The sequence below is a fragment of the Janthinobacterium sp. SUN026 genome, assembly GCF_030397625.1.
Lineage (GTDB): Bacteria > Pseudomonadota > Gammaproteobacteria > Burkholderiales > Burkholderiaceae_D > Janthinobacterium > Janthinobacterium kumbetense.
On sequence record NZ_JAPQNU010000003.1, the window covers coordinates 1 to 57671 of the forward strand.

Sequence of the window (57671 nt, forward strand, 5' to 3'; positions counted from 1 at the left end):
TACTCACCCGTTCGCCACTCGCCACCAGAGCAAGCTCCGTGCTGCCGTTCGACTTGCATGTGTAAGGCATGCCGCCAGCGTTCAATCTGAGCCAGGATCAAACTCTTCAGTTTAATCTCTGTTTAATGTCATTTCTGACAGGTCGGACAGTATCGCTACCATCCAAATCTTTTGCATTGCAAAAGATTTGCTCACTCAAAAAACTGACAGGCTACTTCCGAAGAAGTATCCTATTTCATTATTTCTTGTGAACATTTGATATATTTTAAGTATTACAGCAATCCGAAGATCGCTGCTGCACTGACATCAAATGCCCACACTTATCGACTGTTAATTGTTAAAGAACTGTATTCGGTACTGCTTTCGCGCTATCGACAAAGCGTTGTGTTTGTCAGCTGCGAAGAAGGAAGAGTATGAAGCGTTTCGGCCATTTCGTCAACCTTCTTTTTTACTACCCAGCCCCGGAAGGCTGTCCCTTTTGTGCCGCAAACCAGTGCGTCTCATCGGGGAGGCGAATCATATCAAAGACCGTCGAAGTTTGGCAAGCGCTTTTCCAGGAAAGCGTGCATGCCTTCTTTTTGTGCAGGCGTACCGAAGGCGGCCTGGAATAAACGGCGCTCGTAGGCGACACCATCGGTCAAGGTCGTTTCAAACGCGCGGTTGACGCAATCCTTGATCATCATGGCCACCGAGGTCGGCATGGCGGCGATAGTCTTGGCGGCGGCCAGGGTTTCTTCCAGCAACCTATCGGCCGGCACCACGCGCGATACCAGGCCGATGCGTTCCGCCTCGGCGGCATCGATGGTGCGCGCCGTCAGCAGCAGATCCATCGCCTTGGCCTTACCGATGGCACGCGGCAAGCGCTGCGTGCCGCCCGCGCCCGGCGTGACGCCGACCTTGATTTCCGGCTGGCCAAATTTGGCGCTGTCGGCGGCGATCAGGAAATCGCACATCATGGCCAGTTCGCAACCGCCCCCCAGTGCGTAGCCAGCTACGGCGCCCACCACGGGTTTGCGCACGCGCAAGATATGTTCCCAGTTGCGGCTGATGTAGCCCTGGGTAAAGGTGTCCGGGTAGGTGTAATCGGCCATGGCGGCGATGTCGGCGCCGGCGGCAAACGCTTTTTCGCTGCCCGTGAGCACGATGCAGCCGATATTGTCATCCGCGTCGAACTTCAGCAAGGCGTCGCCCAGCTCATTCATCATGTTGTCGTTCAAGGCATTCAAGGCCTTCGGGCGATTCAGGCGGATGACCGCCACTTTGTCCTGGATATCGATGATCAAGTCTTCGTATTGCATATAGTCTCCTCTGGATGAACACGGTGACAACGATTGTAGCGGCTAACGGCAGCGGCGCGGCAGGTGCGCTGCTATTATTGTGAGCCTGATCATTTTCATATCGAGCAAGATATTTTCTCCTCCCTCTTCCAGTACTGCGCCCATTACCTGCGCGGCGACGGCAGCGCCGCCAGCGTGAATTTCCGCCGCCTGTGGTTCAGCAACGGCCTCAATTGCTTCGGCGCCCAGATCACCTCGCTGGCCCTGCCCCTGTGCGCGGTACTGTTACTGCATGCGACGCCGGAACAGATGGGCGTGCTGGTTGCCTTGCAGGCGCTGCCGTTCGCCCTGTTCGGCTTGCCCGTCGGCGTGCTGCTGGACCGGCGCAGCAAGCACCCGATCATGCTGTTCAGCGAAAGCATGTCCGGCCTGGCCCTGGCCAGCGTGGCAGTGGCCTATTGGTGCGGCGTGCTGTCGATGCCGTGGTTATATATAGTGGGGTTCATCATCGGCACGGGCTTCGTCGTCGGTGGCGGCGCCGAGCAGGTGTTTCTGACTTTCCTCGTGGGCCGCGATGGCTTGATCGATGCGCAGTCGAAATTTGCCGCCACCGAATCGGCGTCGCGCCTGATCGGTCCCGGCCTGGCCGGCGTGCTGGTGCAGGTCTTGTCCGCACCCGTCGCCATCCTGTGCACGGCGTGCGGCTATCTGATTTCCGTCTTCAATTTGCGTGCCATGAGCGTGCGCGATCCACGGCCGGCGCCCTCCGACAAGCACGCCTTGCGCGACATCGCCGACGGCTTGCTGTTCGTGTGGCGCGAGCCGCTGCTGCGCGCGCTGGCCTGGGGCGCCGGCATCTGGCACTTCCTGTTTTACGCCAGCATGGCCTTGACGGTGCTGTTCGCCACGCGCGACCTGGGCATGAGCCCTGGCGTGCTGGGCATGACGCAGATGCTGGGCGGCGCCGGCGTCTTGCTCAGCGCCTTCATCGTCAAGCCATTGACGAAGCGCTACGGCGCCGGCCGCACCATCCTGATCGGCCTGGCATCCACCTCCGTGTGCTTTGCCCTGACGCCAACGATTCCGGCAGCGCTGTTCGGCAGCGCGGCCGCCAGCGCCGTGGCGTATGCCATATTGATGTTCTTTTTCGATTGCGGCGTGATGCTGTTCTTTATTCCCTACCTGGGCCTGCGCCAGAAGGTGACGCCCGACCCCATGCTGGGCCGCATGACATCGACCATGCGCTTCCTGACGGTGGCGACGGCGCCGCTGGGCGCGCTGGCCGCCGGCTGGATCGCGGAACACTTTGGCGTGCGCAATGGCCTGGCCTGTATCGCGGCCGGCAGCATCCTGTTGACGGTCGCCATGGTGTGGGGCACGCCGCTGCGTAGCGTGCGCACCTGAAGCGATGAACGGGCATACACTGCTAAAAGATTGCCTTGGCGACACCATTCACGCCAAAGCCTGCGAGGTTTGATTTATATCAAGGTTTTAATTGATGTAAATCCATAAGCTGTCTTACATCACTTGAGGAGCACGCCATGTTTAACACCATCTTATTTCCCACCGACGGCTCGCCGTTGTCCGACAAAGCCGCCGAGACCGCCCTCGCCTTCGCCCAGCTGAACAAAGCCAAGCTGGTTGCCATCAGCGTGGTGCAGCCCTTCCCGTTCTCGCCGATGGCCGACGGCGGCATCGTGCTCGACGCCAGCCTGTATGAACAGCAGATGCAGGAAGCGTCGCAACGCGCCATCGACAAGATCGGCGCAGCGGCGCGTGACGCCGGCGTGCCTTTCGAAGGCGTGGTGGCCGTGTCGCCGAGCCCGCACGATGAAATCGTCAATGCGGCGCAAACCTACCATTGCGACATCATCCTGATGGCCTCGCATGGCCGCAAGGGCTTGAACAAGTTGTTCGTGGGCAGCGAAACGCAAAAAGTGCTGGCCCACACCCATTTACCCGTCATGGTCCTGCGCTAACCTTGCGCTAGCGCAATCCCCGCCCGGCGCCGCGAGAAACTCAGCGCGCCGGCGCCTGCTTCGGCAACAACACCCACACGGCGCCGCTCTGCTTCATGCGGCCCGCATTCTCGGCCGCTTCCGCGCCAAAGCCAAAGAAATAATCGACCCGGATCGGCCCGCGAATGGCGCCGCCCGTATCCTGCGCCATCACCAGTCGCTGCATGGGAATCTCGCTATTGGCTTGCGTGGTGGACAAGAATACGGGCGCGCCCAGCGGCAGGAAGCGCGAATCGATGGCCACCGAACGCTGCGGCGTCAGCGGCACGCCCAACGCGCCCTTTGGCCCCACTTTCGGATCGGGCAAGCGCTCTTCCTTGAAGAAGACATAGCTCGGGTTGGCGTTGAACAATTCATCCTTGCGCGTGGGATGGCCGGCGATCCACGCCTTGATGCCTTGCGCGGACGCCTGGCTCAGGGTCAGCTCGCCCTTGTCGACCAGGTAGCGGCCGATCGATTTGTATGGATGGCCGTTTTGATCCGCATACGCCACGCGCACGGTTTCCTGCGTATCGGTCAGCTGCACGCGCCCGGAACCCTGCACTTGCAGGAAGAACGCCTCGACTTCGTCATCCACCCACAGCAATTCCTTGCCCGTGACGGACGTGGCGCGCTCGATGTCGGCGCGGGTTGCGTACGGTATCACCTTCTTCCCGACCAGCTTGCCCCGCAAGCGCATGTTTTTCAGTTCCGGATACACGCCGGACAAGTCCACCGAGACCAGATCGTCAGGCACCTTGTACAGCGGTGTCTGGTATGGGCCACCGCGCTTGCGCGCGCCGTGCAGCAATGGCTCGTAATAACCGGTCACCAGTCCAGTATTGGCGCCATCGGCGGTGACGACTTGATTTGGCACAAAGAAGGTCTCGAAAAACAGGCGGATGGCCTTGTCGCTATCGGCATTGACCTGGCGCGCAATCGTGCACGATTCCTTCCAGTCCGGCCGTTTCACCAGCACGCCGCACGAAGCCATGAAGGCGGGCCAGGCGGCGCGCATGTCGTCGCGGGCCCAGCCAGGCAAGGCGGCAAACTTGGCGGGCACGAACGTGGGCGCCGCCACATCCGTGGCATCCTTGGCATCGGCCGGCTTGGCAGGCACAGGCTTGACGACGGTCGGCGCAATGGCGGGCGCCTTGCCGCTGGAAGCAGCGGGCGGCGTGACGGGCGGCGTGGTGCAGGCGGACAAGACAAGCGCGACGGCGCCGATTGAAACAGGTAGACTACCGCGTGTAAACAGACGGCTGGTAAATGGGCTGCGGGTAAATAACATAGGGATGCGTATGTGGATCTTGATGATAGAGGCGCTGGTGGCGTTCTTCTTGCTGGCATTTATAGTCTGGTGGACCATGTATTCGGGCAAAAAGCCCGCACCGCCGGCACGCAAGCAGCTCAGTGAAGAACAGGACGCCACCGAAAAACTGAAATAAGGGGGCAAGCCCCTGGCGTTTCCTTAATGCAGGGTGCGCGGCACCGACAGCACGAACTCGGGAATCGGCGCTTCGAACTGATGGCCGTCTTCGGCCACGCAGAAGTATTCGCCGTGCATCGAGCCTTGCGGCGTGCCCAGCATGGTGCCGCTCGTGTATTCGAACTGCTCGCCCGGCTGCAACAGCGGCTGGTGGCCGACGGCACCCAGGCCGCGCACCTCTTCCACCTTGTTGTTCGCATCCGTGATGACCCAGTGGCGCGAAATCAGTTGTGCGCCAGCCGTGCCCGTGTTGACGACGCGGATCGTGTAGCTGAACACGTGCCGCCCCTGGTCCGGTGCCGATTGATCGGGCAGATATTGCGTTTTGACCGTTACCGTAAATTCATAAGTCGCCATCGTCATTCCTCTTCAGACATTGCCAGTCATATTGTGTGTCGCGCGCGACGCATTGGCCATCGCGCGATGCGTATTCTGTGTTTCACCGTACTTCAATGAGGCATGGTAACGGCGTCAGGCGTAAAATAGCGCAAATCGCATTTTCTATCCTTTGGCTACTTCACCATGACAACATTCCGTATCGCTCCCAGCATCCTGTCCGCCGACTTTGCCCGCCTGGGCGAGGAAGTGCGCAACGTCGTTACCGCCGGCGCCGACATCATCCACTTCGACGTGATGGATAACCATTACGTGCCGAACCTGACCATCGGCCCGCTGGTGTGCGAAGCGATCCGCCCGCACGTGCAAGTGCCCATCGATGTGCATCTGATGGTCAAGCCTGTCGATCGCATTATCCCGGATTTCGCCAAGGCTGGCGCGAACATCATCACCTTTCACCCGGAAGCGTCGGATCACGTCGACCGTTCCTTGCAGTTGATCCGCGACAATGGCTGCAAATCGGGCCTGGTTTTCAACCCGGGCACGCCGCTGCACTACCTGGAACACGTGATGGACAAGATCGACATCATCCTGATCATGTCCGTCAACCCGGGCTTCGGCGGCCAGTCCTTCATTCCGCAAGCGCTGAAGAAAATCGCCGAAGCGCGCCGCATGATCGACGAGTCGGGCCGTGACATCATGCTGGAAGTCGATGGCGGCATCAAGATCGACAACATCGCCGCCGCTGCCGCCGCCGGCGCCGACACCTTTGTCGCCGGCTCGGCCATCTTCGGCAAGCCCGACTACAAGGCCGTCATCGACGCCATGCGCGCCGAGCTGGCCAAAACGGTGGGCAACTGATGCAAGCGGGCACGGTGAAAGACCACGTACTGGCTGGCGTGCGCGCCGCCATCATCGACCTCGATGGCACGATGCTCGACACCGTGCCCGATTTTCATGTCGCCATCAATGGCATGCGCGCCGAACTGGACCTGGCGCCCATCAGCGCCGACGCCATCAAGTTGATGGTGGGCAAGGGCTCGGAAAACCTGATCCGCACCGTGCTGGCGCTCGACTTCGATGACGCCGGCGTGGAGCAGCGTTTCGAGCAGGCGATGGAGGGCTACCAGCGTCACTACCTGGCCATCAATGGCCAGTTCAGCACCCTGTATCCGGAGGTCGAAGCGGGATTGTCGGCGATGAAGGCGGCGGGCCTGCGCCTGGCCTGCGTCACCAACAAGCCGATCGCCTTCGCCCTGCCCCTGCTGAAACTGAAAAACCTGGACCAGTATTTCGAGATCGTCTATGGCGGCGATTCGCTGCCGCAGAAAAAACCGCACCCCATGCCGCTGCTGCAAGTGTGCGCGGACTTCGACCTGCCGCCATCCAAAGTGGTGGCCATCGGCGACTCCTCGAATGACGCGCAAGCGGCCAGGGCTGCGGCTTGCCCCGTACTGACGGTACCGTATGGCTACAATCACGGACACTCTATACACGATACCGATTCCGATGGTATAGTAAAGACACTGCTCGAAGCAGCCCGTTTTATTGGCATGCAAAACTAACCGGCATACTGACCAAACCCAACACCATATCGTGAACACGTTTCTCATCAAAAAACACAATGTCACCCAAACCGGCTCGATTGAGGCCTGGCTTTGGCGACGCTGGCAATCCTGGCAGGCTTAAGGGCCGAGCCGTTACGATTGCTGCCGGTTGTACACACGTCGTTTGCGCATATTGCGCACGTTGCGTGTCCCGGCAAGTTTTTTGATAACCCACCGCAGGGTTTGTGCACTATGCACACTCATACCCTGACGGCATGGAGAGAAACATGACCGAACTCGAATTCAAATCGCTGGCCCAGCAAGGCTACAACCGCATCCCCCTGATCGCGGAAGCGTTCGCCGACCTGGAAACCCCGCTCACCCTGTACCTGAAACTGGCACAGTCCCAACAAGGCGGCAAGAACACCTTCCTGCTCGAATCCGTCGTCGGCGGCGAACGCTTCGGCCGCTATTCCTTCATCGGCTTGCCTGCCACGACCGTGTTGCGCAGCTATGGCAAACGCACCGAAATCGTCAAGAACGGCAGCGTGATCGAAGAACACGAAGGCAATCCGCTCGACTTCATCGAACAGTTCCAGTCGCGCTTCAAGGTGGCCCTGCGCCCCGGCATGCCGCGCTTCTGCGGCGGCCTGGCCGGCTACTTCGGCTACGACACCGTGCGCCACATCGAGAAAAAACTCGCCGGCGGCGCACCGAAAGACGACTTGAAGCTGCCCGATATCCAGCTGATGGTGACGGAAGAACTGGCCGTCATCGACAACCTGTCCGGCAAGCTCTACCTGATCGTCTACGCCGACACCACGCAACCCGAATCGTTTTCGAAAGCGCAGCAGCGCCTGAAGGACTTGCGCATGATGCTGCGCCGCGGCGTCGATGCGCCCGTCACCAGCGCTTCCGTGCGCACGGAAACCATCCGCGACTTTTCCAAGGAAGACTACCTGAAGGCCGTCGCCAAGGCGCATGAATACGTGATGGCGGGCGACCTGATGCAGGTGCAGATCGGCCAGCGCATCCGCAAACCTTATGTCGATTCGCCGCTGACTTTGTACCGCGCCTTGCGTTCGCTCAACCCGTCGCCGTATATGTACTTCTATAATTTCGGTGACATGCAGATCATCGGCGCCTCGCCGGAAATTCTGGTGCGCAACGAAAAGACGGCGGACGGCGGCAAGAAAGTCACCCTGCGCCCGATCGCCGGCACCCGTCCGCGCGGCGCCACGCCAGAGCGCGACGCCGAATTGTCGGCCGAGCTGCTGGCCGACCCGAAAGAGATCGCCGAGCACGTGATGCTGATCGACCTGGCGCGCAACGACATCGGCCGCATCGCCGAGACGGGCAGCGTGCAAGTCACCGACCGCATGGTCATCGAAAAATACTCGCACGTGCAGCACATCGTCTCGAACGTGGAAGGCAAGCTGAAGGATGGCCTGTCGAACCTGGACGTGCTGCGCGCGACCTTCCCCGCCGGCACCCTGACGGGCGCGCCGAAAGTGCGCGCCATGGAAGTGATCGACGAACTGGAAATCACCAAGCGCGGCATCTACGGCGGCGCCTGCGGCTACCTGTCATTTGGCGGCGAAATGGATGTGGCGATCGCCATCCGCACGGGCGTGGTCAAGGACGGCATGCTGTACGTGCAGGCCGCGGCCGGCATCGTGGCCGACTCCATCCCCGAAATGGAATGGCAGGAAACGGAAAACAAGGCGCGTGCCGTACTGCGCGCCGCCGAACAAGTGCAAGATGGCCTGGATGGAGGGTTTTAAGATGCTGCTGATGATCGACAACTACGACTCCTTCACCTACAACATCGTGCAGTATTTCGGCGAGTTGGGCGAAGACGTGCGGGTCTACCGCAACGATGAAATCACGATCGCACAGATCGAGGCGCTGAACCCGGACCGCATCTGCATCTCGCCCGGTCCGAAAGCGCCGGCACAGGCGGGCATTTCCGTGGAAGTGCTCAAGCACTTCGCCGGCAAGAAACCGATACTGGGCGTGTGCCTGGGCCACCAGGCCATCGGCGAAGCGTTTGGCGGCAACGTCATCCGCGCCAAGCAAGTCATGCATGGCAAGACTTCCCTCATCGCGCATACGGGCGTGGGCGTTTTCAAAGACTTGCCCAGCCCCTTCACAGTGATCCGCTACCACTCTTTGGCGATCGAACGCGCCTCGCTGCCTTCCTGCCTGGAAGTGACGGCGTGGACGGACGACGGCGAAATCATGGGCGTGCGCCACCGGGAATACGATATCGAGGGCGTGCAGTTCCACCCCGAATCGATCCTCTCGGAGCACGGCCACGCCCTGCTGAAGAACTTTCTCGAGCGCTGATTTTCCGCGCACGCCACGGCGTGCCATCAGTGTCCTCCTGCGCCATCATTGAAGAAGGAAGCATCATGCCGATCACACCACAAGAAGCCCTGCTGCGCTGCATCGAACACCGCGAAATCTTTCACGACGAAATGCTGTACCTGTTCCGCCAGATCATGTCCGGCGAAATGTCGCCCACCATGATCGCGGCGCTGACCATGGGTTTACGCGTGAAAAAGGAAACCATCGGCGAAATCGCCGCCGCCGCGCAAGTGATGCGCGAGTTTTCCACCAAGGTGCCCATGGCCGACACCACCAACCTGCTCGACATCGTCGGCACGGGCGGTGACGGCGCGCACACGTTCAATATTTCCACCGCCTCGATGTTCGTGGCGGCGGCAGCCGGCGCGCGCGTGGCCAAGCATGGCGGGCGCAGCGTCTCTTCCTCGTCCGGCAGCGCCGACGTGCTGGACTCGCTGGGCGTCAACATCAACCTGCAGCCCGAGCAGATCGCCCAGTCGATCGCGCAAACGGGCATCGGCTTCATGTACGCGCCGAATCACCACGCGGCCATGAAGCATGCGGCGCCCGTACGCAAGGAACTGGGCGTGCGCACCATCTTCAATATCCTGGGCCCCTTGACCAATCCCGCCGGCGCGCCGAACATTTTGATGGGCGTGTTCCACGCCGACCTGGTCGGCATCCAGGTGCGCGTGCTGCAGCGCCTGGGCGCGCAGCACGCCATCGTCGTGTATGGCCGCGACAATATGGATGAAGTGTCGCTGGGCGCGGCCACCATGGTCGGTGAACTGGTCAACGGCGAAATCCGCGAATATGAAATCCATCCCGAAGACTTCGGCATGTCGATGATCGCCAGCCGCAACCTGAAGGTGGCCGATTCCGTGGAATCGAAAGCCAAGATGATGGAAGCGCTGCGCGGCGAGCCCGGTGCGGCCGCCGACATCGTCGCCCTGAACGCGGGCACGGCGCTGTACGCGGCCGGCGTGGCCAGTTCGATCGAAGACGGCCTGGCGCGCGCGCGCACGGCCGTCAGTTCGGGCGCGGCCCTGGCGAAACTCGCGCAATTCGTGCAGGTCACGCAACAGCTGGGCACCCCGGCACAAGCGTAAGCTGCCGCCCCCCTTTATAGAATAGCGACCATCATGTCCGACATACTCGATAAAATCCTGGCAGTGAAAGCCGATGAAGTGGCCAAGGCCAAGGCCCGCCGCAGCCTGGCAAGCCTGCGCGGCGACGTGGAAAGCGACAGCGCCCTGCGCGCCGGCCTGCGCGGCTTCGAAGCGAGCCTGCGCCAGCACATCGCCGCTGGCAAGCCCGGCATCATCGCCGAAGTGAAAAAGGCGTCGCCATCGAAAGGGGTCATTCGCGCCGACTTCCGCCCGTCTGATATCGCCGCCAGCTATGCGGCGCATGGCGCGGCCTGCCTGTCCGTGCTGACGGATGAACAGTTCTTCCAGGGATCCGTGGAGTACCTGCAGCAGGCGCGTGCCGCCTGCGCCATTCCCGTGCTGCGCAAGGATTTCATGGTCGACATGTACCAGATCTATGAAGCGCGCGCCATGGGCGCCGACTGCATCCTCCTGATCGTCGCGGCGCTCGACCATGGCCTGATGGCGGAAATGGAAGCGTGCGCCCACGAACTGGGCATGGGCGTGCTGATCGAAAGCCACGACGGCGACGAACTGACGGCGGCCCTGAAACTCAAGAGCGCATTGATCGGCATCAACAACCGCAACCTGCGCACCTTCGAAACGTCGCTCGACACGACCATCAAGCTGTTACCGCGCATCCCGCAAGACAAATTGATCATCACGGAATCGGGCATCCACGGCACGGCCGACGTGCAACGCATGCGCGATGCGCACATCCACAGCTTCCTCGTGGGCGAAGCGTTCATGCGCGCGCCCGACCCCGGCGTGGAGCTGGAACGCCTGTTCAGTTAAACCATGGTAGGCTGGCGGTCATGAGACACGGAATTATCGTCCTTGCCGCCGCCAGCCTGCTGTCGGCCTGCCAGACTGCGGCCCCGCCGGCGGTGAGCACGCCCACATCCACGCCCCCTCGCACGCCGGCCGCGATACAGCTCGCGGCCAGCATCGATGCCTACAAGTCGCTGGTGGCGCAGCAGATCATGGCCGCCAACAGTGCCTACACGTTCAGCGGGCGCCTGCCGCCCATGCTGCCGGCCATCGTCGTGCTCGACCTGAGCGTGGGCCCGGACGGCGAGCTGAAAAGCGTGCATGTGCACCGTTCGCGCGACAGCGAAGCATCGGCCGCGGCGCTGGCCGCCGTGCGGCGCGTGCCCACCCTCTTTCCGCCAGCGGCACACCTGATGCACCGCCACGCCCGGACCTTCGATTTCTCCGAAACCTTCCTCTTCAACGACCAGTACCAATTCCAGCTGCGGACCTTGTCCGGTCCACAGTAAACGCGGCGGTATCGAGTTCGATGCGGTCGCGTCCCCGTTCCTTGGCCAGGTACAGGGCCGCATCGGCGCGCGACAACAGCTGTTCCAGCCCTTCCACCACCGACGCCTGGCAAGCGACGCCGATGCTGACCGTACACGGTGGCAGCCCTGTATGACTGGGCTCGCGCAGCAAGGCACGGATGCGTTCGGCCACGCCCAACGCATTATGCGCCGGCATGTCCGGCATCAGCACGACGAACTCCTCGCCGCCGAAACGCGCCACGCAATCCGATTCGCGCAGGGCGCCCTTGATAACGGTGGCCACATGCGCCAGCACCCGGTCACCCACCGCGTGACCGTGGCGGTCATTGATCAATTTGAAGTAATCGAGGTCGATGCTGAGCAATGTCAACGGCAAGCGGCGGCGGCGCAGATTGTCTATCTCGCGCGCATAGGCGTCGCCAAAGCCGCGCCGGTTCAGCACCTGGGTCAGCGGATCGTGGGTCGAGCGTCGCTCCAGTATCTGCTGCAGGCGGCGCGTCGCCATCGTCATGAAGCCCACCGTCAGCAGCAGCGCCATGAAATTGGCGACCGCCAGATAGATGCCGGCCGGCGTGCCGGCCACCGTCAGGTTCACGCTGGCGCCGCCATGCAGCAAGGCAGACACGCCGCGCGCCAGCACCACGACGGCTTGCATCAGCATCAGTGCGGCAAAGAAAAAACTCGAGAAATGGCGCTCGCCATGGCGCCATACCAGTTGCACCTGGCGCGCATAAAACAGGAAGACCAGCAGGGAAAAGACCGCCACGCGCGCCGAAAAATCGGGCTGCGCCAGCAACCACCAGCTATTGCCGGCGATGGCCAGGGCAAGTATCAGCAGATAGGCGCGGCGGCTGGGCGCCAGGCCAAAGAATTTCTCCGTGCCCAGCATCGACAGGCCGATACCGGCCACCAGCGCCGCATTGGCCGCGATCATGGACAATGCCGGCGGCAGCACTTCGCGGGTGCCGAACAGCAGGGACGCGCACACCAGCAACAGCAAGCCGGCCGCCCAATGCCCCAGGCCATGCACCTCGCGCCGGAAACTGCGATACACCGAGAACATGACGATGCTCATCGCCCCGCACATCAGCGTGGTCATCAGCATAATCGTTCGAGGATCGAGGGTTTGCACGTTGGGCGCGATCTAAAAGAAGCGGTTCGGCAATTTTAGTTTAGTTAAAGAAAAATTAGTTCATTTGCAGTAAATATGATGGCAAGCCGCCAGTTTCACCGGATAAGTTGCATTTGGGAAATTGCTGCTTGAAATAAAAAACCGGCCAGTGACGGCCGGTTTTCTGTTTTACCGCATGAGAAACAGCATCATGCCGCGCTAGGACGCTTCGGCCCCGTGGCTTTCTTCGGCGCCGGCAGCAGCGCCAGGCTGACGCCGGGCACGCGGTCGCCTTGCAGCACGGCCGCAAACGTCATCAGCTCGTCGCGGCGGAAGGCGTGGATGGCCACCTTGGCGCCGACGGCGTAGCGGCCCAGCAAGGTGTCCAGGTTGGCCGGGTTACCCGTCACGCGCAAGCCATCGATGGCCACCAGCACGTCGCCCGCCGACAGGCCGGCCAGGTGGGCGGCGCCGCCCTGGTGCACCTGCGCCAGCTTGGCGTCGTTGCCGTCGCGGCCCAGGTTGATGTCCAGGCTGGCCTTTTCAGCCTTGCGCGCGTCGCTGTATTTCACGCCGAACGGCGCCAGCAGGCGCGCCAGCGGCACGTCGTCCGTGCCGCGGATGTAGCGCTCGAAGAACGGTTTCAGGCGCGTGCCGGCAATTTCATCGAACAGGGCTTCGACTTCGGCAGGCGTCACGCCGCGGCCTTTGCCTTCTCCCTTGCCCTTGTAGAAATCGCGGCCATAACGCTGCCACAAGGCCTGCATCACGTCGTCCAGCGACTTTTCGCCATTCGTCTTCGTGCGCAGTGTCAGATCGAAGGCCAGTGCGATCAGCGAACCCTTGGTGTAGTAGCTGACGATGGCGTTCGGCGCGTTTTCATCCTGGCGGTAGTACTTGCCCCAGGCGTCAAAGCTGGAATCGGCCACGCTCTGTTTCGTGCGGCCGCTGCCGCGCAGCACGCTGTTGACGGTTTTCCCGAGCAGCTTGAAATAGGCCGCTTCATCGATCAGGCCAGCGCGCACCAGCATCAGGTCGTCGTAATAGCTGGTGAAGCCCTCGAACAGCCACAGCAGCGGCGAATAGCTTTCCGCCTGCAGGTTGTACGGCGCGAAGGCGGCCGGCTTGATGCGCTTGACGTTCCAGGTGTGGAAGTACTCGTGGCTGCACAAGCCCAGGAATTTCAGGTAGCCGTCTCCGATTTCCGTGCTGTTTGAAGCCGTCGTCGGCAGGTCAGCGCGGGCGCAGATCAATGCCGTCGAGGCGCGGTGTTCCAGGCCGCCGTATCCGTCGCCGACGGCCATGGTCATGAACACATAGCGGTCCATCGGCGCTTTCCTTGTCTTCGGCTCGAAGAAGGCGATCTGCGTTTCGCAGATGGCTTTCAAGTCGCGGCACAAACGGTCCAGGTCCAGGTTCGGCACTTTGCCCGTGACGACGATATCGTGCGGCACGCCATGCGCGGTGAAGGTGGCCAGCGCGAAGTCGCCCATCTCCACCGGGTGGTCGATCAGCTCATCGTAGTTGGCCGCCTGGTAGCTGCCGAAGCCATAGCGTTTCGCTTTCAGTTCCGGCAGGGTGGTGGCCACTTTCCACGTCTTGCAGGCCGCATCCTTCGGCTGCACGATATGTACTTCATGCGGCTCGGCCTCCTGGCCCAGCACGCGCAGGAACACGCTGGTGCCGTTGAAGAAGCCGTGATTCTGGTCCAGGTGGGCGGCGCGCACGGACAAATCCCAGGCATACACGTCATATTCGACGGTCAACGGGCCCTTGCACGGGGCGGCTTGCCACGAATGCTTGTCCAGCTTGGTCAGCGCCACGGCCTTGCCATCGGACTCGGCGCGGATGCTGACGATATTGCGCGAAAATTCGCGGATCATGTAGCTGCCCGGAATCCAAGCCGGCAAAGCAAATACTTGGCCGATGGCGGCCGGCGACTTGACGGTCAACGTCACCTTGAACATGTGACCGGCCAGGTCGGCTGCGGCAATGCTGTAGATGATGCCGGCGGCCGGTGCGGTTTTCACTGCGGTTTTTGCCGCGGCTTTGCTTGTGGCTTTGCCGCTTGCCTTGGCTCCCGCCTTGGCGGTGATTTTTTGAATCGGTGCTTTCTTCATGTTTTCCTCGTATCTGGCATGGATGTTCTACAATCGCCCGGGCGCGCCAGGCGCCGGCGACAAATCGTCAGGTGTATCAATATCGCGCAAGATGCCGCTGTCGTCCACTGCTACTTCGCACACGGCATGGCTGTTGACGATGCTGCGCGCGCCCTGGTCGCCATCGAGTGCCAGCAGCAGCGGCAAGTGAAAGGCGCTGAACGCGACAGGATTGCCGCGCCGTCCCTGGAACACGGGCACGGCGATGCGCGCGCCATCGCCGATGGCGTGCGACAAGGCGGCGATTGTAGCCGCTTCCACACTAGGCATGTCGCCCAGGGCGATCAGCCAGCCCGGCGCGCCGCGCACGTGACCGATGGCGCAGGTGAGCGAGGCGGCCATGCCCGTGTCGGCATCATGGCAGACGCGCACCTCGCAGCCCAGCGCACCGAGCTGGCGCGCGACCTCGGCATCGTCGGGGCGCACCACGGCCAGCACGCGTGGCAAGGCAGCCAGCATGTTCCTCGCTGCCGCCACCACCACCGGCAGACCCGCGTGCGGTCCTTCCGCCAATGGCTGCAATAATTTGTTCTGCACGCCGGAAGGGTCGAACCTGCGTCCCCTTCCGGCTGCCAGCAAGATGCCGACCGTGCTCAAAAAACCGCTACCGTCATGCGGCCGCCAAATCGAATGGCAGCTTGCGCAGGCGCTTGCCCGTCAGCGCGAACAGCGCGTTGGCGAAGGCGGGCGCCAGCGGCGGCACGCCCGGCTCGCCCATGCCCGTCGGCGCATCGCCAGACGGCACCAGGTGCACCTCGATCACCGGCATGTCGGGCATGCGCGGCACGGGGTAGTCGCCGAAGTTCTGCTGCTCCACCACGCCATCCTTGAGCGTGATGGCCGCGCCGGGAATCGTCATGCCCAGCGCCATCAGCGCGGCGCCCTGCACTTGCGCCTCGATCGTCAGGGGATTGACGGCCAGGTTGCAATGCACGCCCGCCCATACCTGGTGCAGCTTGGGCGCGCCTTGCACCACCGACGCCGTCACCACATAGGCAACCACGGAATTGAACGATTCGTGCATGGCCACGCCCCAGGCCTGCCCCTTCGGCAGCTTCTTCTTGCCGTAGCCGGACTTGGCCACGGCCAGGTCCAGGGCGGCAATGTGGCGCGTGTGCTTGGCGTCGATCAGCTGCTTGCGGTAGGCGACGGGGTCCATCTTCGCCACGTGCGCCGCCTCGTCGATCAGGGTTTCCATGACGAAGGCCGTGTGCGTCGAGCCGACGGAGCGCCACCACAGCACGGGCACGTTCGCCTTGGCCGTGTGCACGGACAGCTTCATCGGCAGGGTGTAGGGCTCTCCCATGCCTTCGACCATGGTGCCGTCGACGCCATTTTTCACCATGAAGGCTTCGAACGGCGTGCCGGCCATGATGGACTGGCCCACGATGGTATGGTCCCAGGCGAGGATTTTCCCCTTGGCGTCGAGGCCGATCTGCGCGCGGTGCACGTGCGACGGCCGGTAGTAGCCGCCCTTGATGTCATCCTCGCGGCTCCACATCAGCTTTAACGGGCCGCCCTTGCCCGCCGCCCGGTACGCCTTGGCGACGTTGACGGCTTCGACCACGTAGTCGGACGAGGGCACGGCGCGCCGGCCGAAGCCGCCGCCGGCCATCATCGTGTGCAGGGTCACCTGCTCCGGTTTCAGGCCGGAGGTCGCCGCGATGGCCGCCTGGTCGCCCGTCTGGAATTGCGAACCCACCCACATTGTGCATTTGTCTGCCTGCAGGTCGACGACGCAATTGAGCGGCTCCATCGGCGCGTGCGCCAGGTAGGGAAATTCGTAGACGGCTTCGATCTTTTTCGGCGCCGAGGCCAGCTTGGCCATGTCGGCAGGTTTGGCGACCGTGCCCGGCGTTTTCGCCAGCGCCTTGAAGGCGGCCAGCTGCTTGTCGCTGCTGACCTTTTCCACGGCGCTCGTGTCCCATTCGATCACCAGCGCGTCGCGCCCCTGTTTGGCCGGCCAGTAGCCGTCGGCGATGACGGCCACGCCGCTGCCGCCACGGTCGGTTTTGACTTCCAGCACGTCCAGCACGCCCTTGATGGCTTTCGCCTTGCTGGCGTCGAATTTCGCCACTTTCGCGCCAAACACGGGCGGGCGCGCCACCATGGCCACTTTCGCGCCAGGCGGCTTGAAGTCGATGCCGAACTGCTGCTTGCCCGTGGATTTGGCGGCCGCATCCAGGCGTTTCACGGGTTTGCCGATGATGGCAAAGTCGCGCGGGTCCTTCAGCTTGACGGTGGCGGGCACTGGCTGGCGCATGGCCGCGTCGGCAAATTCGCCAAACGTGGCCTTTTGTCCGCCGGGGCCATACAGCACGCCCTTGGCGGCGCGCACCTGGTCGGGGCTGACTTTCCATTGCGCGGCGGCGGCGCCCACCAGCATGGCGCGCGCCTTGGCGCCGATTTCGCGGTACTGCGTAAACGAATGGGCGATGCTGCCCGAACCGCCCGTCATCTGCATGCCGTAGGCGGCATCCTTGTACTGCTCGCCGGCAGGCGCCAGCGCGCCGTGCACCAGGCTCCAGTCGGCGTCGAGTTCCTCGGCGATCAGCATGGGCAAGCTCGTTTGCACGCCCTGGCCAAATTCCAGCCGGTTCACCTGCACCGTCACCGTGTTATCGGGGGCGATGTGCAGGAAAGCGTTTGGCGCGTACACGGGCTTGGCGGGTGCGGCATCGGCCGCCTGCGCCAGCTTGCCTGCGCCTGGCAGGAAAAAGCCCAGCATCAAGCCGCCGCCGGCCACCGCGCCCGCCTTCATGAAACCGCGCCGCGACACGCCATCCGCCACGGTAACAGGCGCCGATGCCAGCGCCGCGCCCAGGGTCACCCCGCCATGCTGCAATGCTTCCTGATTCAACCATTCGATACGCATGTCGCTCTCCTCAGGCCAGGGTCTTGGCCGCGTCCTTGATGGCCGCGCGGATCCGTTGATAGGTGCCGCAGCGGCAGATATTGCCGCTCATGGCGCCGTCGATGTCGGCATCGCTGGGCGCCTTGTTGGTGCGCAGCAGCGCCGTGGCGCTCATCACCTGGCCGCTTTGACAGTAGCCGCATTGCGGCACGTCGTGCCGCACCCACGCCGCCTGCACGGCCTTGCCCACCTGGTCGTTTTCCATCGCTTCGATGGTGGTGATCTTTTGCGCGCCGACGGAGGAAATCGGCGTGATGCACGAGCGGATGGCCTGGCCGTCGAGGTGCACCGTGCAGGCGCCGCACAGCGCCATGCCGCAGCCGAACTTGGTGCCCGTCATGTTCAGGTTGTCGCGCAGCGCCCACAGTATGGGCGTGGAAGGATCGGCATCGACCTGCGTGTCGCGTCCGTTGATATTCAGGGTAATCATCTGCTGCTTCTCCTTTTTTGAATTGTTATGGCGTCTACAAACAACACTTGATGATACGACAGCGGAAAAAAGTGCAAAAAAAAGCGCGCCTTGCGAGGGCGCGCCGTCCAGCCTTCCTGGCGACAGCCCGGATTACTTAATGGTCGAGAATTTCTGTTCCAGCGTTTTCGCATCGACTGCGCCCGGAATGCGGCTGCCGTCGGCAAAGAAGATGGCAGGCGTGCCCGACACGCGCAATTGCTGGCCCAGGGCCAGGATTTTTTCATGCGGATTGGCGCAGGTAGCGGCCACCGTGGCTGGCGCCTTGCCGTTCAACATCCAGTCATCCCATGCCTTGTTGCGGTCCGGCGCGCACCAGACATTGCGCGACTTGACGATGGAGTCCGGCGACAGGATGTTGTACATGAAGGTGTAGACGGTGACGTTGTCGATTTCCTTCAGCGCGTTCTGGCGGAAGCGCTTGCAATAGCCGCAGTTCGGATCTTCGAACACGGCGATCACGCGCTTGCCATTGCCCTTGACGGTCTTCATGGCGGAATCGAGCGGCAAGTCGGAGAATTTGATGCGGTTGACTTCGTCCAGGCGCACCTTGGTCAGGTCTTGCGACGTCTTGGCGTCGAAGACGTGGCCGACGAACAGGTATTGCGCGGCCTTGTCCGTGTACAGGATGTCGCCGCCCGTGCGCACTTCGTACAGGCCGCCGTACGGCGTTTCCTTGACCGAATCGACCTTGGCGCCTTCGCCCAGGCGCGGCTCGATCAGCTTTTTGATGTTCGCTTCCGTTGGCGTTTCCGCGCCGGCGCACGACATCATCAGGCCCGAGGCCAGTACCAATGCGATTCTGCTCATTTTTATCACTATCACTTCTCCACTTGAAACGCCTGGCGGGACTCGCCTCTGGCCCGGCATCGTTATCTCTTTGACAAAACGATCGCCGCAGACCAGCTGCGGCGACCTTGAATTTTCACACCTGCCATTATCCGGCGATATCTTAAGATTCGCTGATATTTACTGATGTCCCAATGCGTGCGCGATCATTTTCCGCTTCAGGGCCGGTAATTTATCCAGCAAGTTTAATCCCAAATTGCGAACCACGCGCAACGGCTCCAGGTCGGCGCCAAATAATCGCGCCAGGCCATCGGTGGCCAGCTGCATCAACAACACGTCTTCCTTGCGCGCGCGCGCATAGCGGGCCAGCACACGCTCGTCGCCGATGCCGCGGTGCGCTTCGCGTTCGGCGATCGTCTTGACCAGCTGCGCCACGTCGGCAAAACCCAGGTTCATGCCGTGTCCCGCCATCGGGTGCACCACGTGGGCGGCGTCGCCCACCAGGGCCACGCGCGGCGCCACCATGGCGTGCGGGCGCATCAGGGTCAATGGGAAGGCGCGCACCAGCTCCGGCTGCAACGGCGTCAGCTTGCCCAGTTTGTCGTGGCAGTAGGCGGCCAGGCGCGCGGCCAGGGCGTCGGCCGATTCGGCCATCAAGGTGTCGGCCAGCGCATCGGGCGCCGACCAGACCAGCGAGACGCGGTCGCCCGGCAGCGGCAGCAGCGCGACGATGCCTTCGCTGCCCGTGAACCACTGGTGGGCCGCGCCATGGTGCGGCTTTTCGCAGGCGAAGTTGCTGACCACGCCCCGCTGGCCATAGGAGCGGTAATCGAGGCCGATATCGCACTGGCCCCGCACCCACGACTGGGCGCCATCCGCACCCACTACCAATGCGCAAGTGATGGTGTCGCCGCCATCGAGATGCACGATGGCCGAGTCGTTCGTCCATTCCAGGCGGCTGGCGCGGCCCTGCACCACGCTGACGTTCGGCGCAAATTTCAGGGCGGCGTCCAGCGCCTGGCCCAGGTTGCGGTCTTCGATGATCCACGCCAGCGTGCCCACATGGGCGCCATATGCGTCGAAACCGAGTCCGCCCGCCTGCGCGCCGTCGCCGTTGACCAGCATGGCGTCGACGGGCGCCACCCTGTCGGCCTCCAGGGCGCCCCATACCTTCAGCGACGACAGCAGCTGGTGCGCCGTGTGATTGAGCGCATACACGCGCACATCCCAGCTGGCTTCGACCGGCTTGGCGGCCGAAGGGGATGTGGGCGCAGGCGGGCTCACCGGGGATAACAGGGTGACGCTTTGTCCTGCCTGGGCAAACGCCAGCGCCGTGGTTTTCGCGATGGCGCCATTGCCGACGATGCAAACGTCGCTGTGGCTATGCATGAAGCGCCGCATGGTAGGGGGAGTGGGACTGTTCATGGAACCATTATAGCGTTTGCCCCACCCTTTTCAGATAGTCCGGAAGTACAGGACGCGTGTCCCAGATCAAGCGATGCCATGAAAGACGGGCAGCACGTGGTCCGCGATCTCCTGCATCGTCTCGGCCAGCGGGCGGCGGTTCTGCCGCAGCTGCAGGCCGATGTGCCGCACGCCGGCGTCGCGCATGGCCGTCAACTCGGCGATCAGGCCATCGCGCCCCGTGCGTGCGCCAAAACGGAAGCGCTGCAGCGGCAAGTTCGGGGCCTCGTCCAGGTCCAGGTGGATGAAGCTGACGTAGGGTTTATCTTCCCCGGCGACGGCGCGCCATTGCGCCGAGCGCCGCGCATGGTCGTCCGGCGTGCCCGGATAGGCGAGCCAGCCATCCATTTGCTCGCCTATCCAGGCGGGCGACTGCTGCGCCAGCCCTGCCACCAGCAGCGGCAAGGGCGCGGACGGCTTGGGCAGCAGGCGGATGCCGGGCGGCAGATGCGTCTCGCCCCAGTCGCGCAGCATGGCCACCTGTTCGCGGAACGCGGCGCCGCGCTGCTCGAAATCGCGGCCGAAGACGGGATATTCGACAGGACGGTCGCCGCTGGCCACGCCCAGCAGCAATCGCCCGCCGCTCAACTGATCGATGCTGGCCGCCGCTTTTAACGTCAATACAGGCTCGCGCAGGGGCAGCACCACGGCGGCCGTGCCCAGCAGGATGTTCTCCGTGATGCCGGCCAGGTAGCCAAGATAGGTAAACACCTCGAAGACCTGGGCCGCGTCGCCGAAGGACGGGTCATATAAAGGCACGTCGCGCAGCCACAGGGCCCTGAAACCGAGGCGGTCGGCCAGCTTTGCCAGCGCCGCATGCTGTTGCAGGTCCGGTTCGCCCGGCACGCGGCCGGACGCCGCATTCGCCTGGCGTCCCGTGGACGACCAGTCATTATCGAGCGGCAGTTCCAGCCCGATGCTGAAACCGCCCTGCCCGAGCTTCGTCATGGCGCCCATATCAGTCCCACTGCGGCGCCAGGCCGTCCGGGTTGGCCAGGCGTTCGCCACGCTCCAAGGTCGCCATCTGCGCCATCTCGTCCGGCGACAGGGTGATGCGCTGGAAATGCAGGTTCGCTTCCAGGTTGGCCCGTTTGGTGGACGACGGGATCACGGCAAAGCCCTGCTGCAGCGACCAGCTCAGGGCCACTTGCGCCGGCGTCACGCCATGTTTTACCGCGATGGCCATGATGACGGGATCGACGACCACCTTGCCGTACGCGAGCGGCATGTAGGCCGTGATGTGGATGCCCTGGCGGCGCGCGAAATCGATGACGGTGCGGTTTTGCAGGAAGGGGTGGATCTCGACCTGCTGCGTGGCGATTTCCTTGGCTCCCACCGCAGCGATGGCTTGCTGCAGCTGCGCATTCGTGAAATTCGATACGCCGATGGCTTTCGTCAGTCCCTGCGCCTTGGCGTCCGCCAGCGCCGCCATGTACTCGGCGACGGGAATGGCGTCCTGCGGCGACGGCCAGTGGATCAGGGTCAGGTCCAACTGCTCCAGCTGCAGCTTGTGCAGACTGTCCTTCAGGCTGGGAATCAATTTGTCGCGCTGCAGGTTCTCGATCCAGATCTTGGTGGTGACGAACAGTTCGTCGCGCGGGACGGGGCTGGCGGCGATCGCCTGGCCCACTTCGGCTTCGTTGCCGTAGATTTGCGCCGTGTCGATATGGCGGTAGCCGACGTCGAGGCCCGTGGTGACGGAATCGATGACGACCTGGCCCTGCAGGCGGAAGGTGCCCAGGCCGATTTCAGGGATGGCGGTGCGGTTTGTGGTGGCGTTCATGCGGTAATCCTCTCAAGTCAATGTCGATGGCCACACTATGCGCCCATCCTTTGTTGAGAAAAATACCGCTGATATCAAATCATATTTGACCCACAAGCAAGTAAGGCCATGCCCATGCAGGAAATCGGGGAAAAGTCGCAGCCGGCTCTTGCATTCCCGTTTTGGTCTGCTATAATTCGCCACCTTGGCCTGGTAGCTCAGTCGGTAGAGCAGAGGATTGAAAATCCTTGTGTCGGTGGTTCGATTCCGCCCCGGGCCACCAAGAATTCGTTTTACATTCAAAAACGCCACCTTCGGGTGGCGTTTTTGTTTATGGACTGTCTATACAACACGCAGGCCGTTTCCGGCCCGCAACCACTCCCCCGGCGCCGTCAGCGCCGGGCAAACATCCCTCTTACCACATCAAATCATCAGGAATCTGGAACGCCGCATACGGATCGTCCTCGTCCACTTCCGTGCTGGCCTGTTTCACGCGCACGACGATGGCGGGGTCGCGTTCGGCGATCTTGTCGGCGATGATGCGCGGCACCAGTTCCACGGCGCCGTTCAAGCAGATGATGACCAGGCGGCCCGCCACCAGGTGGGCTTGCACGGCGGCCGTCACGTAGATGCGCTCGATCTTGTTATTAAATGTAAAGTTGTACGGCACGTCGCCGTTGTTGCCCTTGCTCTGGCGATTCTTTTGCACCATTTGCGCGATCTGCGCCACGATGGCCTTCTGGTTGGCGGCCGCGTCGCGCTGGGCGTTCAGTTCGCGCGCCCGCTCGGCATTCTTGCGCTGGGTCTCGAGCGCGGCCAGGCGCACCTCGTCGACGCTTTGCGTGCCGCTCTTGCGCTCGTCCTTTTTCTGCTTGCTCTTGTCCTGGTTGGCCAGCTTGACCTTCTTCTTGTCGACCAGGCCGGCCTTTAAAAACTGCTCTTGCAACGAGACCATAACTACTCCGTATTGAGGGTGCGCCGGCCAAGGCAGCGGCATCGGCCGGTGGAAAGACGCTAGCATAGCAAAAAACAGGGGCGCTGCCGCCGCAACATGGCTGCCCGGGCCAACTGGCGGGCGCCTTCTGCCTGCCAGTAACAAAAAGACACACTCGAGTGGAAATTTTGTTGATAAATGTCATATAGTTAGTTACGTTTTGCATATCGGCATTCTCTGCCGATTGCATCGCCCCCTTCCACCGACTGCGTCTACAAGGATTTGCCATGAAACAATTAATCGCCCTCTGCATCGCCGCCGCGTTTGCCAGCACCGCCTTTGCCGCCGCACCGGAAGCGGCGCCCGTCGCCAAGACGGCCCAACAATCGAAGATGACGACCTGCAATGCGGACGCCGCCGGCAAGAAAGGCGATGAACGCAAGACCTTCATGAAGGAATGCCTGAGCGCCAAGCCGGCACCGGCCATGACGCAGCAAAACAAGATGAAAGCGTGCAATGTCGACGCCAAGGACATGAAGGGCGATGCCCGCAAGGCCTTCATGAAGGAATGCCTGAGCGCGCCGAAGAAATAAGCGCCTCGCCTGTTTGCCCCACAACGCCAGCGTCGACGCTGGCGTTTTTTTTACGGCGATGCGTACGCCTGCATGAGGCGGTCAAGGAAACCGAACAGCTGGCCGTTCATGGCGTGCCAGTCGTGGCTGCGCAAGACCGCTGGCGGCTGCACGAAGCGGTGCGGCTCCAGCATGGCCAGTTCGGCTTCCGACGCGGCGATCAGCAATTCGACCACCTCCGGCGTGAACTCCATATGGCACTGGAAGCCGTACACCAGCTTGCCGTATTCGATGATCTGGCGGGGGCAACCTTCGCTACAGGCGATGACCGTCGCGCTGTCGGTCAGGCCCGGCATGTCGCTATGCCAATGTCCGGTTTCCAGCACCTCGCCGAAATGGGCAAACTTGTCGTTCGCCCGCCCTTCCGCCGTCAGCATGACGGGAAACTTGCCGATCTCCTTTTCAGGGCTGTGCGCCTGGCGTGCTCCCAGGGCTGCGCCTATCAGTTGCGCCCCCAAACAGACGCCGACGACCGCCTTGCCCGCCGCCGCACATGCGGCAATCAGGGCCTGTTCGGCCGCGGCGTCGAAATGCGGGCATTCCTCGCGCGTCGTCGACGGCGACTGCGGCCCGCCCATGACGACCAGCAGGTCGATGTCCGCGATGGACGGGGGCAGCGGCTCATGGGCATGGACGCGGGAATACGTGGCCGCGTAGCCGCGCTCGCGCACCCATGTCTCGTAGGCGCCCGGTGCCTCGAACGCTTCATGCACGATGAAATGGACTTTCATGATGTTCCCTTTCTGTGACGAGGAATTAAGAAACTATGGCCGGCCCAGCACCTGGGCCAGCACGCCGGCGAACGCCTGCGCGCCCGCTTCATCGATGCTCGACACGGTGATCCGCAATCCCTGCGCCGGCGCCTGCACGCCGAACGCTTCACCGCCGCGCACCAGCCAGCCATGCCTGGCCAGCGCCAGCACGGCCGCCTGGCTGCTGCCCGGCAGCGGCAGCCACAGGTTCAAGCCATCGGCGGGACTGGCGCAAACGAGGCCTTGCGCCGCCAGCGCATCGGCCAGGATGCCGCGGCGGCGCGCATAGTCTGCGCGGGCCAGGGCCACCTGCGCCAGCACGTCCGGCGACGACAGGCAGGCGCTCACGGCATCCTGCAAGAGATGGCTGACCCAGTTCGTGCCGGGCGCCAGGCGCAGGCGCAGGCGGCGGGCGGTCTGTCCGTCGCTGGCGACGACGGCCAGGCGCAGGTCGGGGCCGAAGATCTTGGACACCGAACGGACCAGCGCCCAGCGCCGGGCGGCAGGGGGAATCACGTCCCGGTAGCCGGCGACGGACAGCAGCGAGAAATGGTCGTCAACGATGACCAGCACGTTAGGGTAGGCGGCAAGCACGGCGCGCAGCTGAGCCGCGCGTGCCGCGCTCAGGCTGCAGCCGGTCGGATTGTGCGCGCGCGGCGTCACGATGACGGCTTGCGCGCCTTGCGCCAGCGCCCGTTCCAGCGCCCCGGCCTGCATCCCCTCCGCATCGACCGCCACGCCAACGGCGTGCAGCCCCGCGATGCGCAAGGTGTTGATGCTGCTGACGAAGCAGGGGTCTTCCACGGCCACCTTGTCGCCCGCGACCAGGTACGCGCCCAGCAGGCGCTCGACCGCATCGACCGCCCCATTCGTCAGGGTGACGTCGAGCCCTTCCGGGCAATCGCCGGCCAGCCAGCGCCGCGCCAGGGCTTCCAGCGCCGGGTCCAGCGTGGCCTCGCCATACAGGCGCGGGCGGTAGGGCTTGCGCGCCAGGGCCGCGCCGATATCGGGCAGCCAGGCCAGGTTCGGATTGCCGCCGCCCAGGTCGGCCAGCGGCGAGCCGGGCAGCAGGCCTTCCTGCTCGCCGGGATCGCGCTGCGCGCGGATGGCCGTGCCCAGGCGCCCTTGCGTGACCGCGATCCCGGCCGTCACCAGGCGCTTGTACGCCAGCGACACGGTATTGCGGTTGACGCCCAAGGTCGCCGCCAGCTCGCGCACGGTCGGCAGCGCCTGGCCCGGCGGCAGTTCGCCCGCCTGCGTCAGCGCGCGGATGCTGTCGAACAGCTGCGCCGCGGTTTTCCCCTTCATCTTCATGATGGTCTCAGACATGATATATTTTGGCATAGGACAATCATACATCACTGCGGCGACTCCTGCCGCTTATAAGGCTGACACAAGGCTGACACATGAACAATGACACTCCCCTGCCCACTCCCACCATGCACGCACAGCATGGGCGCTGGCCGCAGGCCGTTTCCGTGGACGACTTCCGCCGCAATCTGGCGGCGGTGCATGCGCGCATGGCGGCCGCATGCCAGCGGGTCGGGCGCGATCCGGCCGGCGTGCGCCTGCTGCCCGTCAGCAAGACCAAGCCCGAGGCGAGCCTGCGCCTGGCCTATGCCGCGGGTTGCCGCCTGCTGGGGGAAAACAAGCCGCAGGAAGCGGGCCGCAAGTGGGAAGCGATGGCGGACCTGGCCGACCTGCAATGGTCGGTGATCGGCCATTTGCAGACCAACAAGGCCAAGCTGGTGGCGCGCTTTGCCAGCGAGTTCCAGGCCCTCGACAGCCTGCGCGTGGCCGAGGCGCTGGAACGGCGCCTGCAAGCGGAAGGGCGCGGGCTCGACGTATTCGTGCAAGTGAACACGTCGGGCGAAGCCAGCAAGTACGGCTTGCCGCCGGACGAAGTGGCTGCCTTCCTGCGCCAGCTGCCCGCCTTCCCGGCGCTGCGGGTGCGCGGATTCATGACATTGGCCCTGTTGTCGGCGGAAGCGGAGCGCGTGCGCCGCTGCTTCGTGCTGCTGCGCGAACTGCGCGACCGGCTGCGCCAGGACGCCCCGCCTGGCATCGGCCTCGACGAGCTGTCGATGGGCATGTCCGGCGATTATGAAATCGCCATCGAAGAAGGCGCCACCGTCGTGCGGGTCGGCCAGGCCATCTTCGGCGCGCGGGACACGCCGGACAGCCACTACTGGCCCACGGCGCAGACGGAGTAGGCGGCCCGACGCGCCCCGCAGGTAGCCGCGCAGTCAACCATGCCGAATGATCAAGATGACATGCATAAAGATAGCGCGTAATATTTTTACCATACTGCTCAGCTCGGCAGCACAGCTCCTGGGGAAAGGACGGCAGCGTGGCCGCGTCAAACGATCTCGCGCACTGGCGCGGACAGATTTTTTCGCGCCTGCTGCAGGTGGTGTTGCTGCTTGGCATCATCACCGCCACTCCCAGCGCCTTGCTGGCGGCGCGCGAAGCTATCTGGTCCATAGTCGCCCTCGACGTGCTGGCCATCGGCTGGGTCGGTCTCATCTGGCATCTGCGCGCCATGCCCTACCGCTGGCGCGTGTGGCAATTCCTCATCGTCGCCTACCTGGTGGGCGTGGGCCTGCTGTTGAAAATCGGCCCCGTCAGCCAGATATACATGATGCTCATGCCCGTGCTGGCGGCCCTGCTGCTGGGGATGCGGCCAGCCTTGTCGACCCTGGCCCTGACTTCGCTGACCATCTTTTTCCTCGGCTTGCATCCCGACGTCGCCCTGCACGTGCAGGGCGTGCCCGACTCCCCCGTGCTGCGCGCGCTGATCGTGGCCCTGAACTTCCTGTTCATCGCCGCCGTGCTGACCCTGTCCTGCGCCTTCCTGCTGCGCCACCTGGAACGCAGCAGCCAGGCCCTGTCGCAGCTGAACGCCGACCTGCGCTTGACGGCCACGGCGCTGGCCCGCCTGAACGACATGGTGATGCTCGCCGAAGTGACCGATGCCCCCGGCGGTGCGGCGCCGGCCACGCGCATCATCTTCGTCAACGACGCCTTCGAGCGCAGCAGCGGCTATGCGCGCGCCGAGGTGCTGGGCCGCAGCCTGCTGTTCCAGCAGGGTCCCGCCACCGATGCGGGCGAACTGGCGCGCGTCGCCGCCGCCATGGCCAATGCCCAGCCGGCCAGGGCGGAATTGCTCAATTACAACAAGGCCGGCAAGGCGTACTGGGTCGAAGCGGAACTGGCGCCGTTCACGGATGCGGACGGCAAGCAGACGCACTGGGTGGCCGTCGAGCGCGAAATCGACGAGCGCAAGAAATCGGAAGCGGACATCCACCGCCTGGCTTTCTACGACGTGCTGACGGGCCTGCCCAACCGGCGCCTGCTGATGGACCGCATCGGCCACCTGCTGGCCGCCGCGCCGAGAGGAAATACAATCAGCGCGCTGATGTTCATCGACCTCGACCACTTCAAGCACATCAACGATGCGCGCGGCCACGCCACCGGCGACGCGCTGCTGCGCCTGGCCGGCGAACGGCTGGCGCAGCTGATGCGCAAGGCCGACACGGTGGCGCGCATCGGCGGCGATGAATTCGTCGTGCTGCTGGCGCACCTGGCCGAAGACCTCGACAGCGCCGCCCGCGCGGCGGCCCAGGTGGCCGAGAAAATCCGCGCCGCCATCGCGCGCGACTTCGATATCGACGGGCAGTCCTATCATTGCAGCGCCAGCATCGGCGTGACCCTGCTGCCGAAAGCGGGCCAGCAGGCGCACGACCTGCTGCGCGAAGCGGACATCGCCATGTACCGCGCCAAGGCGGAAGGACGCAACGGCATCGCCTTCTTTGAAGCGGCCATGCAGGCGGGCGTGGAACGCCGCCTGACCCTGGAACGGGCGCTGGCGCGCGCCCTCGATGCCCATGCACTGTGCATGCACGTGCAGCCGCAGGTCGACCGCCATGGCCGGGTGACGGGCGCCGAATTGCTGATGCGCTGGCCGCAGGCGGACGGCAGCCATATCGCGCCCGGCATCTTCATTCCCATCGCCGAGGAATCGGGGCTGATCGTCCGGCTCGGGCACTGGGCCCTGCGCGAGGCGTGCCGCGCCGCCGCCATGCTGGCGCGGGCCGGGCAGCCCGTCGCCCTGTCCGTGAATGTCAGTCCGGCCCAGTTTCGCCAGCCCGATTTCGCCGCCCGCGTGCAGGCGGCGCTGGCCGAACACGGCACGCCGGCCGGCGCCCTGATCCTGGAACTGACGGAAGGCCTGCTGATCGACCAGCGCGACGCCTCGCTGGCGCGCATGCGCGAACTGGCGGCCCTGGGCATCCGCTTTTCCATCGACGATTTCGGCACCGGCTATTCCAGCCTCGCCTACCTGACCTCGATGCCGCTGTACGAACTCAAAATCGACAAGCGCTTCATCGACGACACGCCGCACGATGCGCGCGACACGGCCATCGTGCAAGCGATACTGGCCATGGCGCGCCACCTGGGCTTGCGCGTGGTGGCCGAAGGCGTGGAAACGCAGGAGCAGGCCGACTTCCTGCTCGCCCACGATTGCGACGGCTTGCAAGGCTACCTATATGCGCGGCCCATGCCGCTGAACGACTTTCCCGGCTGGCTGGCCCGGTATCAGGCTTAGCTTTCCGACATTTCCTGCACGAAACTCCTCCGCTAGAATACCGGCCTCATAGCCTGTACCTTCACCATCCCCTTTGATTAAAGTGATCCCCGATGCGTCTGGTTCTTCCCCTGCTGCCGCTCCTGCTGCTCTCTCTGCTCCCCGCCGCCCATGCGGCCCCATCCACCGCACCCACGCCCATCACCCTGGACCAGGCCATGGCCGATCCCGACTGGATCGGCACGCCCATCGAAGCGGCATGGTGGGGCTGGAATGGCCAGCTCTACTACAAGCAGAAACGCCTCGGCTCGCCCCTGCGCGACACCTATCAATTGCCGGGCGCGAACGCCAAATTCAATAGCGGCAAGAAGGTCGACGATGCGCAGCTGGCCAATCTCGACGGCCAGCACATGGTGGTCAACCGGGCCGGCACGCGCGCCATCCTGCTGCGCAACGGCGACTTGTTCGAGCGCGACCTGAAAAGCGGCGCCTTGATCCAGATCACGCGCGGCGTGTCCGCCATCAGCGACCCGCAATACTCCGCCGACGGCGGCGCCGTGCAATACCGCAGCGGCACAGACTGGTTCAGCTGGAACCGGCTTGACCGCCTGAGCGCCCCCGTCGCCCTGTTGCGCGCCGTCAAGGACCCGGACGCCAAGCCGGAAGCGGACGCCCTGCGCGAACTGCAGCTGCGCCTGATCGTCAACCTGGCGCGCCAGAAGGAAGACCGCGACGCCAGCCGCGAACGCCGCCATGAAGAGCGCCGCCTGGACGCCACGCGCGCGCCGGAACCGATCTACCTGGGCGACAAAGTCACCATTTCCGGCAGCGCCCTGTCGCCGGACGGCCGCTGGCTGCTGTTCGTCACGCAGGACAAGGCCGCCGAAAAGGGCAAGCTGGGCAAACTGGCCCGCTACGTCACGGAAACGGGCTATCCGGAAGCAGACGACGAGCGCACGCGCGTGGGCCGCAACATGCCGATCGCGCAAAGCCTGAAACTGGCCGACCTGCGCACGGGCCAGGTGCGCGACATCGCCTTCGATAACCTGCTCGGCATCGCCGCCGACCCGCTGGCCGCCATGCGCGCCGAACAGAAGCTGCCGCCGCTGAAAGGCAACCGTGCCGTGCGCATCGACGCCCAGCGCGACGGTATCGCCTGGACCGACGACGGCGGCAAGGCAGCCGTGCGCATCCGCGCCATCGACAACAAGGATGGCTGGCTCGCCAACGTCGACCTGGCCAAGGCCGCCCTCGTGCCCGTGCACCGCATCAGCGACATGGCCTGGGTCAACCGCCGCGCCGACGAATTCGGCTGGCTGCCCGACAACGCCACCCTGTGGTATCTGTCCGAGGAAAGCGGCTACGCCCACCTGTACACGAAAACGGGCGCGGCCCCGGCGCGCGCCCTGACCAGCGGCCAGTGGGAAGTGAGCGCCGTCGAATGGAGCCGCGACGGCAAAACCGCGTATTTCATGTGCAACCGGCAGGCGCCAGGCACGTATGAAGTGTGCGCCAGCACGACCAAGGAGGGCGGCGCGCGCGAAGTGACGAATTTGAAAGGCGTGGAAAACTTCGGCTTATCGCCCGATAACGGCAAGCTGCTGCTGCGCTATTCCACCAGCTACATGCCAGCCCAGCTTGCAACCGTTGCCGTTACGGGCGGCAAGGCCAATATCCTGACGGATACGCGCAGCGACGCCTTCAAGGCGCGCAGCTGGGTCATGCCGGAACTGGTGCAAGTGCCATCCACGCATGGCGCGGCGCCGATCTGGGCCAAGCTGTACCGCCCGGCCCAGCTGGAAGCGGGCAAGAAATATCCCATCGTCATGTTCGCGCACGGCGCCGGCTACCTGCAGAACGTGACCGAGCGCTACCCCGTCTACTTCCGCGAACAGATGTTCCACAACCTGCTGGTGGAGCAAGGCTACATCGTGCTCGACGTCGATTACCGCGCCTCGCTCGGCTACGGCAGCGCCTGGCGCACGGCCATCTACCGCCAGATGGGCCATCCGGAACTGGAAGATTTCATCGACGGCGCCAACTGGCTGGCAGCCCGGCACCAGGGCGACATCAAGAACGTGGGCATCTATGGCGGCAGCTATGGCGGCTTCATGAGCCTGATGGCCCTGATGCGCGCGCCGGAAATCTTCAAATCCGGCGCCGCGCTGCGTCCCGTCACGGACTGGACCACCTACAACCACGAGTACACGGCGAATATCCTGAACACGCCGGACGTCGATCCGCAAGCGTATAAAATCTCGTCGCCGATCGAATACGCCGACAAACTGACGGGCAATCTCTTGATCGCCCACGGCATGATCGACGACAACGTGTTTTATCAGGATTCCGTACGCCTGTCGCAGCGCTTGATCGAGCTCAAAAAGGATAACTGGGAAATGGCCAGCTACCCGATGGAGCGCCACGGCTTCGTGCAGCCGGAAGCGTGGTATGACGAGTACCGCCGCATTTATCAGTTGTTCCAGAGAACATTGAAATAAACCCCAATGCCCGCTTGATGCGGGCATTTTTCATGGACTCATTCAGTCAAACGGCACGGGCCGCGGCGTTGTATCCGACGATGGCGACAGGATCGGCAGCACGATGTGCGGCTGCTTGCCCGTCAGGGTTTTCAGGAAGGCCACCAGCTTGCCATTTTCATCGGGCGTGAAGGTGCGGCCCAGCTGCAAGCGGCCCATCACGTCGACGGCTTGCGTCAGGGTTGCCGCTTCGCCATCGTGGAAATAGGGATACGTCAGCTCCACGTTGCGCAGGGTCGGCACCTTGAAATTGAAGCGGTCCGCATCCTTGCCCGTCACGGCCGAGCGCCCCTCCGCCGTCATCGCCGTCTTGTACGGCTCGACGACGCCCATCTTCTGGAAGGTGTTGCCGCCCACGGCGGGGCCGTTATGACAGGCGATACAGCCGCTCGATTTGAACAGCTGGTAGCCGGCCAGCTCGTCTTTCGTCAACGCGCTTTTCTTGCCCATCAACCATTGATCGAAGCGGGAACCGGGCGTCACCAGCACCTCTTCAAAGGCGGCGATGGCGCGCGTGACTTGCTCGATGGTCAGCTTATCCTGGCCAAACACTTGCCTGAATTCCGCGCGGTAGGCGGGAATCGAGGCCAGCACGTCGATGGCAAGCTCATGCGTAAAAGCCATCTCGCCGGGATTGGCGATGGGGCCGCCCGCCTGCTCCTGCAAATCCTTGGCGCGGCCATCCCAGAATTGCGCCACGTTCATGCTGGAATTGAGCACGGTGGGCGAATTGATGGGTCCGCGCTGCCAGTTGTGGCCGATCGACGTCTTGATGTTGTCCGTGCCGCCCATGCTCAGGTTATGGCAACTATTGCAGGAAATAAAGCCCGAGCGCGACAGGCGCGGATCGAAAAACAGTTTCTTGCCCAGCTCGACCATGGCCGGATTGGCCACCTTGGCGGCGGTGATCGGCTGGATCGGTTCCTTGTCGGCGGCGTGCAGCACGTTGCCGAAAGTCAGGCTGGCGATGAAGAGGAAGGGGGATAAGGTGCGGCGCATAGTCTAACTCCTGGAAACATTCCCGAATCGGCGGCACGCGCCGGCGCGGGAATGCAGCGCACCGGCCCGGTTGCCACCCGTACATCGCTGGTTGGATGTTGATTTATATTAACTTTGACTAGTTAATAAGGAAAATGACCGGGATCAAGGTTCTGCCCAAGTACGAATCGCGCTTGCCATTTACGCAAGCGTGGCACATGATGAGCGCATGCAAACGCCAACCTACTCCGCCCTGCTGCGCGCCGCGTGCGCCAGCTTCCTGCTGCTGGCCGCCAGCGCCTGCGGCAGCGCCCCCACGCAAGATGATGCGCCACCCGCCCCCGGCAATGCCGGCTTGCTGGCGCAGATCCAGGCGGAAGTGGGCGCCGCCGCGTGCGATTCCACCCAGCAATGCCAGACCATCGCCATCGGCGCCAAGGCTTGCGGCGGCCCCGAGCGCTATCTGGCGTGGTCCAGCAAAAGCAATGACGGCAAGAAACTCAAGGCCCTGGCCCAGGCGCAAGCCGAGGCAAGCCGCAAGCAGCAGCAGGCGGACGGCATGATGTCGACCTGCTCCATCATCACGGACCCGGGCGCCACTTGCCAGGCAGGGCGCTGCGTGCTGCAAAAGAGCGGCCTGGGCGGCAGCTCGGCCATGTAAAAAAGCCGCCGATTCAGCGGCCTATAAGGTTCTGCAACGCGTCAGGACTGCAATTGCAAGGTCTTGACGATCTTGCTTTCCACCTTCTCGCCCGCGCCCGACATGGCATTCTTGCTTTCCTTGCGCAGGAGCAATAAATGGTCGCCGCTGACGCCATACTGGCGCGTCTCGTCCGTCTTTTGCGTAAAGCTGATGACGACAAAGGCGCGCCCGCTCACATCCACGTGGAAATGGCTGGCCAGCGGCGTGCCGTCCGCCGCGATCCACACATCGAGGCCGCCTTCGAACTTCTTCACATACTTGCGGTCTTTCTCAGGCACCTTGTCGAGCGACAAGGTAAAGCTGAGCAGGCGCGCCGGCTTGCCCTTGTAGCTATCCATTTTTTCGCCGCTGAACACGGCTTCCTCGATTTCGCGCGACAGGGTGTCCGCCGCCGACACCATGGAGCGCAGCTCCGTCGCCTTCATTTCCCCCAGCGCAAAGCCGATCGGCGCCTTGGCCTTCGGATCCTTCACCTTGGCGCGCTGCTCGGCCTCCACTTTCACCAGCACCTCCTTGCTGTACAGCACTTGCAAGCCCGCCGGCCCACCCTCGACCGCCACCGTGGCCTGGCCGCTATCCTCTTCCACCGCCTTGCCCTCGCCTTCGCGCCGCCAGGTTTTCGATTCGACCTGCGCCTTGATCGGCATCTGCCCCTGCAAGCGCGCCAGCGCCGCGTTCAACTCGGCCAACCCGTCGGCCCGCGCCGCGCCGCACAACAAACCGAACAAGCCCGCCACCGCCAGGCCTTGCACTCCAATACGTCGCTGCATCGCCACATCCCTTTCGGTCATACAAGGATGCCAAAACACCATGTTTTGGCCATCTGTTGCATTTGAACACAGCCAGCTCTGGTCAGGTGGAAAGTCTTTCTGCTATAATTCGCCGCCTTGGCCTGGTAGCTCAGTCGGTAGAGCAGAGGATTGAAAATCCTTGTGTCGGTGGTTCGATTCCGCCCCGGGCCACCAAGAATAAAAAAACGCCACCTTCGGGTGGCGTTTTCTTTTGTCCGGCACCGCCGTTCCCCCTCTGGCAAAACCATACGCGTGACTTTTTTCTGTCGCCGCCGAACCCATTGTGCGAGAATGCCCCTCCCCACTGGATGGTGCGCATGATGATCAGACTCGCCGCAATCGCAACTGGAATGACACTGCTGCTGGCAGCTTGCAAGCCCGCGGCCACGGCGCCCGCGCATGACATTCCTGCGGCAATGCGCCAGACCGCGACCACCCTGCTGCAGTCGAAACTGCTGCACGCGGCCTCGATAGCCGTCGTTTATCGCGGCCAGGAGTTCATCCTGCATCAAGGCGAGCTGGAGACAGGCAAGGCCAATCCGCCCAACGATACAACGCTGTATGAAATCGGTTCAGTCAGCAAAACCTTTGCCGGCCTGCTGCTGGCGAACGCGGTGCTCGATGGGAAGGCGGCGCTCGACGATCCCATACAAAAATACCTGCCCGCCGCCTACCCGAACCTGCAGTCGCAGGGGCAGCCCGTGCGCTTGCGCCATTTGATCACGCACACCAGCAATATGCCGGGCATGCTGCCATTGCAGGTGAACACCGTATTGCAGGATTTCACGGCACACGCCACGCCGGCAAAGCTCAACGCAGCCTATGCCAACTATGGACAACCCCAATTCTGGCAGGACTTGCATACAGTCAACATCAACGGTCCGCTGGGCAAGGACTACGCCTATTCCAGCGCCGGCACCGAACTCGTTGCGCACGCGCTCGAAACCATCTACGGCACGCCCTATGAAGTGCTGCTCACGCAATTTCTCGCGCGCGAAGCCGGCATGCACGATACCAGGCTGAGAATCGCAGCCAAGGATGCCGGCCGGCTGGCACCCGGCTACCACAGCGACAATCCCGTCATCACGACACCGATGCCGCAACTGCCCTGGGGGGCCGCCGGCAACCTGAAGTCGACCATGCCGGATATGGCGAAATACCTGCGCCTGCAATTGAGCGCCCATCGCGCCGTCGTTGAATCGCACAAGCCGCTGCTACGCTTTCAGGATGACTTCAGCATTGCCTATTTCTGGAACATCGGCACGAATCGCCAACTGGGCACGCATTACGTCCACCATGGCGGCGTGCCGCGTGCGCAAGGCTACGCCTACATCGTTCCCGAATATCAGCTCGGGGTCTACATCATCACCAACCAGAGCGGCGACGCTACCGCCGGCGCCATGGAAAGCGCGCTGGCGCATATCTTCGACACCGTGGCATCCATGGAAAGCGCGCAGTAGACCGGGCCTTGTTTGGCAAACCTTTGTGCCGCTGCTTCGATTCCGCCCCGGGCCAGCAAGAATGCAGCAGTACTGATCAAGACGCCACCTTCGGGTGGCGTTTTTGTTTGCTGGCGCCGAAAACAATAATGCCGTGTGACAATATGACTTAAGTTACAATCATGCAATTTTATAAACCCCATTCCCATGACTCATTTGCGTTTTGTTTCAGCGACCAGCTTATTGCTCGCCTTGAGCGCCTGCGGCGGCGGCAGTACTTCACCGACATCGCCTCCCGCTCCACCCCCGACACCGCCAACGCTGCCAACGCCCCTGCCGCCCGAGGTCAGCGCCGTTTCGCCGGCCAAAGCCAACATCGGCATGGTCACCACGTTTACTGTTACCGGCAGCAATCTGACGGACAAGATGCAGTTTGCGTTGACGGACTGCGCAGGCATCGCCGAGCTCAGCGGGGGTAGCAGCACGCAGCGTCAATTCAGCTGCACACCGACCGGGCAATCGGGAACGCGCCAGGGTGCCGTGTCCGCGAGCGCCGGCGCCGCATCGCCATTGCACAAGCTCTCCGTCGACTATCAGGCGATTGCCGCATTCGTCACCAGCCTGAATTGGCGCTACGCCGCCCTCAAATCCGATGGCACACTCTGGGGCTGGAACCCTCTCCAGCCCATGCCGGTCAAGATCGGCGACGGCTACGCCGATGTTGCAGTCAGCATCGCTGCCACCCTGGCCATCAAGAAAGACGGCTCGCTTTGGAGCTGGGGCAACAGCAATGACGCAGGCATCCAGGGCAATGGCACGAGCGGCTCAAACGCCACTCCCGTGCAGATCGGCAGCGATTTCCTCAAGGTCGTCGTCAAAGGCGAGAGAAGCGTCGCCGGCGAAAACGCCGAAGCCCTGAAAAAAGACGGCAGCCTGTGGGTCTGGGGCGCGCGTAGCCTGCAGCAACCCAACACCATCGAACCGGAGCTGACGCCGCGCATGATAGACACGGGTTACGTGGATATCGCCCGTGGCAGTGGCGGGGCGTCGCTGGGCCTCAAGCGCGACGGCTCGGTATGGACATGGACGCAGAATCTGGCCGACCAGCCATTTACACCGGTCAAGATCGCGGATGGCTATATGGCGATTGCCACCAGCTACGATGCGGTCTATGGCTTGAAGGCGGACCATTCGCTGTGGAACTGGGGCGGCAACGCGCCCAACCAGTCGCCCGCCGCCACGCCCACTGCCGCCACGCCAGTCAAGGTGGGAGATGGCTTCGTCAGCATCTCGGCAGGCACTTATTATGCGCTTGCCGTCAAGTCCGACGGCACCTTGTGGGCAGGCGGCGATGGCAACAACGGCCAGTTCGGCGATGGCCAATTCAATCGCGGTGCCTTCCGGCAAGTCGGTACCGGGATTGCCGCCGCATGGGCTGGCAGCGCATGCTCCTTCATCCAGAAGACCGATGGCAGCTTGTGGGCGGCAGGCTTCTGCGACCTGGGGGATGGCAAATATGCGCGCTACATGCTCACGCCGGAACCCGTCACGCTGTAATTTTTCCTACTGCCCATCCGGGTCACCATCCTGGATTTAAGTGACATCAAAGGCCCGGCTCTGGCACAGCCATGGCCGTTTCAAGGCGGCGCCAGCACAGGCATAACTATTGAGAATGGACAAGTTCGATGAGGCCTCTGGCACTTGTATTTAGCGCGTGTGTGCTCGTTGCATGCGGTGGCGGAGGCGGTGGTGGCGACTCCCCGCCGGCCCCTGCCGCCCAGGCAGATTTGACCGTCAAATAAGCGTGCCAGGCAGCACCAGGCCCTCAGTCGCGGTGCTGCCACTCCAATCTGAACAGCTACAGCAACCTTCGGGTTGGCTGTTTGTCCTTGCACAAAACCTCCACCCCACCCGCCGCTATGTACGCAAACGTACGGACTGCGGCTGTCCAAAAGCCCATGCTGCAGGCAGACCACATCCCTTCCCGCCGCCAGCGCCCTGCGCGACACGGCGCAACGGCTACCTGATCCGATTCTCTCCGTCATACCGCCATGCGAAACTCGCGCCCGACGCCGTCGAGCCGTTCCGTACATCACGGCACACTGCCAAAGGATGCATCATGAAAACTACCCTGATATTGCTCGCGCTCGCCTCTACCCTCGCCCTGACCGCTTGCCAGCGCGAAGCGCCACCCGCGCCTACCGTCGTACAAGTCGTTCCCGGCCCTGCCGGCGCGCCTGGTCCTGCCGGCGCTACCGGTGCCAAGGGCGCCGAAGCCCCTGCCGGTGCGACGGGTGCCACCGGCGCCAAGGGCCAGACCGGCGACAGCGGCATGCAAGGCAACGATGGCGTCAAGGGCGACGCTGGTGTTGCCGGCGATGAAGGCGCCAAAGGCGACACGGGCGCCAAGGGCAAGACGGGCGACACGGTGATTGTTGTTCCGCAACGCTAATACGCCTCGCGCCAGACACCACAACGCCAACCCCTGCGGTTGGCGTTGTGCGTATGCGCAGTACCGCACAGTAACATCGGCCGCATCGGCCTACCCTGTAGTTATTACACAGGGAGATATCGCATGCTGACGATCATACTGATGCTGGCCCTGCTGGGCCTGGCTTTACTGTTTGCGCCCGGCCCCGTGCGCCGCGCCTTGCTTGCGCCGCACCTGCTCGCGCTGTTCAAGCGCATCTTGCCGACCATGTCCGAGACGGAACGCGATGCGCTCGAGGCGGGCACCACGTGGTGGGATGCGGACCTGTTTTCCGGCCGGCCCGACTGGCCCAAGCTGCTGGCGTACGGCCGTGCCATGCTCACCGCCGAGGAGCGCCACTTTCTCGAGCACGACGTCGAACGGCTGTGCGAACTGGTCAACGACTGGGAAACGCAGCAGGCGCAAGACTTGCCGCAGCAAGCGTGGGACTACATGAAAAGCCAGGGTTTCCTCGGCATGATCATCCCGAAACAATACGGCGGCAAGCAATTCTCCGCCTACATGCATTCGCAAGTGGTGATGAAGCTGTCGAGCCGCTGCTCGGCCCTGGCCGTGACCGTGATGGTGCCCAATTCGCTGGGGCCGGCCGAACTGCTGTTGCACTACGGCACCGAAGAACAGAAGGATTACTACCTGCCGCGCCTGGCCGCCGGCACGGAGATTCCCTGCTTTGCGCTGACCAGCCCGTATGCGGGTTCCGACGCGGCCGCCATTCCCGACCTGGGCGTCGTGTGCATGGGCATGCATGAAGGGCGCGCCACTGTCGGTTTCCGCCTCAGCTGGAACAAGCGCTACATCACCCTGGCGCCCGTGGCGACCTTGCTGGGCCTGGCATTCCAGACCAGCGATCCCGACCATTTACTGTCCGACAACGATGCGCCCGGCATCACTTGCGCGCTGATCCCCGCCAGCCACGACGGCGTGGTGATCGGCCGCCGCCACCATCCCTTGAACGCCGCCTTCCAGAACGGCCCGACCTCCGGCACCGATGTCTTCATTCCCATCGACTGGGTCATCGGCGGCCAGGCGCAAGTGGGGAAAGGATGGCGCATGCTGATGGAATGCCTGGCGGCCGGGCGCGCCATTTCGCTGCCCTCGTCCAGCGTCGGCATGGGCAAGATGGCCGTGCGCGGCACCGGTGCGTATGCGGCCGTGCGGCGCCAGTTCAACATGCCCATCGGCAAGTTCGAAGGGGTGCAGGAAGCGCTGGCCCGCATGGGCGCGAACCTGTACTTGATGGATGCGGCCCGCACCCTGGCCGCGCACGCCGTCGACCTGGGCGAAAAGCCGGCCGTCATTTCCGCCATCGTCAAATACCACGTCACGGAACGGGGGCGCGCGCTCGTCAACGATGGCATGGACATTCTCGGCGGCAAGGGCATCTGCGTGGGACCGAACAATTTCCTCGCCAGCGCCTACCAGCAAATCCCCATCGCCATCACCGTCGAAGGCGCCAACATCCTCACGCGCAGCCTGATCATCTTCGGCCAGGGCGCCATCCGCGCGCATCCGTATGTGCTCAGGGAAATGGCCGCCGTCAGCGAAAGCGACGGCCGCAAAGCCGTGCGCGATTTCGATGCAGCCTTCTTTGGCCACGTGGGTTTTGTCCTGGGCAACCTGGCACGGGGGCTGTGGTACGGCCTGGGCGGCGCGCGCCTGGCGGCCGTGCCCGACGACGGCGCCGCGGAACTGGCGCCCTATTACCGCGCCCTGACGCGGCTGTCGACGGCGTTCGCCGTCATGACGGATATGTCGATGTTCGTGCTCGGTGGCGAACTCAAGCGCCGGGAACGGCTGTCCGCCCGCCTCGGCGACGTGCTGGCGCAGCTGTACCTGGCGTCGTCCGTGCTGAAGCGCTACGAGGACGATGGCCGTTTCGCCGCCGACCTGCCCTATGTGCACTGGTCGCTGCAAGATGCGCTGGTCAAGGCCCAGCAAGGCTTGACGGGCGTGCTCGATAATTTCCCCGCGCACGGGCTGGCCGTGCTGCTGCGCACCCTGCTGTTTCCGTTTGGCCTGCCACACCGTCCGCCATCCGACGAACTGGGCAGCGAGGTGGCGCTGGCCCTGCAAACGCCGGGCGCCGACCGCGAACGGCTGCTGGCCGACGGCCATGTCGCCAGCGACGCCGCCAATCCCGTGGCCTGCGCCGAGCGGGCACTGGCCTTGCTGCCCGACGTGCTGCACATCGAAAAACGCCTGAAAGACACGCCCGCAGGCGCGGCCCTGCGACACCTGCCGCAAAGCCTGTCCGCCATGCAACAGTGGCTGGCCGCCGCCAAGGCGGCAGGCGCCGTCAGCTGCCAGGAGCACAATACCCTGCTGAAATATGCGCGCCTGGCCGACGGCTTGATCCAGGTCGACGATTTTCCGGCCGAAGCGGCGCAGCCAGCACACTTGCCGGTACACGAGGCCGATACCGGCAGCCGCGCCGCCTAGGCGAGTTTGCGACCTATACTGAATGGAGCGGGCGCGGTGCCCGCTCTTTGCAGAAAGGAGTCGATCATGACGCGCAAATTCATCGATTGCCGGGAATTTCCAAGCGACACACATTGCTCGGTGGCCATCTCGGCCGACAGCGAGGAAGAGCTATTGGGCATTGCTGTGGAACACGCGGTCTCGGTACACCACCACCACGACACGCCGGAGCTGCGCCAGCAGCTGCGTCAACTGTTCAAGGACGGCATGCCGCCCGAACACCTGCCCATGACGGGACAGGCCGGCAGCAGCGGGGCCTCGCACGCGCACTAGCCTGCCAGGGCTTGCGCCGGTTTCTGCAAGCGCAAGCCCAGCACGAGCGGTACCAGCGCCGCGTACACGACGATCACGGACAGCCAGACGGCGCCGGGCCAGTACGCCCTGACGCCAAAATAGATACTGGAAAACACCAGCGGACACAGCACGGACGCCAGGCTCACGGCCGAGGCAAGCACACCCTGGAACTGGCCTTGCCGGTCCTCGGCAACTTGCCGCGTCGCCAGCGACTGCAAGGCCGGCGCGCCGATGCCGCCCAGGGCGAACACGGGCATGATGGCGAAGATCATCCAGCTGCGCGTGGCAAACGCCATGACGAGCAGCGCGACGCAGGCGCAAGCCACGCCCGTCAGGATGGTGGCGCGTTCGCCCAGCAGTTTCACGGCCGGACCGGGCAAGAAGGCCTGGGCCAGCGCCTGGCACACGCCAAAGGCGCCCAGCGACAGGCCGATCCACAGCCCGTTCCACGCGAACGCATCGTGTCCCCACAAGGCCCAGCACACGCCATACACTTCCCCGGCCGCGCTGAAGGTAAAGAAGATGACGGTGATCGGCAGCAAGCTTTTCTCAGAGAAAACCCAGCGCAAGGGGCGCAAGGGATGCAATGCCGCCAGGTCGATTTTTCCGCGTGTCGGCGTTCGTGATTCGGGCAAGCTCAACCACGCCAGCAACAGATTGCCCGCATTCAAGACGGCTGCCGCCATGAACGGCAGGCGCAGCCCGTAATCGCCCAGCGCGCCGCCCAGTACGGGGCCGATGATGAAGCCTGCACCGAACATCGCGTTGAGCAAGCCGAAGCGGCGCGCCCGCAGGTTCTCGGCCGAAATATCGGTGATGTAGGCGGTGGCCACGGAAACGTTGGCACTCGTCAACCCAGCGATGGCGCGCCCCAGCAGCAGCATCCACAGGCTGGGGGCGAAGGCGAGGAACAGGTAATTGACGGCCGCGCCCGCCAGCGACAGCAGCAGCACGGGACGCCGGCCCAGGCGGTCGCTCAACGCGCCCAGTACCGGCGCAAAGATGAACTGCATCAACGCGTACAGGGCCGTCATGATGCCGATATACGGCGCCACGTTATCGGCATGCGTGACGTCCCGCAGCAGCGCCGGCAGGATGGGGAAGACCAGGCCGATGCCGACGGCGTCGAGCACGACAGTGGCGAAAATGACGGGCAGCGCCGCCACGGGAAGGGTTTTCTTCATATACTCAATCCAAATATGTACTCAGTACATAAATAGTATTCCCCATCTTACCGCACCATCAAGCGTTATCTGTACTCAGTACACTTCGTGTATGATCGGGGCAACATGACGATTCCTGCCGACCTCCGCTCCCGCAAACGCCTTGCCACCCGGCAAGCCATCTCGAATGCCGCCACGCGATTGTTCTTCGTGCACGGCTTCGAGCAAGTGACGGTGGACGAAATCGCGGCCGCGGCCAGCGTGGGACGCATGACGGTGTTCAACCATTTTCCCCGCAAGGAAGACATGTTCTTCGACCGCGAGGAAGAGGGACGCGAACTGCTGCGCGACGCCCTGCGCCAGCGCGATCCCGCCATCGCTCCCGTCGAAACCCTGCGCTTGCTGGCGCACCGCCTGGCGGCCGAGGACAGTCCCTATCTCACGTTTTCTGCCGCCGGCCAGGGCTTCATTGCCACCGTCGAGGCCAGCGCTACCTTGAAAGCGCGGGCGCGGGCGATCCGCGACGAGCTGGCGCATGTGGTGGCGCAAGCGCTGGCCGACGCCACGGCGCGCGATGCAAGCGATCCCCTCGCCCGCCTGGCGGCCAGCCTGCTGCTGGCCACCTGGAGCACCGCCCTCGTCGAAGCGCACCGTGCCTTCGCGCAACATGGCGACGCGCAACTGGCCAAGGCCGGCTTCCTGTCCCTGGTGGACCGGGGACACACGGGCTTGAACGCCGCCATGGCGGGCACGCCCTACGCCTGAAGCGGCAACCCCGTCGTTCAGGCAGCCCATCGTCTGTCGCAGCGCAAGCCCTCGTACTTCCTTGTTTCATTTGCCGGCACCTGGGCTTGCGTACCGTCTGGCGCCTTCCTATCATGAAACCACGCGCTGGCAAACGGTGCATGCAGGCCGGCACGCGGGGACAGTCCTCCTGTTTCCCGTCACCATACCCATAACCGCATGCAGCCGCTGGGAGGTACACGATGAATAACTTGACGAACGGCCAGCTCAATGAGTTGCAAGCCTCATTGAGAGGGCAACTGTTACAAACGAACGACGCCGGCTACGACAGCGCGCGCGCCGTCTGGAATGCGATGATCGACCGGCATCCGGCCCTCATCGCGCGCTGCGCGGGCACGGCCGACGTGCGCGCGGCGCTGGCATATGCGCGCGACCACGGCCTGCCCCTGGCCGTGCGGGGCGGCGGCCACAATATCGCCGGCAGCGCCCTGTGCAACGATGGCCTGGTGATCGACCTGTCGGGCATGCGCTCGGTGCATATCGATCCGCAACAACGCCGCGCCCACGTCGAAGGCGGGGCCACCTTGCGCGACTTCGACCACGAGGCGCAGGCGTTCGGCCTGGCCACGCCGCTGGGCATCAATTCCACCACGGGCGTGGCAGGACTGGCCCTGGGCGGCGGCTTTGGCTGGCTCAGCCGCACGCAGGGCCTGGCGGCCGACAACCTGCTGGCGGCCGACGTCGTCACGGCCGACGGCCAATTCCTGCATGCGAGCGCGACGGAGCATTCCGACCTGTTCTGGGCCTTGCGTGGCGGCGGCGGCAACTTCGGCGTGGTCACGCGCTTCGAGTTCCAGCTGCATCCGGTGGGGCCGCAAGTGACGGCCGGCCTCATCGTGTTTCCCTACGCGCAAGCCAAGGCGGTGCTGACGAAATACCGCGATTTCGTCGACGGCATGCCCGATGAATTGACCGTCTGGGCCGTCTTGCGCAAGGCGCCGCCGCTGCCCTTCCTGCCGCCGGAAGTGCACGGCCAGGACGTGCTGGTCCTGCCCGTTTTTTCACCCGTGCAATCTGCCGCCATGCAGGAAGCGATCGAGCGCATCGGCAGCTTCGGCCAGCCGCTGGGCATGCACCTGGGCAGCATGCCGTACACGGCCTGGCAACAGGCGTTCGATGCGCTGCTCACGCCGGGCGCGCGCAATTACTGGAAGTCGCACAACTTCACGCAGCTCAGCGACGCGGCCATCGATACCGTCATCCGCCATGCCGGCAAGCTGCCGACGCCGCAATGCGAAATCTTCCTCGGCCTGCTGGGCGCGCAGGCGAGCCGGCCGGCGCCGCAGGATACGGCTTATCCGCACCGCGACGCCCTGTACGTGATGAACGTGCACACGCGCTGGGACGAGCCAGCCGATGACGCGCGCTGCATCGCCTGGGCACGCGAGTTTTTCAACGACGCGGCGCCGTATGCGACGGGCAGCGTGTACGTCAATTTCCTGACCGAGGATGAAAGCGGGCGCACGGCCGACGCGTATGGCGTGAACTATCCGCGCCTGGCGCGCATCAAGAAGCAATACGATCCCGCCAACCTGTTCCGCGCCAACCAGAACATCTGTCCGGCCGCCTAGGCTGCCACGGCGCAGCGCCTTGCAATCCATTGATCCAGGGCAATGCAATGCGCTCGCCGCCCGCTTACAATCGCCGGCTTTGCCCCTCCTCCATGCGCCACGCTCCCGAACTTCTCCTGCCTGCCGGTTCCCTGGCCAAGATGCATGCCGCCTTCGACTATGGCGCCGATGCCGTCTACGCGGGCCAGCCCCGCTACAGTTTGCGCGTGCGCAATAACGATTTTTCGACCTTGCAAGCCTTGCAGGAGGGAATTGATGGCGCGCATGCGCGCGGCAAGCAATTCTTTGTCGCCAGCAATATCTTCGCCCATAACGCCAAGCTGAAAACGTATTTGCGCGACATGGAGCCGGTGATTGCCATGCGCCCGGACGCCCTGATCATGGCCGATCCGGGCCTGATCATGATGGTGCGCGATAAGTGGCCGGAGATTCCCGTGCACCTGTCCGTGCAGGCGAACGCCGTCAACTGGGCCGATGTGAAGTTCTGGCACCGCATGGGCTTGACGCGCGTGATCCTGTCGCGCGAACTGTCGCTCGACGAGATCGAGGAAATCCGCCAGCGCTGCCCGGAAATGGAACTGGAAGTGTTCGTCCACGGCGCCCTGTGCATCGCCTATTCGGGCCGCTGCCTGCTGTCCGGTTATTTCAATCACCGCGACCCGAACCAGGGTACGTGCACGAATTCCTGCCGCTGGGATTACAAGGTGAAAAATGCCGCCGAAGACGCCAGCGGCGACCTGGGCGGCATGCAAGTGGTGCCGCTGGAATTCCACCAGGCGCTGGCCGAGGCCGACAACAACGCGTTTTCCGCCCTGCACCAGCAGCCGCGCCACCCGCTGGCCGACCAGCCCTATCTGATTGAAGAAGCCCAGCGCCCAGGCCAGCTGATGCCGATCCTCGAAGACGAGCACGGCACCTACATCATGAACTCGAAGGACTTGCGCGCCGTGGAACACATCGAGCGCCTGGTGAAAATCGGCGTCGATTCGCTGAAGGTCGAGGGCCGCACCAAGTCGCTGTACTATGCGGCGCGCACGGCGCAAGTCTACCGCCAGGCCATCGATGACGCCGTCGCGGGCCGGCCTTTCGACATCGGCCTGCTGGGCCAGCTGCAAGGCTTGGCCAACCGCGGCTATACGGACGGCTTCTACCAGCGCCACCACACGCAGGCGCACCAGAACTACATGCGCGGCGCGTCCGAGGCGGACCGCAGCCAGTACGTGGGCGACGTGCTGGGCGTGACGGACGGCTGGGCCAGGGTGGACGTGAAAAACCGCTTTGCCGTGGGCGACCGCATCGAAGCCGTGCATCCGGGCGGCAACCGCGACTTCACGATTACCCGCATGCTGGCCGACGATGGCAGCGAGATCCAGGTGGCGCCGGGCAGCGGCCACTTCGTGCGCATCGAACTCGACGGGTCCCTCGACAAGGCCTTGCTGGCGCGCTATTTGTAACCGCCAGTCTGGAGCGCGAGGTGGTAAACCAGTATGTAAGTGTTTGATTTGACAAGAAAAATTCCCGCTGGCAAGGCCTAAATAATTTGTTTAGGCTTCAACATTGCTATACGATACGGCCACCCTGCGCCCGGGGGCCTTATCGGATTCCCGTGCGTCCCTGACACGTTCACCGGAATCCCCGATGCCACCTGCCACCTCTGCCCTGATCGCCAATGACGCCGTCGTCCTCGGCCTGCTCGCCATGACCCTGGGGGCCGTCTTCTGGACCGCTTCCCGCCAAAATGGCTTCTGGAAAAAGTTTTACACGTATATCCCGTCCCTGCTGATGTGCTATCTGATCCCGGCGTTGCTCAACACCTTCGGCATCATCGACGGCAACACGTCCGGCCTGTACGCCGTGGCGCGCGATTACCTGCTGCCCAGCGCGCTCGTGCTGCTGTGCGTGGCCATCGACTTCGGCGGCATCATCCGCCTCGGCCCCAAGGCCATCATCATGTTTCTCACCGGCACACTCGGCGTGATGCTGGGCGCCCTCGTCTCGTTCGAAGCCTTGCGCCTGATCCATCCGGAAACGGTGGCGGGCGACACGTGGCGCGGCATGACGACTGTCGCCGGCTCGTGGATAGGCGGCGGCGCCAACCAGGCGGCCATGAAGGAAGTGTTCGAAGTGGACGCCACCCTGTTCGGCCAGTTCGTCGCCGTCGACGTGCTGGTGGCCAACGTCTGGACGGCAGTGCTGCTGTTCCTGGCCGGCCGCGCAGGCGCCTTCGACCGCTGGACGGGTGCCGATTTGACGGCCATCAATGCGCTCAAGGACAGCATCGAAAGCTACCGCGCCCAGCACGCGCGCGTGGCCACCCTGACGGACATCATGATCATCCTCGGCGTGGGCCTGGGCGTGACGGGCCTGTCGCACTTCCTGGCCGGCCCCATCATCAGCTGGATCAATACCTTGCCCGCCGCATGGCGCCTGCAGGATTACAGCCTGACGTCGAATTTCTTCTGGATCGTCGTGCTGGCCACCACCTTCGGCTTGCTGCTCAGCTTTACCCGGGCGCGCAGCCTGGAAGGTGCGGGGGCATCGACCATCGGCTCGGCCATGCTGTACGTGCTGGTGGCCACCATCGGCATGCACATGGACCTCGGCGCGCTGCTCGACAAGCCGTTCTTGTTCCTGCTGGGCCTGATCTGGATCGCCGTGCATGGCGGCTTGATGCTGCTCGTCGCCAAGCTGATCCGCGCACCCCTGTTCTTCATGGCCGTGGGCTCGCAGGCGAACATCGGCGGCGCCGCGTCGGCCCCCGTCATCGCCAGCGCCTTCCACCCGGCCCTGGCGCCCGTCGGCGTGCTGCTGGCCGTGCTCGGCTATGCGCTGGGCACCTACGGCGCCTACATCACGGGCTTGATCTTGCGCAGCATGGCGGGGTGACGCCTGCCCTGGCTTGACCAGGCGATCCGCAACGACAACGCCAGCCTTCGGGCTGGCGTTGTCGTTTACCACTCGCATCGGCCGCAGCCCCCTAAAAAATCACCACAATGTAGCAGAAACCCCTCAAAACCAAATTTCCGCACCATTTTCGTGCGAAATCTGCGATGATAGTTGCCCAAATAACCGATTACCTCCATGGAATTCTGATGAAATACGCATCTGCTCACGAGTATGTCCAGCATGTCGCCGCACGCAATCCAGGTCAACCCGAGTTTCTGCAAGCCGTCACCGAAGTCATGGAGAGCTTGTGGCCGTTCCTGGAACAGCACCCGAAATACGCGGAACAAGGTTTGCTGGAACGCTTGATCGAGCCGGAACGCGTGGTGATGTTCCGCGTGTCGTGGGTCGATGACCATGGGCAAGTGCAAGTCAATCGCGGCTACCGCATCCAGCACAGCATGGCCATCGGGCCGTACAAGGGCGGCATCCGCTTCCACCCGTCCGTGACCCTGTCCGTACTGAAATTCCTCGCCTTCGAGCAAACGTTCAAGAATGCACTGACCACGTTACCGATGGGCGGCGGCAAGGGCGGCGCCGATTTCGATCCGAAGGGCAAGAGCCCGGGCGAAGTGATGCGTTTCTGCCAAGCCTTCGTGAGCGAACTGTTCCGCCATGTGGGTTCGGACACGGACGTGCCGGCCGGCGACATCGGCGTGGGCGGGCGTGAAGTGGGCTATATGGCCGGCATGATGAAAAAACTCAGCAACCGCGCCGACTGCGTATTCACGGGCAAGGGCGCCAGCTTCGGCGGCTCGCTGATGCGTCCGGAAGCGACGGGCTACGGCACCGTGTATTTCGCCGAAGAAATGCTGAAAACGCGGGGCCGCTCGTTCGAAGGCATGCGCGTGTCCGTGTCCGGCTCGGGCAACGTGGCGCAATACGCGGTGGAAAAAGCCATGGCCATGGGCGCGAAAGTCATCACCGTCTCCGATTCGAGCGGCACCGTCATCGACGAGGAAGGTTTCACGCCGGAAAAGCTGGCCATCCTGATGGAAATCAAGAATCATCTGTATGGCCGGGTCAGCGATTACGCCGCGCGCACGGGCGTGCGCTTCGAGGCGGGCGTGTCGCCATGGCATGTGCCGGTCGACATCGCCCTGCCCTGCGCCACGCAAAACGAACTGGACATCGACGCTGCGCGCACCCTGATCGCCAATGGCGTGCAGTGCGTGGCCGAGGGCGCCAACATGCCTACCACCATCGAGGCAGCCAAGGCCTTCGAAGCGGCCGGCGTGCTGTACGCGCCGGGCAAGGCCAGCAATGCGGGCGGCGTGGCGACATCCGGCCTGGAAATGAGCCAGAACGCGGCCCGCATATCGTGGCCGCGCGAAGAAGTCGATGCACGTTTGCTGCAGATCATGCAAGGCATCCACGCCGCATGCAAGCAATACGGCACGCGCGCGGACGGTTCCGTCAGCTATGTGGATGGCGCCAATATCGCCGGCTTCGTCAAAGTGGCCGATGCCATGCTGGCGCAGGGTGTCATTTAAAGCATTTCAGGTTTCATCAGGCTCTTGCGGCTGATGGTGCGGCCCGATACCATGAACTCGCCGTTGCCACGGTAGTGCAGGGTTTCGGGCAGCTTGGGCGAGGTTGCCACATGGGCTTTCACGCACTCGAAAATGAAGAAGCCGCCCTTGGGATTGCCCGCCACCTGGGCCAGCTTGCATTCGAAGTTGGCGTAGCACTCGGCGATCAGAGGTGCGCCCACCTGCTCGGCCGGCTGGGGCGTCAGGCCGAAGGCCGTGAACTTGTCCGTGTCTGCGCCGCTGCAATTGCCGATGGCGACCACCTGGTCGACCATGTCGGCCGTGGGCAGGTTGATCACGCATTCCATGCTGCGCTTGATCATTTCATAGCTGTGGTTCGCGTCGGAAATGAAGCAGCCCAGCAAGGATGGCGTGAATTCCATCAGCATGTGCCAGGCCATCGTCATGACGTCGCTTTCGCCCTGCCACGTTGAACTGACCAGCACCACCGGTCCCGGTTCGAGGAAGCGCCGGATGTCGGCGACGGGATAATCTTCTTTGTGGTAATTTTTCATGCAGTCTCCAGGACGCGGTACGCCACAGCATAGCCCAACGGCGCCTTGCCGGGCGCGCGGCTGGCCGCTGGCGGCGCTCATGCGCGCCGCGATTTGTGCCGTTCATCGCAAAATTCTCCCCAATGGAGATGTTGCACAATAGAATACACTGATCAACTACTCAAGGAAACCGTCATGCGCCCTCTGTTCCTGTTGTCAGTCCTGTCCCTTGCCTGCCTCTCCACCCTCGCGCATGCCGACGAGCAAACCCGCACGGTCGGCGCCTTCAACGCCATCGATATCCGCGGCCCCATCAGCATCGAAGTCGAATCGGGCAAGGAGCAAAGCCTGCTGCTGCGCGGCGACCAGAAATTCCTCAGCGGCGTGATCACGGAAGTGGTCGATGGCGAACTGAAAATTTCCATGAAGGACAAGGACATCAAGAAAACGGAAGGCGATCCGCGCATCATCATCACCATGCCCACCTTGCGCAAGCTGATCGCGGAAGGCGCGGGCGAAAAGATATTGACCAAGCTCAATGGTCCAAGAGTCGACATCAGCTACAAGGGCGCGGGCCGCCTGGCCGCCGATGGCCAGGTCGACTGGCTGCGCCTGAAGGCGCAAGGCGTGGGCGAAGTCGATACGAAAGCCTTGCTGGCGAAAAACGTCGACGTCAATTTCGAAGGCATCGGCTCCGTCAAGGTGTATTCCTCGGGCGAACTGAACGCCGTGGTGCGCGGCATGGGCGAACTGACGTATTACGGCAAGCCGAAGATCGTGCACAAGTCGATCGCCGGCATCGGCAGCGTCAATGCCGCCAAGTAAGATTTCCTAAAACAACAAGGCCATCAGGCCAGGGGAGACCGCATGACCGCAACACCCGAAACCCAGGATAACGATGCGCCGCTGGTGCTGCGCGAAGACGAGGGTGGCCTGGTCACCCTGCGCCTGAACCGTCCCCTGCAATTCAATGCCCTGTCCGAAGCCATGCTGGCCGCGCTGCAAGAGGCGCTGGACGCCGTCGCGCAGCAGCCGCACGTGCGCTGCGTGGTGCTGGCCGCCGAAGGCAAGGCTTTTTGCGCGGGCCACGACTTGCGCCAGATGCAAGCCACGCGCCAGCTTGCGTATTATCAAACCCTGTTCGCGCAATGCTCGCGCGTGATGCAAGCCATCCAGGCCTTGCCCGTGCCCGTGATTGCCCGCGTGCACGGCATCGCCACGGCGGCCGGCTGCCAGCTGGTCGCCAGCTGCGACCTGGCCGTAGCGGGCGCGTCCGCGCGCTTTGCCGTCTCCGGCATCAACGTGGGCCTGTTCTGCGCCACGCCGTCCGTCGCCCTGTCGCGCAATGTGTCGCCCAAGCGGGCCTTCGACATGCTGGTGACGGGCCGCTTCATCGACGCCGACACGGCTGCCGACTGGGGTTTGATCAACGAAACGGTGGCCGACGCGGCGCTCGACGACGCCGTGGCGCGCCTGGCGCAGCAGATCATGGCGAAAAGCCCGACGGCCATCCGCTACGGCAAGCAAATGTTTTACAAACAACGCCAGTTGCCGCTGGACGACGCGTATGCGTATGCGGGCGACGTGATGGCGCACAACATGATGGAAGAGGATGCGGAAGAAGGCGTTGCCGCCTTTTTAGAAAAACGGCCGCCCGGCTGGGCGACCGCAAAGTAGCTTAACGCTCCTGCTTCATCTGCTGCTGCACGGAAAAACTCAAGGTGCCGAGGTCTTCCTTGCCCAGCAGCGGCAATTGCGCCAACAGCTGCATCAGGGCGGAACTGCCCGTCACGTCCAGCTCGGACGATTGCACCAGCACCGTGCCGGCACCCGTGAAGTCGATCTGCTTTTCCTCGCCCGACAAACTGAAACCGGTGAGCGCGCCGGCGGCCGAGGCCCAGCCCTGCACGTGGGCATAATCGTAGTGGTACGAGGGGCTGGGGCAATCGGCCCAGCCCAGCACGGCCTGCTCATCCACGCGGCACGGCAGTTCCAGGAAATGCACGGGGCCGTTCGACGAGGCGATGACTTTCCCTGTGCCGATCATGGTCAGATAACCGGGCAAGGTCGATTCCTGGCAAATCACATCCTTCGTAAAACCCAGCAGGTTTTTCGCGCGGATGGTCATGTTGGCGTTGTCCAGGTCGTAGCACGCCAGGTCGTTGCCGTTGTCGCCCAGGATCAACTGGCCTTGCCCTTGCGCCACGACAAAGTGGTGCACGTATTTCGGTGCATTGAAGGCATTGCGCACGATCAAATCGAGCACGCTGCTGCCCATGGCTTCGAAGCGCAGCTCGCCATAGAAGGCGATCATCTTGCCCTTGCGAATGAAGATCTGTTCCTTGACGTCGATGACATACGAAAACCGGTTCAGATTATCGTTCTTCGGCAAGGTATCGGGATTGTAAATCGTCATGGCTTACCTTTCGCTCGCTTGGATGTAGACCGTGCCCTGGCCCGTGAATTTCACCTGGTACGATTCGCCGGACGCCTGGCCGACGAAGGTTTTCCAGTTCAAGTCCGTGACGATGGTCGAGCTCAGCTGCCCCGTATGGCCAATATACGCTTGCGGGTCGACAAACACGGGCACGTCCGGCGTGACGGGCAAGCCGATGGCGTTACCATCGGACAGGATCGCCACTTCGCCCGTGCCTTGCAGGGTGGTGGTAAACAAGCCTTGGCCCGAGGCCATGCCGCGCACCACGCCCTGCACGCCGCCCTGGTTGCCGAGGAACATGGTGCCGGCCGTCAGGCGCGCATCGAAGGCCAGCAGGGAATCACTTTCCACATAAAACGTTTCGCCGCGCACGGGGACGATGGTGACGAACAGGCCGCCCTGCGCATAAAACACGCTGCCTGTGCCGCGCGCCGACATCAGGGCATAGCCCTCGTTCGTGACGGCGCGCATGGCCAGGCTTTGCACGCCCTGGCCGGCCAGGAAGGAACGGCTGAACGCCACGTCGCCCTGGTACGACACCATGGCGCCCTTGCGCGCAAACACTTCTTCATTGCCGAGTTTGACCTCAAGCATCTTTTCATTGATTTGCTGATAGACAGGCATCGCGGGTCCTCGCTGACTTAACGTTCGGCGGGCTGGATGAACACCACGCCCTGGCCTGTGAATTTGTGCTGGTACGATTCGCCCGAGCTCTGGCCGATCATCGTGCGCCAGTTGACGTCGAAAACGAATTCCTGGCGGATATCGCCCTTGAAGCCGACGAAGGCGTCCGGGTCCACGCGCAGCGGGTGCGCGGGCGTCACTTCCAGCATGATCAGGTTGCCGCGCGAGATGACGGCCAGGTTGCCGTGCCCTTCGACGGTGGTGGAAAACAGGCCCTGGCCCGAACTGGCGCCGCGCAAGCCGGCAAAGCTGGTGCCCGTCTTCAGGCTCGTGTCGTAGGCCAGCAAGCTGCTGCTTTCGATGGTCAGCTTTTCACCCGTCAACGGAATGACGGTGATCTCGGCCGCATTCTGCGCGAAAAACACGGTGCCCGTGCCGGCGGCCTGCATCACCTGCATGCCTTCGTTCGTCACCTTGCGCTTGAGCGCGCCGAACAGGCCCTCGCCGCCGAGCAGGGATTTTTCAAATTTGATGCTGCCCGTATAGGCGACCATGGCGCCGGCAATCGCCAGCACTTTTTCATCCTGCAGGCGCACTTCCAGCAGGCGGTCGGTATTGGTGCGGAAACTGGTCACGCGCGACTCCCCAAGAATGCCAGGGCACAAAGCCATGGCTATCCGACAAGATACCGTTGGCGTTACCTCCATGCAAGTGCTATTCCTCCCGAACGGGGGTGGGTGAATAAAAAAAAAGCGTGCCCGAAGGCACGCCTTGCGTTCAAGCAAAGAACGGTTTACTCAGCCAGCACCGGCTTGGCGCCGCGCGCGTTCTGGAACAGCGGCACGGGATCGTTGGTATTGACCTCGACCACCGTCACACCCTGCACCACGCCAGCCACCTGGTAGCCGACGGCGCCCAGGTGACGCTTGCCTTCGGCCAGGTTGGACCAGCTCAGCGAGACAGTCGCCGTGCCGCCCGTGTAGGCCGTGCCCGGCATCAGCGCCTTGAAGCCGCCATTCGACAAGCCCGGCGCCAGTACCCACGACGACAAGGTGTAGTCGGCCTGGCCGTTTTGCGGCGCAAAACCGATCACGCACACCTTGTAGGTGCCGGCGGCGGGCAGGCGCAGTTCCACTTGCTCATTGGAACTTTCATTGCCGCTGCTGCCGACCAGCACATTGGCGGCGTTGTAGACCTCCATGTCCATGTCGGTATTTGCACCACCCGTCGTTTCCGCATCGTAGGTGGCAAAGCGCGCCGCCAGGGTGCCGGCCGGGATCACCACATTGTGCACGTTCACGCCCGTGGCGCCGCCCGCCTTGCAGGCAGCCGATGCGGCGGCGCCCGTCGTCGCCTGGCCGATCGTGCGCGCCTGGCGCACGGCTTCGACGAGACCCGACTTGACGCCCACCAGCGCGCCCGAGAAGCCCGTGCCCAGGGTCAGCACCTTGCTGCCCGTGGCCGCTTCGCTGCTGACCAGCGGAATGGCGACCAGCGCCGTACCGCGCGCCGTCAGCGGGCTGCGTACCGTGTGCGTGCCATCCGTCCAGCTCAGGGCACCGTAGGTCCAGGTATTGGCCGGCGCCGTGGTGCGCGTCAGCTTGACCTGGAACTGGCCCTTGGCACCCGGCGCCAGGCTCAGGCTCGTTGGCGTCACCGCCACCGTGTAGCCGGGCAAGCTGGCCGAGACGTTGTAGACGGCGCTGCTGGCGCCCACGTTGGTCACCGTGCGCGTCAGGGTTTGCGTGCCCAGCACGTTGGCCGCCGTCAGCGACGCCAGGTTCAGGTTATAGGCCGCGATGGTGCCGATGGCCTGGCATGTGGCGGCGCTGTAGACCTTCAGGTTCAGGCCGCACAAGAAGCGCGCATAGTCGATTTCCGACATGTCGTACACGAGGCCCGGATCGGCCGCGCTGTTCGGCGCGATGTGGCCGGCGCCCTGGCCCCACGGCAGCTGGCCCGAGGTCTTCGCCGTGGCATCCCACGACACGGAACCGTTCAAGCCGTCCGAATACGTGCTGAAAGCCGTCGTCATCAGCGCCGACTTGATGGCCGCGGGCGACCAGTCAGGATGCTGCTGCTTGAGCAATGCCGCCACGCCGGCCACGTGCGGGCTGGCCATCGAGGTGCCGGAATAGAAATCCCACTCGGCCGCCGGCGCCACGCCACCGGCCGCCACGGCATCGCGCTGCGCCTGCGTCAGGTCGGCCGTCACGCCGGCCAGCACGTTGGTGCCGGGCGCCGAGAGATCCGGTTTCAGGATGTTCGCGTTGGCCACGTTCGGTCCGCGCGAGGAACGGTCGCTGACGATCGGCGCCTGCACCGTCGTGTCGGCGGTGGTGTGAATTTCGCCCAGCGCCGCCGTGCCGTCGGGCGTCGCCGCCATGAAGGCCTTCAGCGCGTCGCCCTGCGCCTGCGCCAGGTGCACGGTCGACAGCGCGTGCGCCTGGTTGATGACGGTGTTGGCGCCGCCGGCCACGTTGGCGATGATCACGCCCGCCGCGCCGGCCGTTTTGGCGTTCGCGCTCTTGTTGACCAGCACGTTGCCGCCACGGTCGCACACGAGTATCTTGCCCGCCACTTTCGCCGGGTCCAGATACGCCGACGTGGCATCGGCCACGCCGAAGCAGCGCAGCAAATTGACATCCGTCGGCAGCACGCCGGCCAGGCCCGCGTCGCGCGACTGGATCAGCGGCAGCGCCGGGGTATTCGCATTGCTCGATGCGCCTTCCAGTTTCGTGCCGCTGCTGAGAGTAACGTTGGCCGCGTACAGGCGGTTGTGGGTGGAATTGGCCACCGTCGCCAGCCACGGGCTGATGTGCGAGACGGGCGCCGGCACGTCGGGTGCGGGCGTGGCAGGGCCGGAATTGCCGCCCGATGTGGCGACAAACACGCCGGCTGCCGCCGCGCCGAGGAAGGCCACTTCCGTCGGTTCGTCGAAGGCGCCGCCGCCCGCGTTCGGGCCGATGGAGAAGTTGATGACGTTCACGCCATCCTTGACCGCCTGGTCGATGGCGGCCACGCTGTCGGCCGTGGCGCAACCGTTGCGGCCCGTCGAGGCTGCCGTCCAACACACCTTATAGGCGGCGATGCGGGCGCGCGGCGCCATGCCGGACGCCTTGCCCAGCGACACGCCGTTCGAGGTGGCCAGGGCGCCATTGTTGCCGCCGGCCGTCGATGCCGTATGCGTGCCGTGGCCGCCGTGCCCCGTCAGGCCGGCGACGGAATCGCGCGGCGACATGAATTCCGTCCAGTGCAGCGCCGAGGTGGCGGCGCGGTAGTAGCGCGCGCCGATCAGCTTATTGTTGCAATTCTCGGCGCTAAAGCCTTCGCCCGTCTGGCAAGTGCCCTGCCAGCTGGCCGGCGGCGCGCCATACACGACATTGTTGCCGCTGTGGCTGGGCACACCATTCTCGTCGAGGCGGTCGGCAAAGGCCGTGTTCTCGGGCCAGATGCCGCTGTCGACGATGCCGATGATGATGTCTTCGCCCGCGTGCGCCTTGCCGCCCAGCTGCTCCCAGATGCCGCCCGGCTTGTCCAGGCCCAGGAAGCTGGGCGTGTAGCTGGTGTCGAGCTGCAGGATGGAGTCGGCGCTGATGCTGGCCACGCCGCTGTTTTTCTTCAGGGCGCGCACTTCATCGTCCGTCAGCAAGGCGGAAAAGCCGTTGAAGACGACGCTGTACTGGTGCGTGATTTCGGCCGCGCTGACGGTGCCGGCCACGGCGGCCTGTTTGGTGTCGAGGTAGCTCAAATAGGCCTGCACGTCGGCGGCGCCCACGTTGATGCGCGCGCCCGGAGCCGGCTTGGTGGCGGCCAGGCCGTCGACCTGGCCCGTGTAGGTGGCGGCCGGCTTGTCGACCAGTTGCACGATGTAGGAGCGGCGTTCCTGCGCCTGCGCCGCTTGCGCCAGGCTGGCGGCCAGCAAGAGGATGCCGAGTGAAACGGGACGTAATTTCATCTCATGCTCCTTGCACGGTGGAGGCGGCGAACTTGCCGCTGCGGCGGCGCGACAGCATGCCGATGGCGCCCAGTCCGGCCAGCATCAGCATGTAGGTCGACGGTTCCGGCACGGCGCTGATATTGATATTGTCGAGCGCGAACTGGCCCTGGTTGAAAGCGGGGAAATCGAGGGAATTGCTGCACGCGCCCGTGTCGTTGAAAATGCACGCATTGAAGCTCAGGCCCGTAAACGCATAGTTGCTGAAACCGCCCAGCAGGGAAGCGCTCTGGAAATGGTAATTGCCATCGCTGCCCTGGCCGGGAAACGCCAGCGAGGTGCTGATCACCTGGCCGTCGCTGAGGGTGCCGCTCAGCTGCAGCTGGCCCCAATTCTGGTTCGGCAAGCCGGATACGGGGGCGATAAAGGAATAATCGAAACCGGCCAGGGTGAATGCCTGGTGGTCGGCGCGCGTGAAATTCACGCCGCCATCGTTGAGGATAGCCAGGTAATTGCCGGTGGCGCCCTGCGGGCAGGCGGCGATATCGCACGATGAACCCACGCGGCCATCGAGGATGGCGCCCACGCCGCTGACGCCGCCGCCGGCCGCCGTCGTCGGGTCGGCCAGGAACAGCAGGTTGTAGCTCGACGTATTGAGCGTCTGGCCGCTTTCATACACGTCGGGACGCAAGTTGTCGAAAGTCAGGACACCGGCCAGGGCCGGCGCCGAGCCCAGCACGGACAAGGTGGCCAGCGCGGCAAGGACGGCGACGCGACCGCGGGTAGCGGGCGGATTGGCGGTGGCGGGCGATACCCGCGCATGTGATAAACGATTCATTCTATTCCCTTGATTGTTGTGGATAGATAGGTCGGCAGGTCTGGCGCCCGCTTTCAGCTTTTTCACAAAAGTGCCAACAAATATAGCAAATCGCATAAAACAAATATCATATTTTTAATATCATTTATTTATTTTTTATCTAACTCCGCGAAACTTTGTTTTGTTTTATCTATGAAAGTTTGAGGAATCTCAACGTTACATTTGAACAACAAGAGCGCGCACTGCAGACGCGTACGCCAGCGGGCCGGCCTGACTTCGGATAAGCTCGAAAACCGCGCCTGCCGCGTCGTCCTCCCCCGTCACATCGCGGTACACCTGTTCCATCCTGGAACACTTGCCTGTTCCCTCCGCCCCGCATGAGCGGCCCCTCGCGCCCTTGCACCGATGGCATGAAGCTTGCACAACAAGAAGATCGACCGTGCTCAGGGAGCAGCATCATGGAACACCATCAATTTGGCGCCCAGGCAAGCGCGCACGCCCGGCCGCGCCGGACCGTCCTGCTGTGCTGTGCGCTGGCGCTGGCTTTTTTCCTGCTGGCCGCCAGGCTGGACCTGGCCGAACGGCTGACGCAGTCGCTCTGGCGCCAGGAACATTGGCAA

General features: G+C 63.6%; 52 protein-coding genes, 2 tRNA genes and 1 rRNA gene (1 of these 55 running past the window's edge). 30 read left to right on the forward strand and 25 right to left on the reverse strand.

Features of this window, described 5'->3' with window-relative positions:
- Both OX459_RS14710 and OX459_RS14715 read right to left on the reverse strand, forming a co-directional pair.
- A 16S ribosomal RNA gene (locus OX459_RS14710) occupies nt 1–113 on the reverse strand; the annotation flags it as partial.
- 408 nt (nt 114–521) lie between these two features.
- Nucleotides 522–1298 (reverse strand): enoyl-CoA hydratase, encoded by a 777-nt coding sequence (locus tag OX459_RS14715; protein ID WP_289905605.1) that lies wholly within the window; start codon nt 1296–1298, stop codon nt 522–524.
- A gap of 63 nt (nt 1299–1361) precedes the next feature.
- On the opposite strand from OX459_RS14715, the gene OX459_RS14720 reads away from it, so the two are divergent.
- Both OX459_RS14720 and OX459_RS14725 read left to right on the forward strand, forming a co-directional pair.
- Nucleotides 1362–2681 carry an MFS transporter gene (locus tag OX459_RS14720; protein ID WP_289905606.1) on the forward strand — a complete coding sequence of 440 codons (1320 nt, stop codon included), beginning with the start codon at nt 1362–1364 and terminating at the stop codon, nt 2679–2681.
- A 137-nt stretch (nt 2682–2818) separates the two neighbouring features.
- The gene (locus OX459_RS14725; protein WP_077399338.1) at nt 2819–3256 is read left to right on the forward strand and encodes a universal stress protein; all 438 of its coding nucleotides are present in this window, start codon (nt 2819–2821) and stop codon (nt 3254–3256) included.
- A 40-nt stretch (nt 3257–3296) separates the two neighbouring features.
- On the opposite strand, the gene OX459_RS14730 is transcribed toward OX459_RS14725, so the two are convergent.
- Entirely contained in the window at nt 3297–4502 is a 1206-nt protein-coding gene (locus tag OX459_RS14730; RefSeq protein ID WP_289906096.1) for a murein transglycosylase A, read from the reverse strand.
- A 73-nt stretch (nt 4503–4575) separates the two neighbouring features.
- Here OX459_RS14730 and OX459_RS14735 point away from each other — a divergent pair, with 73 nt between their 5' ends.
- Nucleotides 4576–4722, forward strand: coding sequence for a hypothetical protein (locus OX459_RS14735; RefSeq protein WP_167468630.1), 147 nt, complete (start codon nt 4576–4578; stop codon nt 4720–4722).
- A gap of 23 nt (nt 4723–4745) precedes the next feature.
- Here the strand turns inward: OX459_RS14735 and apaG are convergent, their stop codons facing one another.
- Entirely contained in the window at nt 4746–5120 is a 375-nt protein-coding gene (gene apaG / locus OX459_RS14740) for a Co2+/Mg2+ efflux protein ApaG (RefSeq protein ID WP_034785627.1), read from the reverse strand.
- A 165-nt stretch (nt 5121–5285) separates the two neighbouring features.
- Here apaG and rpe point away from each other — a divergent pair, with 165 nt between their 5' ends.
- The 7 genes from rpe to OX459_RS14775 all read left to right on the forward strand — a co-directional run bounded on the left by rpe (nt 5286) and on the right by OX459_RS14775 (nt 11423).
- Nucleotides 5286–5960 carry a ribulose-phosphate 3-epimerase gene (gene rpe, locus OX459_RS14745; protein ID WP_077399332.1) on the forward strand — a complete coding sequence of 225 codons (675 nt, stop codon included), beginning with the start codon at nt 5286–5288 and terminating at the stop codon, nt 5958–5960.
- Entirely contained in the window at nt 5960–6664 is a 705-nt protein-coding gene (locus OX459_RS14750; RefSeq protein ID WP_289905609.1) for a phosphoglycolate phosphatase, read from the forward strand. The genes rpe and OX459_RS14750 overlap by 1 nt, the downstream gene beginning before the upstream one ends.
- A gap of 269 nt (nt 6665–6933) precedes the next feature.
- Nucleotides 6934–8430 (forward strand): anthranilate synthase component I, encoded by a 1497-nt coding sequence (gene trpE / locus OX459_RS14755; RefSeq protein WP_289899384.1) that lies wholly within the window; start codon nt 6934–6936, stop codon nt 8428–8430.
- A 1-nt stretch (nt 8431) separates the two neighbouring features.
- Nucleotides 8432–8995 (forward strand): aminodeoxychorismate/anthranilate synthase component II, encoded by a 564-nt coding sequence (locus OX459_RS14760; RefSeq protein WP_099665565.1) that lies wholly within the window; start codon nt 8432–8434, stop codon nt 8993–8995.
- 65 nt (nt 8996–9060) lie between these two features.
- The gene (gene trpD / locus OX459_RS14765; RefSeq protein ID WP_289899385.1) at nt 9061–10104 is read left to right on the forward strand and encodes an anthranilate phosphoribosyltransferase; all 1044 of its coding nucleotides are present in this window, start codon (nt 9061–9063) and stop codon (nt 10102–10104) included.
- 33 nt (nt 10105–10137) lie between these two features.
- Complete coding sequence (gene trpC, locus OX459_RS14770; protein ID WP_077399318.1) at nt 10138–10938, forward strand: indole-3-glycerol phosphate synthase TrpC; 801 nt, start codon at nt 10138–10140, stop codon at nt 10936–10938.
- A gap of 20 nt (nt 10939–10958) precedes the next feature.
- Entirely contained in the window at nt 10959–11423 is a 465-nt protein-coding gene (locus OX459_RS14775) for a hypothetical protein (RefSeq protein ID WP_289905610.1), read from the forward strand.
- On the opposite strand, the gene OX459_RS14780 is transcribed toward OX459_RS14775, so the two are convergent.
- From OX459_RS14780 to dkgB, 9 genes are all read right to left on the reverse strand, one after another.
- A complete protein-coding gene (locus OX459_RS14780; RefSeq protein ID WP_289905611.1) occupies nt 11374–12543 on the reverse strand; it encodes a GGDEF domain-containing protein in 1170 nt (389 codons plus the stop codon). The genes OX459_RS14775 and OX459_RS14780 overlap by 50 nt on opposite strands.
- Nucleotides 12544–12764: 221 nt before the next feature.
- A complete protein-coding gene (locus OX459_RS14785; protein ID WP_289905612.1) occupies nt 12765–14585 on the reverse strand; it encodes a M61 family metallopeptidase in 1821 nt (606 codons plus the stop codon).
- Nucleotides 14586–14702: 117 nt separating this feature from the next.
- On the reverse strand, nt 14703–15311 hold the full coding sequence (locus OX459_RS14790; protein ID WP_289905613.1) for a nucleotidyltransferase family protein: 609 nt from the start codon (nt 15309–15311) through the stop codon (nt 14703–14705).
- 13 nt (nt 15312–15324) lie between these two features.
- On the reverse strand, nt 15325–17589 hold the full coding sequence (locus tag OX459_RS14795; RefSeq protein WP_289905614.1) for a xanthine dehydrogenase family protein molybdopterin-binding subunit: 2265 nt from the start codon (nt 17587–17589) through the stop codon (nt 15325–15327).
- Nucleotides 17590–17599: 10 nt separating this feature from the next.
- Nucleotides 17600–18058 (reverse strand): (2Fe-2S)-binding protein, encoded by a 459-nt coding sequence (locus tag OX459_RS14800; protein WP_099665572.1) that lies wholly within the window; start codon nt 18056–18058, stop codon nt 17600–17602.
- A 132-nt stretch (nt 18059–18190) separates the two neighbouring features.
- Nucleotides 18191–18907, reverse strand: coding sequence for a DsbC family protein (locus tag OX459_RS14805; protein ID WP_034785648.1), 717 nt, complete (start codon nt 18905–18907; stop codon nt 18191–18193).
- Nucleotides 18908–19066: 159 nt separating this feature from the next.
- The gene (locus OX459_RS14810; RefSeq protein ID WP_289905615.1) at nt 19067–20311 is read right to left on the reverse strand and encodes an FAD-dependent monooxygenase; all 1245 of its coding nucleotides are present in this window, start codon (nt 20309–20311) and stop codon (nt 19067–19069) included.
- Between the two features lie 66 nt (nt 20312–20377).
- Nucleotides 20378–21307 carry an LLM class oxidoreductase gene (locus tag OX459_RS14815; RefSeq protein ID WP_289905616.1) on the reverse strand — a complete coding sequence of 310 codons (930 nt, stop codon included), beginning with the start codon at nt 21305–21307 and terminating at the stop codon, nt 20378–20380.
- A 1-nt stretch (nt 21308) separates the two neighbouring features.
- Nucleotides 21309–22133: a 2,5-didehydrogluconate reductase DkgB gene (gene dkgB, locus OX459_RS14820; RefSeq protein WP_289905617.1), complete on the reverse strand. Its 825-nt coding sequence runs from the start codon at nt 22131–22133 to the stop codon at nt 21309–21311.
- Between the two features lie 186 nt (nt 22134–22319).
- On the opposite strand from dkgB, the gene OX459_RS14825 reads away from it, so the two are divergent.
- Nucleotides 22320–22395 (forward strand) — tRNA-Phe (locus OX459_RS14825).
- A gap of 132 nt (nt 22396–22527) precedes the next feature.
- On the opposite strand, the gene OX459_RS14830 is transcribed toward OX459_RS14825, so the two are convergent.
- Nucleotides 22528–23067, reverse strand: coding sequence for a DUF2058 domain-containing protein (locus OX459_RS14830; RefSeq protein WP_077399286.1), 540 nt, complete (start codon nt 23065–23067; stop codon nt 22528–22530).
- A gap of 266 nt (nt 23068–23333) precedes the next feature.
- Between OX459_RS14830 and OX459_RS14835 the strand changes: the two genes are divergently transcribed.
- Nucleotides 23334–23639, forward strand: a complete 306-nt coding sequence (locus OX459_RS14835; protein ID WP_046682222.1) for a PsiF family protein — start codon at nt 23334–23336, stop codon at nt 23637–23639.
- Between the two features lie 50 nt (nt 23640–23689).
- Here the strand turns inward: OX459_RS14835 and OX459_RS14840 are convergent, their stop codons facing one another.
- Together OX459_RS14840 and ptsJ are read right to left on the reverse strand one after the other, a co-directional pair.
- Nucleotides 23690–24409, reverse strand: coding sequence for a hypothetical protein (locus OX459_RS14840; RefSeq protein WP_289905618.1), 720 nt, complete (start codon nt 24407–24409; stop codon nt 23690–23692).
- Between the two features lie 33 nt (nt 24410–24442).
- Nucleotides 24443–25744 carry a transcriptional regulator PtsJ gene (gene ptsJ, locus OX459_RS14845; protein ID WP_289906097.1) on the reverse strand — a complete coding sequence of 434 codons (1302 nt, stop codon included), beginning with the start codon at nt 25742–25744 and terminating at the stop codon, nt 24443–24445.
- 92 nt (nt 25745–25836) lie between these two features.
- Here ptsJ and OX459_RS14850 point away from each other — a divergent pair, with 92 nt between their 5' ends.
- The 3 genes from OX459_RS14850 to OX459_RS14860 all read left to right on the forward strand — a co-directional run bounded on the left by OX459_RS14850 (nt 25837) and on the right by OX459_RS14860 (nt 31516).
- A complete protein-coding gene (locus tag OX459_RS14850; RefSeq protein WP_289905619.1) occupies nt 25837–26643 on the forward strand; it encodes a YggS family pyridoxal phosphate-dependent enzyme in 807 nt (268 codons plus the stop codon).
- A gap of 137 nt (nt 26644–26780) precedes the next feature.
- Nucleotides 26781–29039: an EAL domain-containing protein gene (locus tag OX459_RS14855; protein ID WP_289905620.1), complete on the forward strand. Its 2259-nt coding sequence runs from the start codon at nt 26781–26783 to the stop codon at nt 29037–29039.
- Between the two features lie 92 nt (nt 29040–29131).
- Complete coding sequence (locus OX459_RS14860) at nt 29132–31516, forward strand: S9 family peptidase (RefSeq protein ID WP_289905621.1); 2385 nt, start codon at nt 29132–29134, stop codon at nt 31514–31516.
- A 42-nt stretch (nt 31517–31558) separates the two neighbouring features.
- On the opposite strand, the gene OX459_RS14865 is transcribed toward OX459_RS14860, so the two are convergent.
- Nucleotides 31559–32554 carry a cytochrome-c peroxidase gene (locus OX459_RS14865; protein WP_289905622.1) on the reverse strand — a complete coding sequence of 332 codons (996 nt, stop codon included), beginning with the start codon at nt 32552–32554 and terminating at the stop codon, nt 31559–31561.
- Between the two features lie 208 nt (nt 32555–32762).
- Here OX459_RS14865 and OX459_RS14870 point away from each other — a divergent pair, with 208 nt between their 5' ends.
- The gene (locus OX459_RS14870; RefSeq protein WP_099665581.1) at nt 32763–33194 is read left to right on the forward strand and encodes a hypothetical protein; all 432 of its coding nucleotides are present in this window, start codon (nt 32763–32765) and stop codon (nt 33192–33194) included.
- A 41-nt stretch (nt 33195–33235) separates the two neighbouring features.
- Here the strand turns inward: OX459_RS14870 and OX459_RS14875 are convergent, their stop codons facing one another.
- Nucleotides 33236–34006: a hypothetical protein gene (locus OX459_RS14875; protein ID WP_289905623.1), complete on the reverse strand. Its 771-nt coding sequence runs from the start codon at nt 34004–34006 to the stop codon at nt 33236–33238.
- A 119-nt stretch (nt 34007–34125) separates the two neighbouring features.
- Here OX459_RS14875 and OX459_RS14880 point away from each other — a divergent pair.
- The 6 genes from OX459_RS14880 (at nt 34126) to OX459_RS14905 (ending at nt 40708) form a co-directional block, all read left to right on the forward strand.
- Nucleotides 34126–34201 (forward strand) — tRNA-Phe (locus tag OX459_RS14880).
- A gap of 176 nt (nt 34202–34377) precedes the next feature.
- On the forward strand, nt 34378–35487 hold the full coding sequence (locus OX459_RS14885; RefSeq protein WP_289905624.1) for a serine hydrolase domain-containing protein: 1110 nt from the start codon (nt 34378–34380) through the stop codon (nt 35485–35487).
- A 195-nt stretch (nt 35488–35682) separates the two neighbouring features.
- Nucleotides 35683–37023 carry a hypothetical protein gene (locus OX459_RS14890; protein WP_289905625.1) on the forward strand — a complete coding sequence of 447 codons (1341 nt, stop codon included), beginning with the start codon at nt 35683–35685 and terminating at the stop codon, nt 37021–37023.
- 562 nt (nt 37024–37585) lie between these two features.
- Complete coding sequence (locus tag OX459_RS14895; protein ID WP_289905626.1) at nt 37586–37918, forward strand: collagen-like protein; 333 nt, start codon at nt 37586–37588, stop codon at nt 37916–37918.
- Between the two features lie 123 nt (nt 37919–38041).
- Nucleotides 38042–40396, forward strand: a complete 2355-nt coding sequence (locus tag OX459_RS14900; RefSeq protein WP_289905627.1) for an acyl-CoA dehydrogenase — start codon at nt 38042–38044, stop codon at nt 40394–40396.
- Between the two features lie 66 nt (nt 40397–40462).
- The gene (locus tag OX459_RS14905; RefSeq protein ID WP_099665586.1) at nt 40463–40708 is read left to right on the forward strand and encodes a DUF1059 domain-containing protein; all 246 of its coding nucleotides are present in this window, start codon (nt 40463–40465) and stop codon (nt 40706–40708) included.
- Here OX459_RS14905 and OX459_RS14910 read toward each other — a convergent pair.
- Nucleotides 40705–41913 (reverse strand): TCR/Tet family MFS transporter, encoded by a 1209-nt coding sequence (locus OX459_RS14910; protein ID WP_289905628.1) that lies wholly within the window; start codon nt 41911–41913, stop codon nt 40705–40707. The two genes, OX459_RS14905 and OX459_RS14910, sit on opposite strands and share 4 nt — an antisense overlap.
- A gap of 105 nt (nt 41914–42018) precedes the next feature.
- Here OX459_RS14910 and OX459_RS14915 point away from each other — a divergent pair, with 105 nt between their 5' ends.
- The 5 genes from OX459_RS14915 to gdhA all read left to right on the forward strand — a co-directional run bounded on the left by OX459_RS14915 (nt 42019) and on the right by gdhA (nt 48703).
- Nucleotides 42019–42657 carry a TetR/AcrR family transcriptional regulator gene (locus tag OX459_RS14915; protein ID WP_289905629.1) on the forward strand — a complete coding sequence of 213 codons (639 nt, stop codon included), beginning with the start codon at nt 42019–42021 and terminating at the stop codon, nt 42655–42657.
- 221 nt (nt 42658–42878) lie between these two features.
- Entirely contained in the window at nt 42879–44267 is a 1389-nt protein-coding gene (locus tag OX459_RS14920; RefSeq protein WP_289905630.1) for an FAD-binding oxidoreductase, read from the forward strand.
- 92 nt (nt 44268–44359) lie between these two features.
- Nucleotides 44360–45721 (forward strand): tRNA 5-hydroxyuridine modification protein YegQ, encoded by a 1362-nt coding sequence (yegQ, locus tag OX459_RS14925; protein WP_289905631.1) that lies wholly within the window; start codon nt 44360–44362, stop codon nt 45719–45721.
- 184 nt (nt 45722–45905) lie between these two features.
- Nucleotides 45906–47153, forward strand: coding sequence for a DUF819 family protein (locus tag OX459_RS14930; RefSeq protein ID WP_289905632.1), 1248 nt, complete (start codon nt 45906–45908; stop codon nt 47151–47153).
- A 206-nt stretch (nt 47154–47359) separates the two neighbouring features.
- On the forward strand, nt 47360–48703 hold the full coding sequence (gene gdhA / locus OX459_RS14935; RefSeq protein ID WP_099665596.1) for an NADP-specific glutamate dehydrogenase: 1344 nt from the start codon (nt 47360–47362) through the stop codon (nt 48701–48703).
- On the opposite strand, the gene OX459_RS14940 is transcribed toward gdhA, so the two are convergent.
- On the reverse strand, nt 48700–49257 hold the full coding sequence (locus tag OX459_RS14940; protein ID WP_289905633.1) for a flavin reductase family protein: 558 nt from the start codon (nt 49255–49257) through the stop codon (nt 48700–48702). The genes gdhA and OX459_RS14940 overlap by 4 nt on opposite strands.
- Before the next feature lie 174 nt (nt 49258–49431).
- Here OX459_RS14940 and OX459_RS14945 point away from each other — a divergent pair, with 174 nt between their 5' ends.
- Together OX459_RS14945 and OX459_RS14950 are read left to right on the forward strand one after the other, a co-directional pair.
- Nucleotides 49432–50061 (forward strand): head GIN domain-containing protein, encoded by a 630-nt coding sequence (locus tag OX459_RS14945; protein ID WP_251349266.1) that lies wholly within the window; start codon nt 49432–49434, stop codon nt 50059–50061.
- A gap of 42 nt (nt 50062–50103) precedes the next feature.
- The gene (locus OX459_RS14950) at nt 50104–50913 is read left to right on the forward strand and encodes an enoyl-CoA hydratase (protein ID WP_289905635.1); all 810 of its coding nucleotides are present in this window, start codon (nt 50104–50106) and stop codon (nt 50911–50913) included.
- 1 nt (nt 50914) lies between these two features.
- Here the strand turns inward: OX459_RS14950 and OX459_RS14955 are convergent, their stop codons facing one another.
- From OX459_RS14955 to OX459_RS14975, 5 genes are all read right to left on the reverse strand, one after another.
- Nucleotides 50915–51652 carry an AIM24 family protein gene (locus OX459_RS14955; protein ID WP_289905636.1) on the reverse strand — a complete coding sequence of 246 codons (738 nt, stop codon included), beginning with the start codon at nt 51650–51652 and terminating at the stop codon, nt 50915–50917.
- A gap of 3 nt (nt 51653–51655) precedes the next feature.
- Nucleotides 51656–52297, reverse strand: coding sequence for an AIM24 family protein (locus tag OX459_RS14960; RefSeq protein ID WP_034784288.1), 642 nt, complete (start codon nt 52295–52297; stop codon nt 51656–51658).
- A 17-nt stretch (nt 52298–52314) separates the two neighbouring features.
- The gene (locus OX459_RS14965) at nt 52315–52932 is read right to left on the reverse strand and encodes an AIM24 family protein (protein WP_216350350.1); all 618 of its coding nucleotides are present in this window, start codon (nt 52930–52932) and stop codon (nt 52315–52317) included.
- 158 nt (nt 52933–53090) lie between these two features.
- Nucleotides 53091–56255 (reverse strand): S8 family serine peptidase, encoded by a 3165-nt coding sequence (locus tag OX459_RS14970; protein WP_289905637.1) that lies wholly within the window; start codon nt 56253–56255, stop codon nt 53091–53093.
- A gap of 1 nt (nt 56256) precedes the next feature.
- Nucleotides 56257–57072, reverse strand: coding sequence for an NF038120 family PEP-CTERM protein (locus OX459_RS14975; RefSeq protein WP_099665602.1), 816 nt, complete (start codon nt 57070–57072; stop codon nt 56257–56259).
- Between the two features lie 437 nt (nt 57073–57509).
- Here OX459_RS14975 and OX459_RS14980 point away from each other — a divergent pair, with 437 nt between their 5' ends.
- On the forward strand, nt 57510–57671 hold the 5' portion of the coding sequence (locus tag OX459_RS14980) for a histidine kinase (protein WP_289905638.1). Its footprint extends 747 nt past the window's final position; 162 of the gene's 909 nt are visible here — the first part of the coding sequence; its start codon is at nt 57510–57512; its stop codon lies beyond the right edge, outside the window.

Coding starts and splice junctions, on each gene's coding strand:
- OX459_RS14795 (WP_289905614.1), bottom strand. CDS start 17,589: ATGCGTATCGAATGGTTGAATCAGGAAGCATTGCAGCATGGCGGGGTG.
- OX459_RS14940 (WP_289905633.1), bottom strand. CDS start 49,257: ATGAAAAATTACCACAAAGAAGATTATCCCGTCGCCGACATCCGGCGC.
- OX459_RS14905 (WP_099665586.1), top strand. CDS start 40,463: ATGACGCGCAAATTCATCGATTGCCGGGAATTTCCAAGCGACACACAT.
- OX459_RS14950 (WP_289905635.1), top strand. CDS start 50,104: ATGACCGCAACACCCGAAACCCAGGATAACGATGCGCCGCTGGTGCTG.
- OX459_RS14860 (WP_289905621.1), top strand. CDS start 29,132: ATGCGTCTGGTTCTTCCCCTGCTGCCGCTCCTGCTGCTCTCTCTGCTC.
- OX459_RS14780 (WP_289905611.1), bottom strand. CDS start 12,543: ATGACCACGCTGATGTGCGGGGCGATGAGCATCGTCATGTTCTCGGTG.
- trpC (WP_077399318.1), top strand. CDS start 10,138: ATGTCCGACATACTCGATAAAATCCTGGCAGTGAAAGCCGATGAAGTG.
- OX459_RS14725 (WP_077399338.1), top strand. CDS start 2,819: ATGTTTAACACCATCTTATTTCCCACCGACGGCTCGCCGTTGTCCGAC.
- trpE (WP_289899384.1), top strand. CDS start 6,934: ATGACCGAACTCGAATTCAAATCGCTGGCCCAGCAAGGCTACAACCGC.
- rpe (WP_077399332.1), top strand. CDS start 5,286: ATGACAACATTCCGTATCGCTCCCAGCATCCTGTCCGCCGACTTTGCC.
- OX459_RS14840 (WP_289905618.1), bottom strand. CDS start 24,409: ATGAAAGTCCATTTCATCGTGCATGAAGCGTTCGAGGCACCGGGCGCC.
- OX459_RS14910 (WP_289905628.1), bottom strand. CDS start 41,913: ATGAAGAAAACCCTTCCCGTGGCGGCGCTGCCCGTCATTTTCGCCACT.
- OX459_RS14835 (WP_046682222.1), top strand. CDS start 23,334: ATGAAACAATTAATCGCCCTCTGCATCGCCGCCGCGTTTGCCAGCACC.
- OX459_RS14805 (WP_034785648.1), bottom strand. CDS start 18,907: ATGAGCAGAATCGCATTGGTACTGGCCTCGGGCCTGATGATGTCGTGC.
- OX459_RS14900 (WP_289905627.1), top strand. CDS start 38,042: ATGCTGACGATCATACTGATGCTGGCCCTGCTGGGCCTGGCTTTACTG.
- OX459_RS14870 (WP_099665581.1), top strand. CDS start 32,763: ATGCAAACGCCAACCTACTCCGCCCTGCTGCGCGCCGCGTGCGCCAGC.
- dkgB (WP_289905617.1), bottom strand. CDS start 22,133: ATGAACGCCACCACAAACCGCACCGCCATCCCTGAAATCGGCCTGGGC.
- OX459_RS14810 (WP_289905615.1), bottom strand. CDS start 20,311: ATGAACAGTCCCACTCCCCCTACCATGCGGCGCTTCATGCATAGCCAC.
- OX459_RS14875 (WP_289905623.1), bottom strand. CDS start 34,006: ATGCAGCGACGTATTGGAGTGCAAGGCCTGGCGGTGGCGGGCTTGTTC.
- OX459_RS14970 (WP_289905637.1), bottom strand. CDS start 56,255: ATGAAATTACGTCCCGTTTCACTCGGCATCCTCTTGCTGGCCGCCAGC.
- OX459_RS14955 (WP_289905636.1), bottom strand. CDS start 51,652: ATGACGATTTACAATCCCGATACCTTGCCGAAGAACGATAATCTGAAC.
- apaG (WP_034785627.1), bottom strand. CDS start 5,120: ATGGCGACTTATGAATTTACGGTAACGGTCAAAACGCAATATCTGCCC.
- OX459_RS14945 (WP_251349266.1), top strand. CDS start 49,432: ATGCGCCCTCTGTTCCTGTTGTCAGTCCTGTCCCTTGCCTGCCTCTCC.
- OX459_RS14960 (WP_034784288.1), bottom strand. CDS start 52,297: ATGCCTGTCTATCAGCAAATCAATGAAAAGATGCTTGAGGTCAAACTC.
- OX459_RS14915 (WP_289905629.1), top strand. CDS start 42,019: ATGACGATTCCTGCCGACCTCCGCTCCCGCAAACGCCTTGCCACCCGG.
- ptsJ (WP_289906097.1), bottom strand. CDS start 25,744: ATGAAGATGAAGGGGAAAACCGCGGCGCAGCTGTTCGACAGCATCCGC.
- OX459_RS14930 (WP_289905632.1), top strand. CDS start 45,906: ATGCCACCTGCCACCTCTGCCCTGATCGCCAATGACGCCGTCGTCCTC.
- OX459_RS14865 (WP_289905622.1), bottom strand. CDS start 32,554: ATGCGCCGCACCTTATCCCCCTTCCTCTTCATCGCCAGCCTGACTTTC.
- OX459_RS14975 (WP_099665602.1), bottom strand. CDS start 57,072: ATGAATCGTTTATCACATGCGCGGGTATCGCCCGCCACCGCCAATCCG.
- OX459_RS14920 (WP_289905630.1), top strand. CDS start 42,879: ATGAATAACTTGACGAACGGCCAGCTCAATGAGTTGCAAGCCTCATTG.
- OX459_RS14800 (WP_099665572.1), bottom strand. CDS start 18,058: ATGATTACCCTGAATATCAACGGACGCGACACGCAGGTCGATGCCGAT.
- OX459_RS14775 (WP_289905610.1), top strand. CDS start 10,959: ATGAGACACGGAATTATCGTCCTTGCCGCCGCCAGCCTGCTGTCGGCC.
- OX459_RS14895 (WP_289905626.1), top strand. CDS start 37,586: ATGAAAACTACCCTGATATTGCTCGCGCTCGCCTCTACCCTCGCCCTG.
- OX459_RS14760 (WP_099665565.1), top strand. CDS start 8,432: ATGCTGCTGATGATCGACAACTACGACTCCTTCACCTACAACATCGTG.
- OX459_RS14830 (WP_077399286.1), bottom strand. CDS start 23,067: ATGGTCTCGTTGCAAGAGCAGTTTTTAAAGGCCGGCCTGGTCGACAAG.
- OX459_RS14715 (WP_289905605.1), bottom strand. CDS start 1,298: ATGCAATACGAAGACTTGATCATCGATATCCAGGACAAAGTGGCGGTC.
- trpD (WP_289899385.1), top strand. CDS start 9,061: ATGCCGATCACACCACAAGAAGCCCTGCTGCGCTGCATCGAACACCGC.
- gdhA (WP_099665596.1), top strand. CDS start 47,360: ATGAAATACGCATCTGCTCACGAGTATGTCCAGCATGTCGCCGCACGC.
- yegQ (WP_289905631.1), top strand. CDS start 44,360: ATGCGCCACGCTCCCGAACTTCTCCTGCCTGCCGGTTCCCTGGCCAAG.
- OX459_RS14815 (WP_289905616.1), bottom strand. CDS start 21,307: ATGGGCGCCATGACGAAGCTCGGGCAGGGCGGTTTCAGCATCGGGCTG.
- OX459_RS14885 (WP_289905624.1), top strand. CDS start 34,378: ATGACACTGCTGCTGGCAGCTTGCAAGCCCGCGGCCACGGCGCCCGCG.
- OX459_RS14850 (WP_289905619.1), top strand. CDS start 25,837: ATGAACAATGACACTCCCCTGCCCACTCCCACCATGCACGCACAGCAT.
- OX459_RS14735 (WP_167468630.1), top strand. CDS start 4,576: ATGTGGATCTTGATGATAGAGGCGCTGGTGGCGTTCTTCTTGCTGGCA.
- OX459_RS14750 (WP_289905609.1), top strand. CDS start 5,960: ATGCAAGCGGGCACGGTGAAAGACCACGTACTGGCTGGCGTGCGCGCC.